A 47793-nucleotide genomic window follows, 5' to 3' on the forward strand; every position below is an offset into this window, starting at 1 on the left:
GTAGGCGGCAAGTGAGTAAATCCCCATGAGCATAGACAGACTAGGTGATTGGGGTGAACGAACGTAGCCAACACTCCTGCAGCTTCAAGTAGGAAGGGTATATCTCTTCCAAACATAAGCCACGTCACTGAACGTGGCTTATTTGATTAATCTAAGTTCTAAGCGCGAGCTAAGGCTTACTTTTCCAACTCAGTTTTTGCTGAGCGACCAGTGCGGCAGAAAGGATACACACGACGCCACCTAATCCTGCAAAACGCACCGCCGTTTGCGCCTTGGCTTCAACCTTAGGTTTGGCATGGTATGCCACCCCAAGCCCTGCTGCCGCCATCATCACCAAATCATTTGCACCATCGCCAACCGCTACCGTGTTATGAATTTCCACATCGTATTGCTGAGCAAGCGTCAGCAAAATATCCGCTTTGGTTTGCGCGGAGACTACCTCTCCCAGCACCTGTCCAGTCAGTTTGCCGCTCACAATTTCTAGAGTGTTGGACTGTGCATAGTCTAGCGACAACTGCTCTTTGAGATAATCAGAGAAGTAGGTAAAGCCGCCCGAGGCGATCGCCACTTTCCAACCAAAGGCATGCAGCGTCGCCACCAGCTCGGGTAATTCAGGCATTAACGGTAGGGTTTCGCGTACTTGGCTTAGGATCTGCTCCGGAGCATCTTTAAGTTTACTGACTCGCAAACGTAAGCTCTGCTCAAAATCCAGCTCACCTTGCATCGCGCGCTCAGTGACTTCAGCGACCTCTTCCCCGACTCCCGCAAGCTTAGCAATTTCATCAATGCATTCGATCTGGATCGCGGTCGAGTCCATATCCAGCACAATTAACCCCGGCTTGGTGAGATCGGGCACATCCTGAATCCGCGCGTAATCGAGCTCTAACGCTTTAAGAATGGTTTCATGCTCAGACGTCAGCTCACCGTCCATCAATGCGACTTCATAACGTCCCACTTTCCACATATCTAAAATGGCATTGAAGCGATTGGTAAAGAAATCCATATCTTCAAATTGAGCTGGGGTTAGATAGGATCCAAACACAATCCAACTGGCTCGTTTTTTCGCTAATTGGGTGACAAAACGCGTTTCAGGAAAACGATTGAGCAGCGTTGTGTGTTTTTTAATCGGTAAAGTTGTTAAAGCATCCATGTCCACTTTCCTTATTCGGTATAGCCAGACGTTACCCTATTGCAATTTAAAAACGCAAGTCTCAATATGAGCGCAGTTGGTTTTTTACAAGGTTATTTCAACATGGATGGTTCACTTTTTTCATTCCGAGTCGTTGTGCGCGTGGCAACGATGTTCGCTGTCGCAGTCATGTTTTTTATCACCATCCAAAACAGCGTTGTGATCAGTAAAGGCAATGAACGCATTCAAGCCAACCAGTTGGAAACCTTAACCAAAGTTCTGATTACTCAAGCGGCGATGTCTGCGGGAAGTATGATTGCCGATCAAGATCAGGAACGTCTGTTAGCACTCACTAACCAGCTTGCTACTGATCGTCTGGTATTCGATGCCTCGATTTATGATTCTGAAGGCGTATTGCTGGCTGCGAGTGACTCTGCGCTCAGTGTGCGTGAAGTGCTGGGTTTAGATACGCCACTGCATACTGCCAGCATTGGCCGCCAACAATTAGTTGAGCCCGTAGTTCACGACGGCAGTTTAATTGGTTTCGTACGGATTACTTTTGAAACCGGTAAAGTGACGGCGATTTCAGACCATCACTATCGTAAGAGCGACCACAATATGTATTGGATGCTGTTGATGAGTTTTGTCAGCGGTGTGCTACTCACGCTGTTACTACGACGCAGACCGAAAAAACCAACAGGTGAGAACTTACTGCTCAAGCAAGCCGAACAGTCTTTGAATGAGTAACAGGAAAAATAAATTGAGTGATAAAAAACCTCAGTACTGACTGAGGTTTTTTTGTATTCAGAGATAACACGAGTACAAAGATTAGTAACCCGCTTGATCGCCAATTAGTACAGAGTCCAGTGCGATTTCAATCATCTCATTGAAGGTGTTTTGACGCTCTTCTGAGGTGGTTTGCTCGCCCGTTTTGATGTGGTCAGACACAGTACAGATCGCCAGTGCTTTCGCGCCGTATTCCGCCGCTACACCGTAAATGCCTGCCGCTTCCATTTCTACGCCAACGATGCCGTATTTATCCATCACATCGAACATGGAAGGATCTGGCGTGTAGAACAGTTCTGCAGAGAACAGGTTGCCAACTTTCACGTCAATGCCACGTGCTTTGGCCGCTTCTTCTGCAGCTTTTACCATCTTATAATCCGCAATCGCAGCAAAATCATGATCTTTGAAGCGAATACGGTTCACTTTAGAGTCAGTACACGCGCCCATACCGATCACCACATCACGCACTTTGATGCCTTCGTTCACTGCACCACAGCTACCGACGCGGATGATCTTTTTCACGCCGTAATCTTTGATAAGCTCGGTCACATAGATTGAGCAAGATGGGATACCCATACCATGCCCCATCACAGAGATCTTGCGGCCTTTGTAAGTGCCTGTGTAGCCGAACATATTGCGCACATCACATACTTGAACTGCGTTATCGAGGAAGTTTTCTGCGATGTATTTCGCGCGCAGCGGATCACCCGGCATCAGTACAACGTCAGCGAAATCACCCATTTGCGCATTAATATGTGGAGTTGCCATGTTTTCGTTCCTTTGGTTTGTTGGCTCAATCGCCATCATTCAACAAAACCCTAAGACTGAAGCTAGCCTTAGGGTATGCGTATTATAAAAAGTTCTTACCGTAATCCATTGGCGAAGTGCCAAAGTAGCTTGCCAGAGTTTGCCCGATATCAGCAAAAGTGTCACGACGACCTAATGAACCCGGAGCCACTTTCTTGCCATAAACCAGTACCGGAATGTGTTCACGAGTATGGTCAGTGCCCGGCCATGTTGGGTCACAGCCGTGGTCGGCAGTTAAAATCAGAATGTCATCTTCCTGCATCAACTCCAGAACTTCAGGTAAACGCTTATCGAAATACTCCAGTGCCGCCGCATAACCTGCGACATCACGGCGGTGACCATAAGCCGAGTCAAAATCCACAAAGTTAGTGAATACGATGGTGTTATCACCGGCTTGTTTAATCTGCTCTAAAGTCGCTTCAAACAGATCAGGAATGCCCGTCGCTTTGACTTTGTCGGTAATGCCGCAATACGCGTAGATATCGGCAATTTTACCGATAGAGACCACTCGGCCTTGCTTCTCTTCCACCAATTTTTGCAACACTGTGGCTGAAGGTGGCTCAACCGACAAGTCACGGCGATTACCGGTACGAGCAAATTGTCCTTTGCCCGGGCCAACGAATGGACGCGCAATGACGCGACCGATGTTGTAATCCGCCAGCTCTTCACGAGCGATTTGGCACAGCTCCAGCAGACGATCTAAACCAAATGTCTCTTCATGGCAGGCAATTTGGAATACGGAATCTGCCGAAGTGTAGAAAATCGGCTTGCCCGTGCGCATATGCTCTTCGCCCAAGTCATCCAGCACTTGAGTGCCCGAGGCGTGGCAGTTGCCTAAAAATCCGTCCAAACCCGCGCGCGCTAAAATGCGATCGGTCAGCTCTTTCGGGAAGCTATTTTGCTTATCGCTAAAGTAGCCCCATTCAAACAGCACTGGCACACCAGCAATTTCCCAGTGACCTGACGGAGTATCTTTGCCAGATGACAGCTCTGCGGCATGGGCATAAGCGCCGATGATGTCTGCACGCTCATCCAGCCCCGGTGCAAAACGTCCGGTCGACTCTTTATGCGCCATCGCCAAACCCAGCTTAGAAAGGTTCGGCAGTTGCAATGCGCCTTTACGCTCTGCGTTATCCGCCAAACCTTGCGCACATTGATCTGCAATGTGGCCTAAGGTATCAGAACCGACATCACCAAAGGCTTGTGCATCCGCTGTTGCGCCAATGCCAAACGAGTCTAAAACTAAAATAAATGCTCTTTTCATTGCTCACTCCCCCGAACTTACACGTCTTGTGCTCGAATTTGACGGTAAACATCCGGTGTTGGTACATAGTCACCGCCCACTTTGATGGCACTTTGTAGTGCATTGGCAGCTTGTTGCCACTGCTCTTCATTGCGGGCATGAATTATTGCTAAAGGTTTGTTGCTGTCGGCGATTTCACCCAGACGGATAAACTGATCAAAGCCGACAGCGTAATCGATGCGATCGGTCGCCACGCGGCGTCCACCGCCCATGCCGACCACCGCCATACCGATGGCACGGGTATCCATCGCAGAAATAACGCCAGATTGCTGAGCGTAAACTGGGCGAACAATTTCGGCTTTCGCAAGATACTTGTCGTAATTTTCAACAAAATCGCTTGGGCCACCGAGGCCTGCGACCATTTTGCCAAAACGCTCGGCAGCTTGGCCGTTATCCAGCACCGCTTGCAGTTTCTCACGCGCTTGCGCGGTATCTTGGGCTAACTTGCCAAGTACCAGCATTTCCGCACACGACGCCATAGTGACTTCCAGCAGACGCGGATTGCGGTATTCGCCGGTGAGGAAACGTACTGCTTCACGCACTTCCACCGCGTTACCCGCAGAGGACGCCAGCACTTGGTTCATATCGGTTAAAATCGCCGTGGTATTGGTGCCTGCGCCGTTGGCCACTGCCACGATCGATTTGGCGAGCTCTTCAGACGCTTCGTAAGTTGGCATGAAAGCACCAGAGCCAACTTTCACATCCATCACGAGCGATTCAAGGCCAGCCGCCAGTTTCTTAGAAAGAATTGAAGCGGTGATCAGCGAGATGTTATCCACCGTCGCGGTAATATCACGCGTTGCGTACACACGCTTATCCGCCGGAGCCAGATCACCAGTTTGACCGATGATCGCCACGCCTGCTTGTTTGGTCACTTTGCCAAATACGTCATTGGTTGGGGTGATGTTATAGCCAGGGATGGCTTCAAGTTTGTCGAGCGTACCACCGGTGTGACCAAGGCCGCGGCCAGAAATCATCGGCACATAACCGCCACAGGCTGCCACCATAGGGCCAAGCATCAGTGAGGTCACATCACCCACACCGCCCGTGGAGTGTTTATCCACAATCGGACCATCAAAATTCATGTGGCTCCAATCAATCACCATACCGGAATCGCGCATCGCACACGTCAGTGCAATACGCTCAGGCATGGTCATTTCACGGAAAAAAATCGCCATCGCAAACGCGGCAATTTGCCCTTCAGAGACGGTGTTATTCGCTACACCTTGAATGAAAAAGTTGATTTCATCGTTGGTGAGAACTTCACCATCACGCTTTCTGCGGATAATTTCTTGAGGTAAATACTTTGCTTGAGATAAAGACATAGCAGCCTCCCAGTTCCCAAAGAAACTACGTAGTGTAAAGAGGTTAAGCAGCGCGAAGCCTCGCGCTGCTCTCAGACACAATGGATATTAGTAAGCGGCAGGATCTGCCTTTTGGTCTGTCACTTCTAATGTATTCAGAAGGTTGGTCAGTAGGCTTGAAGCGCCGAAACGGTAGTGACGGCTGTCCGCCCAATCGCCACCGAGGATCTCATCGGCCATGGCCAGATATTGCTGCGCATCTTCTGCGGTACGAACACCACCGGCAGGTTTGAAACCGACGGTTTTGGCTACGCCCATATCACGGATCACTTCCAGCATCATGCGCGCATATTCTGGTGTCGCATTCACTGGCACTTTGCCGGTTGAGGTTTTAATGAAATCTGCGCCTGCTTCAATACAGATTTGAGAGGCTTTTTTGATCAGTGCTTCTTGTTTCAGCTCACCAGTTTCGATGATCACTTTCAGTAGTACTTTGTCGCCACAAGCGGCTTTACACTGTTTCACCAGATCAAAACCGACTTGCTCGTTGCCTGCGATCAGTGCGCGATATGGGAATACCACATCCACTTCATCAGCACCGTAAGCAACAGCGGCTTTCGTTTCAGCAACGGCGATTTCAATATCGTCATTACCGTGAGGGAAATTGGTTACCGTAGCAATACGGATTTCAGGGGTTCCTTGCTCGCGAAGTGTCTTCTTAGCAATAGGAATAAAGCGAGGGTAAATACAAATGGCAGCCGTGTTGCCGACTGGACTTTTCGCATCATGACAAAGTTGGATCACTTTGGCATCCGTATCGTTGTCATTCAACGTGGTGAGATCCATCAGTTTCAGTGCACGTAGAGCTGCTACTTTTAATTCGCTCATTTCTATCTCCGATCAATATAGTCATCTAGTTCACTCCCCAGCAGAGTGCTATTTTCTGCTGAGCAGCCACAAATGAACGGACTTGGTTCCTTGAAGACTCGGTGCTCATGCACCAATTGCTATCCTTGTCACCGCACAGTACCAGTTTGGTCAATGGCACAACAATCTGCGTTTGCGGTATTTTACTGCATACAGGCAAGGCGATTGCCTCCGGCGCTCATCATACTCTTAGTCATGCTGAGAGCCAGCGAAAACTCATCCATATTCCATTAGATAAGCCCGCCACCTGAGCCTAAGCTCACGGTCAAACGCGTGGTGTATTCCATCGTCAATCCACTCGTTTTTTATCCATGGCTACAGTATCGATATTTGTCGCAAAACGGTAGTGCTGCGCGAAGCGCAAACGGTTTGTATCTCAAAAAAATAGCTGAAATTTAAAGGGCAATCCCTTACCACACAAGGCTTCAGCTCTGCAATCCATTACAACATTACCCCTAGACCTCCCCCTAAAACTCGGGGCACCTAAAAGCAAAACACCCCGCAGCAATCACTTGCTACGGGGTGAATTTAAACGGCGTCTATAAAACTCTGTCTCTATGAATTAAAAAGAGAGGAAGAAGCCAGCGATGGTCGCTGCCATCAGGTTAGATAGAGTACCTGCGATAACCGCTTTGACACCCATACGAGCGATGTCGCCACGACGCTTAGGTGCCAAGCTACCCAAACCACCAAGCAGAATTGCGATAGAAGAAAGGTTAGCAAAACCACACAGAGCGAAAGAGATGATCGCTTTGGTCTTCTCAGACAGAACCACTGGTGCCGCTTCAGTCAGGTAAGGCGCAAACTGAGAGTAAGCAACGAATTCGTTAGCAACGGTTTTTAGACCGATGAACTCACCGGCAACAGTTGCTTCGTTCCAAGGAACACCGATCAGGAAAGCCAGAGGCGCAAACAACCAGCCCAGTAGCATTTCCAGTTTCAGTTCAGGCATACCGAACCAACCACCGATGCCACCCAACATACCGTTGATCAGAGCAATCAAACCGATAAAGGCAATCAGCATTGCACCAACGTTCAGAGCAAGTTGCAGACCAGCAGAAGCACCGCCAGCAGCCGCATCGATAACGTTAGCCGGTTTGTCGTCACCACCATCAAGAGTAATGTCTTCATTGTCTTGTGGTTTTTCAGTTTCAGGCATCATCAGTTTTGCGAACAGCAGACCACCCGGTGCCGCCATGAATGACGCTGCTACCAAGTATTCGATCTTAACGCCCATAGAAGCGTAACCCGCAAGTACACCACCTGCGATAGAAGCCAAGCCACCACACATTACCGCAAACAGCTCAGATTGAGTCATTTTTGGAACGAATGGACGAACGACTAATGGTGCTTCAGTTTGACCCACGAAAATGTTTGCAGCCGCAGACATAGATTCAGCGCGTGATGTACCCAGTGCCTTTTGCAGACCACCGCCAAGAATGCGGATAACCCATTGCATAACACCCAAGTAGTACAGTACAGAAATCAGTGCTGAGAAGAAGATCAGTGTTGGTAGTACGCGGAATGCGAAAATGAAACCGCCGCCGCCAAACACTTCAAACATTTTGCCTGATACCAGTCCACCGAAGAGGAATGAAGTACCATCGTTACCGTAGTTAATAACATTCGATACGGCATCCGAAAAGCCACGAAGTAGCTCTTGGCCCCAAGGCACATACAGAATAAATGCACCCAGTGAAAATTGGATAGCAAAAGCGCCACCCACAGTTCTTAGATTGATAGCTTTACGGTTACTTGACAGTAGAACTGCGATTCCTAGCAGAACTGCCATGCCGATGAGGCTCATAAACAGGCTCATAGTTTATGACTTCCTTATTAGTTTAATGTTGGCGTGTTACAAAATGGAGCGATTAAGCGGGGGCAATTATACTCACGGGCACAGAGAGAAAGTAATGCAGGATTCACACTTTCGGATAAGATTCATCACGCGTTCACTAATATCTGTGACACCACTCAACTTTTAGTGACAAATGCGTCATTAACGCTACATCTTGTTTCGGTTTTGTTCACACAAGCCAAACAGAATTTGACTGTTTTGCCAGAGGATTGGCGCGAGATATTGTGCTGAAACACCTTTTAGCTCGACGAGTGTTTCTAAAACCTTGGCTAATTGAGCCGGATGGTTAGCCTGACCTTGAAAACCATTCAGTGGCATATCAGGCGCATCCGTCTCTAACACTATGTGCTCTACAGGTAACGCTGCGATGGCTTGCCGAGTTTTATTGGCTCTTGGGTAAGTGATGACGCCTCCCACACCAATCTTAAACCCAAGGTCTACAAACTGCTGCGCTTCTTGCACACTGCCAGAAAAAGCATGCAGCACACCACCTTGTTGAAAACGCTGCTGTTTCAATAACTGTAACAATCGATTGTGAGTACGTCGGCTATGCAAAATCACGGGCAGTTTGGCCTGTGAAGCTATAGAGAGTTGGGCGATCAGCATCTGCTCTTGTAGCGTTACATCGACGTCTATCATGCCATCTAAACCGCACTCTCCAACGGCTACACAAGCCTGTTCCACCTGCACTAGAGCCTTTTCTAACGCAGGTAAATGGGTCGGTGAAGAGGCATCTAAATAGAGTGGATGAAATCCCAACGCATAATAAATGGTTGAGGGAAAGCGCTGCGCCAGCTCAGTCACCGCCTGCCAATCTTGCGGCCCAATCGATGGTACCACAAGCCGCCTAACCCCATGCTGCGCCGCTTTTTGCAATTCCAGCTCAGGGTTGGCAGTAAACGGAGGAAAATCAAAGTGGCAATGGGTGTCGAACAACGACCATTCAAGCGGAGGTGGAATCGTCTCGTTCATTGGCCGGATCTTTTCTATAAGGAACACAACTGCGCTTTTGCCCCGGCGTTAACCCCATGCTTTGGCACCAAGCATCGTATTTCGCAATCCAACGTTTTAACCATAGCCACATCATGTGTTCCTTATTTTGAACCTTGGAGGTTATTGCTCTTCGCGCTTAAACACCAACTCGGTGGGTGTTGATTCACTTGCCACAAAATAGTAGCCCGCAGTGTTGAAACCTTCTAAATCCTTTACCGATTTAATTCGATTTTCAATGATGTAGCGAGCCATCATGCCGCGTGCTTTCTTCGCAAAGAAGCTAATGATTTTATATTGGCCATTTTTGGCATCTTTAAAGATTGGCGTCACAATTTGCGCGTTCAGTCGCTTCGGATTGACCGCTTTGAAATACTCATTAGAGGCAAGGTTTATCAGTACATTATCACCTTGTGCTTCAATCGCTTGATTGAGCTTCTCCGTAATAATGTCCCCCCAAAACTGATACAGATTCGCACCACGCGCGTTGGCTAATTTTGTGCCCATTTCTAGACGATAAGGCTGCATCAAATCCAGCGGACGCAACAGTCCATACAAGCCAGAGAGCATACGCAGATGTTGCTGGGCAAAATCCAAATCTTGTGGCGAGAGTGTTTCCGCTTCCAGCCCAGTGTACACATCACCTTTGAAAGCGAAAATCGCCTGTCGTGCGTTATCGAGAGTGACGGTTTCACTCCACTGCGCAAATCGAGCCACATTGAGTCCGGCAATTTTATCGCTGACACTCATCAGCTCAGAAACATCCTGTGATGACAAAGTACGACAGACTTGAATTAACTCTGCCGAATGCGCGGTTAATTCAGGCTGCGTAAAGTTTGAGGTTGAAACGGGAGATTCATAATCCAGCGTTTTCGCAGGTGAAACGACAATCAGCATAATAATTCCTATCTTTTGTTGAGCGTGTTATCAACCGACTTGAAACGACAGCACTGGCCATTATTCCAAGTGATTAAATTTTTTATAAGATGACGCAAACTAGAGTACAAAAAAAGCCATGCGGTGTCTGCATGGCTTTTTCAATTTCTGACATCGGCGCTGTCTATGACGCTTTGTTGTTATCCCAAATGCCATCTTCAAGCTGAGATTTCAACTCTGGGTAATCATTGGCATCAAAGGTCGGTACTTTGCCGGCATCCAGTTGACGGTTGTAATCTTTCGCCAGTTTAATCACGATGCCTGAGAGCAGGAGGATAGCCACCAAGTTCACAATCGCCATCAAGCCCATCGAGACATCCGCCATCGCCCACACCGTTGGCAATGTTGCCAACGAGCCAAACATCACCATACCTAAGAACACGAGACGAAACAGTACTAAGCCTTTCTTATTGTTGTGCTCAAGGAAAATCAGGTTGGTTTCGGCATACGAGTAGTTGGCGATGATCGAAGTAAAAGCGAAGAAGAAGATCGCAAATGCGATAAAGATACCGCCCCAATCCCCTACTTGTGAACTGAGTGCACGCTGAGTCAGCTCAATACCCGTTAACTCGCCGTGCGGTACATACTCACCAGACATAAGGATAATCGCCACTGTCGCGGTACAGATCACAATCGTATCGATGAACACACCAAGCATTTGCACGTAACCTTGTGACGCTGGGTGTGGTGGATATGGCGTTGCAGAAGCCGCAGCGTTAGGTGCAGAACCCATACCCGCTTCGTTTGAGAACAAGCCACGTTTCACACCGTTGATCATAGCTTGTGCAATCGCATAGCCTAAGCCACCTGCAGCCGCTTCTTGTAAACCGAAGGCACTTTTGAAAATCAGGCTAATCGCATCAGGCACTTTCTCATAATTCATGACCACGACAAACAGAGCAATCGCCAGATAAGCAAACGCCATGAAAGGCACAATCAGCTCTGCCGTCCGTGCAATCTTACGGATACCACCAAAAATCACGAAAGCGGTCAGCAACACGATACCAATACCGATCAGCATGGGTTCAAAACCGAAAGCCGTTTTCATCGCATTGGTGATTGAGTTGGCTTGCACCGCGTTAAACACCAAACCAAACGCAATGATCAGGAAGATGGAGAACAGCACCCCCATCCAACGCATACCAAGGCCTTTTTCCATGTAATACGCTGGACCACCGCGGTAATTGCCATCTTTGTCACGCGTTTTATACAACTGAGCTAGGGTACTTTCAGCGAAAGAAGTCGCCATGCCTAACATGGCAATCAACCACATCCAGAAGATGGCGCCAGGACCACCAGCGGTTAAAGCAACCGCAACCCCGGCCATGTTCCCCGTACCGACACGTGCGGCAAGGCTGGTACATAACGCTTGGAAAGAGGAGATGCCAGCGTTATCCGCTTTACGGCTATTTTTGAGGACGGTAAAAGTGTGGGTGAAATGACGGAATTGGATAAAACCCAATCGCAAAGTGAAGTAGATACCGACCCCGACCAATAGGTATACCAAGATGGAACCCCATAGTAGGTCATTCATTAAATTAATTAAGTCTGTCACAGGAACCTCGCATAGAGTGATGAGCTGCTCTGACTCCGATGAGTAAGAGTTTCTGTTACACGGATACGGTATTGAGATTATCTTTTTGCCGTGTATGTCATGGCACTCTCGAGCAGAAGAGACCTCGAAAAGCACCCAGCCTATTTTTTGACGGGCGGATAATGCAACCTCAATCCGCAAAAATCAATATGAACAGGATTGCATTAAAATGTTATTTTTCACCTTAAAATCACGCTTTCTTAACATCAATAAAACCATTTGAATTACAAACAAAAAACAAAACACAAATAAAAAGCACACAAATCAGTACATTTATTCACCACAAATGCTTTGTTGCATTAATGAAATCTCACGCTTTGGGAATCGCAGCATGCCTGTGCGAACCAGTAAATTTTGTCAGGAGAGTGTCATATTTCCTGTTTGTTCGCACAAAAAACAACCAGCACAATTCCGTGCAACGTAAAAAACAACATTTCAGCAACACAAAAAAATCGTCCAGTTAATCGATTGCCTCAATTTTTTGTTCAGTTTTCCATCGATAACACAGGGTGAAAACTGTGAAATTCTATTCAAAAGCTCACTAAAGCTTCATTAAAACGAAACAAATGAGAAACAAATCATAGTTACGCTTCGCCAAGGTGTGCTATTTAGAGAGCACTCAAGGGATGATGACAACAATAATGAGGCGACTTATGGACGAACTGCACTTTGATGAGCTGTTGGAAATGGAAATCTCGAAAATTCGTACTAGCCGTTCTAAACCTGTAAAACGGATGTGGCGCGAGATCGAAGCGATTCGAGATCGTAAACGACTAGAGAAAGAGTTGTTGGATATGGATGTCTGTCTCGACGCTGACGACATAAAAATTTAAAGGATTGAGCAACAAAGGCACGTTTCGCGTGCCTTTGTTGTTTTTAAGACTTTAAGTGAGAACGGCCATCCACAGCAAGCTTCTCTAGACAACGCAGTGCCATGTGAAACTGAAGCAATCCTGCATCGTATACCTTTGATTGGTTAGGTGTATTCACTCTCACTTTTACGAACACGGCGAGCCAAAAGCGCATATCGCTCAGCGATCGTTTCACCGAATACCGGATCATCATCGTTGTTTTGCCATTGCGACTCAACGCTTTGCCAATCTTCTAATTCAAACGTTTGATTAATCAATGGCAAAATCGATTGTTCTTCCAACTCTAAATGCTGTTTTTGACCTTGTAAAAAGGCCTCCAGTTGCTCAATAAACACATCTTGTGGCACAACCGCATCGTTTAAAATCATCTCCATGACATCGAGAAATTGATGGGTAATTTGCGCCAACTCTTGATGTTCACGCTCCAAATTAGCCACTTGCTGTTCATCGCCGTAATTTGCCATGTAGTGGCGGTACAGAATGTCCTCTTTCGGGTGATGCACTTTCTCTGAATGGCTTGCTAAATAATCAACGATTTCTTTCAGAAGGCTGTAGTTGATCGGTTGCTCGCTTTTCACCAGATCCAATTTGTGGCGTAAAATCGACAACAAACGCACCATATAACTGTGCTCGCGGCGGATTCGTTCCATCATCATCTTATCAATCTCCATACTTGTACTAAGGTAAAGTGTACATAAGGATTGATATATCGGCTTTGAAACTGGTCGAAAAAACGCCAATTGCATTAAGATTCGAGCTCGGGCTGCCAGTTAATCGGAGCGATACCTTGCGCTTGCAGCAATTGATTGGTTTTAGAGAAATGCTGACATCCTAAAAAGCCCCTGTGCGCCGAAAGCGGTGAAGGGTGCGGAGCCATCAAGACATGATGGCGCTGGCGATCGATCATCTGGCCCTTTTTCTGCGCGTGCGATCCCCACAATAGGAAGATCAACCCATTTCGGTGTTGATTCAAGGCGTCAATCACACGATCCGTGAAGGTTTCCCAGCCAGTATTCGCATGAGAATGGGCCATGCCTTGTTCAACAGTCAATACGGTGTTGAGTAGCAAAACGCCCTGCTGTGCCCAACTTTGTAGGTAGCCATGAGGTGGAATTTGAAACCCAGGGATATCTTGCGCTAACTCTTTATAAATATTGACTAACGAGGGCGGTGTTTTGACACCCGGTAGCACAGAAAAACACAAACCATGCGCCTGATTCGGGCCGTGATAAGGATCTTGCCCCAAGATCACCACTTTCACGTCACCAAACTCGGTAAAGCGAAAGGCGTTAAACACATCTTTAGCGGGAGGATAGATAACTTTTCCGGCTTGACGCTGGCTTTCGACAAATTGCAGAGTTTGTTGAAAGTAAGCCTGCTGCTTTTCATTACCAATGACATCATGCCACGTCAGTGATTCAGACATATCAATACCTTAAATTATGATTTCTGTTGGCATTGTATACCCAAACCACGCTCAGTTGCAGCTAAGCGAAAATAAGTGCACCGACTTCAATATTCACAAGCTGAAGGCAACCTCGCTCTCCTGTTAAAGAGAGAGGTTGCTTAGCCATTCATCTGAATACGGTTTTTGTTATCTTAATGCGGTTTTTGCGGCTGTGGGGCACGATGATGCCCTTGCCCATTGACGTGTCGATTAGGAACCGGGCGACGAGCGGCGGGTCTGGAACTGGGTGAAGCAGTTTGAGTTAATGAGTTCATAGCGGCATCCTTCTTACAACGCTGACCCTGAGCATGATGAAAGAAAGATGCCAAATCTGTGAAGTTTGCCGATTAATTCTCTTTTTGCGTCGAAAATTTGCGTAGCGTTGCGATCTCAGTCGCCCAAATATCAGGGTCAATCGTTTCTAAAATCAGAGGGATACCGTTAAATCGAGCATCTTGCGCGATATATTCAAAACACTCCCAGCCAATCTCTCCCATACCTAAGGAATGATGACGGTCAACGCGGCTAGCCAGCTTGCCTTTTGAATCATTGATGTGCATTGCGCGTAAATAGTGCATACCGACCACTCGCTCAAACTCAGCGAATGTCTCATCACACGCGGCTTTCGTACGCAAGTCATACCCTGCGGCAAAGGTGTGGCAAGTATCTAGGCATACGCCAACCCGATCTTTATCCTCAACTTGGTCAATGATTGCCGCCAGATGCTCAAAACGCCAACCTAAGTTACTCCCCTGCCCTGCGGTATTTTCAATCACCGCAATCACATTCGGTACTTGACGATGCGCAAGATTAATTGACTCAGCAATTGTCGCTAAACACGCCTCTTCAGAGACCTGCTGTAAATGACTACCGGGATGAAAGTTAAGCAAAGTTAACCCTAACTGATCACAACGCAGCATTTCATCAACAAAAGCGGCCCGTGATTTGTCAAGCTTCTCGGGTTCCGGAGCCCCTAAATTAATCAGATAAGAGTCGTGCGGCAAAATCGCCTCACTGCCAAATCCCCATTTTTTACAATTGGCTTTGAAAGCACGAATGCTGCTCGCTTCCAGTGGCTTAGCTGCCCATTGGCGCTGGTTTTTGGTGAAGAGAGCAAAAGCATTCGCTCCGATTTCATGAGCTCGAACTGGCGCGAGTTCAACACCACCAGAGGCCGATACATGTGCCCCGATTAACTTCTCATACATATTACGACTTCTTATTGTTGCTAAATGACTTCGGACTTTCAGTTCACAGCGCTAACTTTCTGATTTTCTCTGGCACGGGTCAAGTTGGATTACAAGTTTGTAGTAAAATTACAACAAAATATAACTTAACTATTTTTTATTATTTAAAATAAATTTAATCATCATTGTTTTTAAAGCATTTATTGATACAAATCAAAAACCAAACCCTAGTATAAAAATGGTTTTTTGTTGTAATTTGACCTAAATCAATATCGGCAGTATGGATATTTGCTATATAATAGCCAGCTCAACAAGATCTGAAAATTAACACCAATAACGCCACTTGATGTGGACTAGGAGAAAGCGATGATCCAAGGTATCCAAATCACTAAAGCTGCTAACGACGACCTACTGAACTCTATCTGGTTGCTAGATAGCGAAAAGAATGAAGCACGCTGTGTTGCTGCGCTGAAAGGCTTTGAAGCTGATCAAGTGGTTAGCATCAACGATCTTGGTCAATTCGAAAGCCGTGAAGTGGCTATCGAAGCGGCACCACGTATCGAAGGTGGTCAACATTTGAACGTAAACGTACTGAAGCGTGAAACTCTGGAAGATGCGGTTGCGCATCCAGAAAAATACCCACAACTGACTATCCGTGTTTCTGGCTACGCCGTGCGTTTCAACTCTCTGACTGCTGAGCAGCAACGCGACGTTATCGCGCGTACCTTCACTGAATCTCTGTAATCGTCAGTAAAGAATCCATACTAAAACGGTGCTCAATGAGCACCGTTTTTTATTATCTTAGCTTTCTCAAATCCGCGGATTATTTCACATTCACCAGTAACGCACGCAGCGCTGCGAAATCGGCATTCAGCTCTTGTGAGAGCAATTCCATCGCCGCATGTTTTGCCAATGGCGCTGGTAGAGCAATGTCGGTACCTAAAATCTCATCCACCACTTCTTTGAATTTGGCGGGATGCGCGGTACATAAGAACAGCCCCGTTTCTTGCGGCTGGCGCTGCTCTTCCAATACACGGTAAGCAATCGAACCATGCGGTTCACACAAGTAGCCTAGATCATAAAGTTCTTGTACGGCTTGCGCACTTTCCTCGTCAGAAACCGCGCCTTTGCCCAGCGTTTCTAAGCCCCATCCCATACGTTGGCAGAGCTCTTCGATACGCGGCCAGTTGTTCGGTTGGCTCACATCCATCGCATTTGATGTTGTCGCTACCGTGGGTTTGGGTTCCCAACGTCCCGTTTCCAAGTAACGTGGCACTGTATCGTTGGCATTGGTTGCCGCAATAAAGCGCTTCACCGGTAAACCCAGTGCTTTGGCTAACAGCCCTGCGGTTAAGTTACCAAAGTTGCCACTAGGCACTGAAATCACCAGATTTTCACGCTCAGCTTTGCTCATCTGCGCAGCGGCTTCAAAGTAGTAACAGATTTGTGCCATCAAACGGCTGATGTTGATCGAGTTGGCGGAATTCAAACCGATCTGTTGGCGCAGCTCTGCGTCATCAAAAGCTTGTTTCACTAGCGCTTGGCACGCATCAAAGTCACCATTGATCGCCACGGTGTGAATGTTTTTACCTAATGTGCAGAACAGCTTTTCTTGCAGCGGACTGATTTTGCCTTTCGGGTAGAGGATCACCACATTAATGTCTGGCATGCCATAAAAAGCATGCGCAACAGCAGCGCCAGTATCACCGGATGTCGCCGTTAAAATCGTGATTTTTCCGCCGTTCGAGACCGCCGCCAGAGACTGGGCCATAAAGCGACCACCAAAATCTTTAAACGCGAGCGTTGGCCCGTGGAACAATTCGAGCGCGTAAACGCCCTCTTTCACTTTGGCAATCGGTGCGGCGAATTGAAAGGCGGAATCCACCATAGCGCGAATTTTATCCGCAGGCAGTTCATCGCCAATCAACGCCGATAAAATCTTGCTGCTACGAGAGACGAAATCTTCGGCCAATAGAGCATCAATATCGTCAAACTTCGGCAATTGTGCCGGAAAAAACAGGCCTTGATTGCGGCCTAACCCTTGGCGAACGGCTTGACCAAAGGAGACTTGTTCATCATTTTCTTTTATGTTGTACAGCTTCATAGCTCACTTCCTGTTACTTTCGAACCTTGCTTGTCTAGACGACAAATGTGGACGAATCCTTCTTCATTTTGCACATAGTTTTGCTCAAGCCAACGTGCCACACGTTCAGCCACTGCTTGTTCTTTGCACACGCTAAACAAAGTCGGTCCACTGCCCGAAATGCCCGTTGCCAGTGCGCCAGCCGAAGCGGCGTAGCTGCGTGCTTTGGCAAAACCCGGCAGCAGTTTCTCACGATAGGGTTCGGCAATCACGTCTTTGATCATTTTTGCCGCTAATTCAGGCTGCTGAGTATGGCAAGCGTGAATAAATCCTGCCAGATAGCGGCCATGCGCCACGATATCTTGGCGGCGATACTGCGCAGGCAAAATGGCACGCGCTTCCGCCGTGGACACCTTGATCCCCGGATAGGCCATCACCCAATACCAGTCATCAAAACTCGGTACGGATTGACTGATGATGCCAAGCTCTTCCAGCATGAGCTGCACACCGCCTAAATAGCAGGGAGCAACGTTGTCATAGTGAATACTGCCAGAGATCTTGCCTTCCATTTCCCCCATCAGAGCCAGAAGCTCGGTTTCATCAAGCGGACTGGCGTGAAACTGATTCAACGCATCCAGAGCCGCGACAATCGAGCAAGCACTGGAGCCCAATCCTGAACCAATCGGCATATTTTTTTCTAGCGTCATGGTCAGCGGCTTCAGTACCACCGACTTTTTCTCTAGCTCACGCGCGAATACTTGCCAGCATTCATACACAATGTTTTCTTGCGGATTAGCGGGAAGCTTATCGACAAATCGCCCCGCCGTTTTCAGTGTGAAAGCCTCTGCACCAGCTTCCACTTTCACTCGATCGCCGAGTAACGTGCCATCAATCGGGGACACGGCGGCCCCCAACACATCAAATCCGACACTGACATTACCGATGGAAGCGGGTGCGTACACCACAACACTCATGTCACCTGAACTCATTTCTATTAAACTCCTAATTTCCAACCGAGTGTACGCATCACATCTGAGAACACGCCTGCAGCAGTCACTTCAGAACCCGCGCCGTAGCCACGTAATACCAATGGGATTGGCTGATAGTAACGGCTGTAGAAAGCCAGCGCGTTTTCACCTTCTTTGACTTTGAACATAGGGTCGTTTTCATCAACCGCGACAATCCGCACTTGGCACTGGCCATCGACGATTTGTGCCACATAGCGCAGCACTTTGCCTTCGGCTTTGGCTTGCGCTACTCGCTCAGCAAACGCGGCATCGGCTTGCGCTAAACGTGCCATGAACTCCTCAACACTGCCTGAAGCATCAAAGCCAGCGGGCAATGCTTGTTCAACATTCACATCGCTCAGCTCCAATTCATAACCCGCTTCACGTGCCAAAATGAGAAGTTTACGCGCCACGTCCATACCAGAGAGATCATCGCGCGGATCTGGCTCTGTAAAGCCTTTCTCTTTAGCAAGCTGCGTTGCTTGGCTCAAGGTCATGCCTTCATCCAATTTACCAAAGATAAAGGAGAGAGAACCTGAGAGAATACCGCTGAATTTTTCCAGCTCATCCCCTGCTGCAATTAGGTTTTGCAAGTTTTCGATAACGGGCAGACCCGCGCCAACTGTAGTTTCATACATCAGTTTACGACGTGAATGACGCGCCACATTACGTAGCTGATGGTAATAACTCATGCTAGCGGTATTGGCTTTCTTGTTCGGGGTCACCACATGGAAACCTGCGGCGAGGAAATCCGCATACTGGTTCGCAATCTCATCACTGGACGTGCAATCCACCAATACTGGGTTAATGATATGATTACGCTGCACCAAAGCTACTAGATTCTCTAAACTGAACGCTTGATCCGCATTGACCATACGATCGCGCCACTGCTCCAACGGCAAGCCTTGGCTATCAAGCAGCATGCCTTTACTGTTAGCGAGTCCACAAACGCGCATCATGATGCCTTTTTCCGCAAGCTTGGCTTGTTGACGCTGAATTTGATCCACCAACTCACCGCCCACGCCACCAACACCGACCACAAACACATCTAAAAAGTGTTTAGAGTTGAAGAGGTTTTCGTGGCAAGCCTTGATCGCTTCTGAAATCTTATCATCGGGGATCACCGCTGAAATCGCACGCTCAGAAGAGCCTTGGGCAATTGCAATCACGTTGACGTGTACTTCGGCCAGAGATGAGAAAAATTGCGACGCGACACCGCGAGAGGTGCGCATACCATCACCAACCAGCGTGATGATGGCGACGTTATCGACAAACTCAACCGGCTCAAGCAGGCCATCTTTGAGTTCCAGTTCAAATGCATCCGCCAGCGCTTGCTGTGCCAAAGCTTTATGTTGTGCTTCGATACAGAAACTGATGCTGTATTCCGAAGAAGATTGAGTGATAAGCACGATCGACACATCGGCCGCTGACATCGCGCCAAACACGCGGCTCGCCATCCCCACCATGCCTTTCATTCCTGGACCAGAAACGTTGACCATAGTCAGATTGCTCAGAGTGGTAATGCCTTTGATCGCGAGTTTATCTTCGCCAGTGTCTTGGCCAATCAAGGTGCCCGCACCTTGTGGATTGAAGCTGTTTTTGATCAAACAAGGGATTTGAAATTGAGCAATCGGTGCAATGGTCTTCGGATGCAACACAGATGCTCCGAAGTAAGAAAGCTCCATCGCCTCTTGATAGCTAAGGGATTTAAGAAGGCGCGCATCATCGACCAAACGCGGATCGCAGTTATAAACTCCATCCACATCCGTCCAGATTTCACAACAATCCGCACGTAAACAGGCAGCCAGTACTGCGGCTGAGTAATCCGAACCGTTACGCCCTAAACAGACCAACTCACCCTGTGCATTACCCGCAGTAAAGCCCGGCATGATATTGACGTGCTGTTGTGGCAATGGTGCTTGTCTGAAACGCTGAGTCGAAATTTCCACATCGACCATAGCTTCAAGATGATCCCCTTTGGCAAGCAGGTATTTAACGGGATCAACCAAATTCGCTGGCAGACCTTTGGCTTCCATCACCGCTTTCATCAATTGAATGGAAACGCGTTCACCTTTACTGATAATGCGTGCATTTACATTGTCTGGACACATACCGAGCAACGTAATGCCGTGCACAAACTGGCGTAACTGAGTCATGGAAGAGTGCACTTGCTGTTGATAAGCACTGTCATCCAAATTCGGGAGCTGCGCTTTAATGCCATCAAGCAAGGCATAGAATGAGCTCTCTAGCTCTACGATTTGCGCTTCCACCTCTCCCTGACGTAAAGCACTTTCAATCACTGCCACCAATTTATTGGTGGTTTTTCCCGGAGCAGAGAGGACAACGGCCACCTCTTCCTGCTGTGCGTTATTCGCGATGATATCGGCAGCGCGTAGAAAACGCTCCGGATCCGCCAGCGATGAACCTCCAAACTTTAATACTCGCATCCCTTCCTCCAAATGCATAAAAAGCGGGTATAAAAAAAGGCCTGTATCGGTTGGGATACAGGCCTTTTTTGTGAAATTTTGCGCTCAGCAGCCTGCCCCAACATGCGACGTGTCGGTAATGGTAATAATGGTGGTCATTACGATTAGGCTGTGATTCAACATAACGGTTTTCTGTCTATCTGTGTGTTTGCTTGCAAATACGTTTAACTCATTTGCGTTCAAGTCGTCAACGAAAATCTGCTTTTTTTATTGAGGATTTTAAAAATCTTCGACTGTGCATACTCAAACGACTTGAGGTGATAAATGGGCAACTAGTGAGCGTATCACGTTCAAAATAGGCTGATGCTGTAATTAAAAGGACGAGCCTCGTCAATAACGCCACAACTTAATCTGCGCATTCATCTAGGGGGTCATCATGAGTTTTTCAATCGGCACAACCAGATAGCAAGCCACCAACAATCTGCCTATATAGAAATAACAAAATGCTATAAAACTCTTTGTGGAATGTATGTGTTTTTATGCTTAAATTGAGCGTACCTATCAATCTTGGCTGGTACATCCGGGGCTATCGTGAAAACTGCTTTTTTCTGTTTGATAACCTTAATGGCTCCATTTGCCGGAGCAGAGCTGCTTCCTGCCTTGCCCTCAGAGAGCAATGCCTCGCCGCACAAATTATTTATTGCCAGCGATAACAACAGCCAAAGCTTTGATAGTTGGACGATTGATGGTGGTTACGCTTATAACCTGTTTAACGATATCGACCTGTATGTCGGTGCTCGCATTCATAATCGGTTGGATAATGGAGCACAGGGTTGGCTGAGTGGCATTGGCTATCAATTTACCGAACGTCTCTCGTTCAAAAGCACCTTAATTGCCTCACCCAAGGTGGAAAGTAAAAACCAAGAAGCCGTGGTATCCGCCGAATTGTCGAGCCGATTAAAATTAACCGAAAATCTCGACTTGCATGCCACGCTGGACTACCAAGAATGGCAGCAAGCCGTCGAGTTTGGTGTCGGTTTTCGCTTTTAAGCTACATCAAGCGCCGTTTCTGACATCAAAATACCATTCCAATCGGCATACAAATAATCGCCCGGTTCAACGATCTGATTTTGCATCGTCAAAGTGACATTCACCTGCCCTGCGCCGCGCTTTTCGGTTTTGAAGGGACTTGTGCCTAATGCTTTGATGCCTAAATCCATCTCAGACATTGCGACCACATCACGCACTGCGCCGTAAATAATTACGCCTTCCCAATCATTTTTGATGGCTAAAATCGCCAACTGATCACCCATTAAGGCTTTGTGGCATGAACCGTGACCATCCACAACCAATACTTTGCCCTTGCCATTTTGGCTGAGCACATCCCGTACTTTAGAGTTGTCGTGATAGCAACGAACTGTCACTATTTCGCCCCAAAATGCGCTGCGTTGACCAAAATTTTGCAGCGGTAAATTGAGTAAAGTGACTTGCGATTCGTACTTATCGCAAAGATCTGGGTTTATATCTCTCATCATTCCTCCATGATTTTTATTTTTCAGATCTATTGTTTCCCTATTGGCCCGAGATGAAGCTCGCTCTCATCAACACAAGAACAGAGATAAAGGTCGCCGTCTTGTACAAAATAGATCGCGTTTTGAGCAAATCTCTGCGCCAATTTTCGGGCTTCTGAAAGCGGCATTACGACCGCAAAACTCTCTTCAAACCAGTGAAAATGAGCGTCTCCTACCCTCACTTTCACCCAATCATAATCGATCAAGCATTGCTGTAAACGTTGATTATTTACGCAATTCTCATCATCTGACAAGCGAATACTCTCAGGGTTCCATGCAGTAATTATGCAGTAAAATGGCCAATTTACTGGCTTTTCAAAGGCAAATTTCACGCTTTGGTAGGCCTGCCAAAGGCTAGCGTCAATCTTGATCATTTGGTAATTTTACAACTCGTGATTGTTCTTAATATCTGTTACATTCTAACTCTTGATGTAAATCAACAAAGTGATTGGAATTAACATTCGGGCGTTGTTAGCATGCTGTTAACATTATAGAATCCGCCCCATAGACTAGTAGAACCTCTTGAGAATGGGAGTCTCAACACTAGTTACACCAAGGATGGCGGACAAAAAGTAGTGACATAAATTAGATTTTTTACTTTATTGTTAACATCACTAACCGGTATGTAATCTTTTTGCCTAGAATGACTTCTACTAGCACGATTTTTTCACAAGTTTAGGTAACGCTAATGCAAACCCCGCAGATCCTTATCGTCGAAGACGAGCAAGTAACTCGTAACACTCTTAAGAGTATTTTTGAAGCAGAGGGATACGCTGTTTTTGAGGCCAGCAATGGTGAAGAGATGCACCAAGTGCTGTCCGATTATCCAATTAACTTGGTGATTATGGACATCAACCTGCCAGGAAAAAATGGCCTGCTGCTTGCACGCGAACTGCGTGAACAAGCGGATGTTGCGCTGATGTTCCTGACCGGTCGCGACAATGAAGTAGATAAGATTCTGGGCCTAGAGATCGGCGCAGATGATTACATCACCAAGCCTTTCAACCCACGTGAATTAACCATTCGCGCACGTAACTTGTTGAGCCGCTCAATGCATGCGGGCACCACACAAGAAGAAAAACGTAGCGTTGAAAAATACGTGTTTAATGGTTGGGAACTGGATATCAACAGCCGTTCACTGGTGAGCCCTGATGGTGATAGCTACAAGCTGCCACGTTCTGAGTTCCGTGCTCTGCTGCACTTCTGTGAAAATCCGGGCAAAATTCAAACTCGTGCCGATCTCCTGAAAAAGATGACTGGCCGTGAACTCAAACCACACGACCGCACTGTTGATGTAACGATTCGTCGTATCCGTAAGCACTTTGAATCTGTGTCAGGTACGCCAGAAATCATTGCTACCATTCACGGTGAAGGCTACCGCTTCTGTGGTGATTTAGAAGATTAACCTCTTCTTTTATATCTAATTAGAGAAGACCCTAGCCAATGGCTAGGGTCTTTTTTTATCACTGCTTTGCGTTTGCTTGCTGAGTCAGCCAGCGCTTCAATACAGCAATGTCAGACTGATATTCATTTTTGATCTCTTCCACCCAGTCACTGATGTTCTCCCACCATGCTGGAGCTTCCGGCGATTGCGCTTTCTGAGCAATCTTTTGAATGCGTTTTAACCCGACAGAGCCTGCCGCACCTTTGATTTTATGGGCTTCACTAACAATGCCTTCTTGATCTTTGGCCACCATATTCGAGTCCAATACAGCAAGATAGGCTGGCATGGATTGTTCGAATAAGTGCACGCTATCAATCACGGGTTGGCTACCGACAATCTCAACATAGGATTGCAGCATCTCGAGATCCAGTAACTGCTGATAGAGATCGTCTGGTACTTCTTTTTCCGTATTTGATTTCACTTTAGCGACGCTCTCACCGGCATGATGTTGCGTCATCTTCGCAATCACTTCACGCACCGCCGCTACCGATAAAGGCTTGCTTATCGCAGCATCCATCCCTTTTTGGCGATACTCTTCTTTATCCTTCAATACATTGGCAGTTAATGCCACTAATGGCGGTAATGAGGAGTAATGGGTGCGGTAATAGTGAGCGATATCGAAGCCTGTCATATCCGGTAGCTGAATATCGAGGAACACCAGATCGTACTCTGTTGGGTTAAAGCCTTGGATCGCTTCTTCGCCCGTCATGGCGACCGTCACCTTATGCCCCATACTTTCAAGTAATGAACGAGCAACCGTAATATTGAGCTCAATGTCTTCGACCATGAAAATATTCAGCTGAGTTTGCGGCTCCTGTGGCTCAATCTCAATCGGCGCTTCAGCTAACAAGGGGACTCGGATCGTTACGGTAAAGGTGCTGCCAAAACCCTCTTCACTATTGACGCTGATATCGCCGCCCATCAACTTAATCAACTGACGTGATACGGCTAAGCCGATGCCAGTACCCACCGCATGTAAGTTATCTTTGCCTGACTTGACCTGATAATACATGGCAAAGATTTTTTCTTGCTCCGCTTCCGGAATGCCAATCCCGGTATCTTCAACTTCAATCGTGATCTCTGCCTGCTGCGCATCGCATTCCGCGCTGACCGTCATCACCACACCGCCCTCTTTGGTGAACTTCATCGCGTTACTGAGTAGGTTCCATAACACTTGACGCAGACGTGTCGAGTCCACTTCCACTAAAGAAGGCAAGTCAGTTAACCGTTCTAAATCAAAGCGTAACCCTTTTTGCTCCGCCATTAAGGCCGCCAACACTTCAATTTCTGCCACAAACTCTTCAAAGTTGAGGGCTGCAGGGAAAAGCTCTAATTTACGGCGGTCAAACTTATCCATATCAATAATATCGTTGAAGATATTGCCCAGCGTCACAGCACTGACATTGATGGTTTGTAAATGCTTACGCTGCTCACTGCTCAATGGAGTATCGAGCAGCATCCGACTCAAACCAACGATACCATTGAGCGGAGTGCGCAGCTCATGGCTAATGGTAGAAATAAACGTGGTTTTGTCGCGGCTGGCTTTCTCCAATGATTCTTCATGGCGTTTACGCTCGGTGATATCACGGCCAAAACCGACTAAGCCAAGATGGCGGCCATCTTTGTTATAAAAAGGCACTTTACGCAGTTCAAAGAAGCTTTTACGACCATCTGGGTACTCCAACCACTGCTCGTAAGTAATCGCGGTGTTGTTGTTAAAAACTTGCTGATCCGTTTCGACAATTGATTGAGCAATCTCTTTGCGATAAACATCCCAAGGCGTTAAACCCACTAGCTCACTTTCGCGCTTTCCGGTCAGCTCTTCCATCGCTCGGTTGCAGCCAGAAAACTCACCTTTGGCGTTGCGGTAATAGATCAAATCGGGAGATGCGTCGATGAAAGAGCGTAGCAAAGCGGTACGTTCGGCCAATTCCACTTGGGTTTTTTCACGCTGATACACTTCATTTTCAAGGTCAGCCATCGCTTCTTCGCGTGCCTCTTCTGCCTTGATCCGCTCTTCGATTTCTTGATTGAGTTTAACGATGTTTTGCTGAAGTTTTTGATTGAGTTCTTGATCGCGCGAACGCATGTCTTTGAGTTTAGACACCAATTTCGAGAGGCGTTGGCGTGACTCCTCAAGCTGATCGACCACCACAGAAAGAAAGTACACAGCCCAAGGCGTGATAAGTAAACCAAAGAATACCGAGCGGATAATGTCGATATCATCGACGAAACCGTTGAGGATCAGCGTGATCCCCACTTGTACCACCACAGCCAAAGCAACCAAGGCGAGAGCTAAGAGAATGGAGAAACGTAAAATGCCCAATTTGACTAACAAATCAACGTAATACTGGGCGAGATTTTTCATCGGTTTCATTCACTGCTCCGTCAGATAAAGAGCACTTAGTCTAGCCTTTTTCCCACACAAACGTTAGCAGCACTTATCCACTTCTTGGCGCTGTGACAGGGCGAACCGCACAGTTTTAGTGGTTTGGTTGATAAATCGAGGTCTGATTGCGGCCATTCGCTTTGGCTTGGTATAAAGCCCGATCCGCTAGCTCAACCATTTGCTCAGGTACATCCTCAGGCCGAGGAATAAGCGTCACTATGCCTAAGCTGACGGTAATCCTATCGGCAACCTTAGAATGTTCATGTGGAATCGCTAATCCACGAACTTTCTCATGGATTCGCTCTGCGACCAGTATTGCTCCGGCCTGCGGCGTATTGGGCAGCAAAATACCAAACTCTTCTCCTCCGTAGCGGGCAACACAATCGGAATGGCGATTGGCGACTTGAGTAAAGGCGATCGCTATCTGTTTGAGCGTCTCATCGCCCATCAAATGGCCATAAGCGTCGTTGTAATCTTTGAAATAATCGACATCACACAGAATGATGCTTAATGGTTTGCCTTCACGCACATGCAAATGCCAGAGGGTATGCAGTTGTTCATCAAAACGACGACGATTGGCAACATGAGTCAAGCTATCTAAAAAGCTTAGGCGTTCCAGCTCTTGGTTGGCGGCTTCTAATTGTTCAGCGGCGAGATAGCGCTCCGACACATCTCGCGCCATGATCAGCACGCCATTGGTGCCCGAAGCCGGATCTCGAAAAGGCGATTTCACAACATCAAACCAGATAAACTCGCCATCTGAGCGTTCAATTCTGTCGATGTAGCGCAGAGACTTACCTTGGTGCAGGACTTGGCTATCCGTATCGGAAAGACGCGCATAGATGTGCTCGGGGATCACATCTTGCAGTCGTTTACCAACCAGATCTGACACTTCCGCGATCCCGAGAGCTTCCACAAACGGCTGGTTACAGGCTTGGTAGACCATGTTTTCATTGAAGATACCAATCGAATCGGGGCTAGATTCTAAGATGTTTTGTAAAATCGTATCGCGCTGTGCCAATGCCACTTCGGTGTCACGGCGTTTTTCCATCTCTTCTCTTAATTGACGCTGCATGTTGTACCAGTCGGTCACATCATGACTGATGCCAAGTAGCCCAATATTTTCACCTTGCGGCGACATCAATACCCGTTGGTAGGTTTCTAACAGACAGCTGCGCCCATCAGGCGTCACTGTCCAACAACGCTGACTCGTGCGCCCTTTCATAATGCCTTTAAAAGTAGCGCTGCCCTCTTCAATCCGGCCTTGCCAAAACTGATCAAACGCTCGGTTGGTTGCGATTAAGTGGCCTTCGGTACTTTTAATAAAAATCAGCTCGGAGAGGGAATCAAGTGCCGTGCGCGCTATCGCCAGTGAGTGGCGCTCTTGTTGAATGTCATGGCTGGGACACTCAAAACCAATCACATTCACTAGCCATAATTTCTTCGGCCAACGACGTAAGAGCGAAGCTGAGATCTCTAGAGTTTGCGTCAAATTGCCCTGCACAGGCCAAAGTAAAGGGACGGAGCGCTTTTGCTGTGCACTGCTGGCGAGCGCTCGATAAAAAGCTTGCTGACTCTCTTCACTCTGCTCGGCAGAAAACAGATAGTGACGTCCCACCAAGCGGATCCCCAGTAACAAATACGCGGCAAGATTGGCACGTAAAACGCGCTCCTCTCCTACCAAAAGCACCCCTGACGGTGCATGGTGAAGTAACTGAATCCACTGTTGAGGTTGAACATAGCGCTGCCATCCTGAAAAAAGCCATAGCCCACCACCAAGCACAAGCCCGGCAGCGAACAAAAAACGTACAAATTCAGAGAGAAATTCAGGCATGCATTCAGCGGTGTTATTGATGATCCTTTAAATAGTACAAAAGATTATCTGACTTTGCTGCGGATTATTACTTTAAGTTCAAAGGCGAATACTCAAAAGGCGTGCCGAGCAACGAGCCCTGAGCCCCTTCTTTTTCCAATCTTTGGCCAATGGCTGTCATCGCCCACCAGCGATTTTCGCACCACAACGGGGCAAGTAGCGTTGGCCTGCGGGCTGCGGAAGAGACGCGGTGATAAACAATCTCAGGGGGTGTAGAACGGATCATCTCGCAAGCGATGGACACATATTGATCCTGATCGAGCACCGTTAAACGCCCCGCTCGCCACGCTTTGGCCATAGTGCTGCCTTCTACGATGTGTAAACCGTGCAACTTAATGCCATCGGTGCCTACCTTCAGTACTTGCTGTAACGTGGTGAGGTTTTCAGTGCGCCCTTCACCGGGTAACCCAACAATCAAGTGAGTACACACTTTGATACCTAACGCTCTAGCTTTGGCAGTGATCTCTGCATAGCAGGCAAAATCGTGGCCACGGTTAATGCGTTTTAAAGTCTGGTCGTGCGCCGTCTGTAAACCCAATTCAAGCCAAATTTCATAACCTTGCTGCACATAATCGGCGAGCAACTCAAGCACCGCATCCGGTACACAATCAGGACGAGTGCCAACACACAACCCCACAATATCCGCTTCTTCTAGGGCTTGTTCGTACATGGATTTCAGCACTTGCACTTCCGCATACGTGCTGGTGTAAGCTTGAAAATAAGCGAGGTATTTTTTGGCGCGTTTGATCTCCCCCGCCCGATCTTTCAACTGCGCTTGAATACTCTGCTGCTGAGTATTTTCATCGGCAAACGACGCCACATTACAGAAAGTGCAGCCGCCACGGCCTATCGTGCCATCGCGATTCGGACAACTGAATCCACCATGCAGCGTTAACTTATGGACCTTCTCTCCATAACGGCGTTGTAAATCTTGACCTATGGTGTTCACCAGTTGATGTAAATGCATCGGCTCGCTCAATCTAAATATCTCTCACTACCATCCGTGTAATTTAATTACATTTCCAATCGAATTGGTCACAAATTTTAATCCCTCGCGTTTGATTTCAAACAGCGTCAAATCAATAAATAGGCATAAAATAAACACTATTTGCATTTTGTTGCTAGTTTGTTAAACAAAACATTCATCTAGCTGTAAAAAAATAAACCAAACCGCAGACTTTTCGTTGGAATTTGCGCCAGCAAAATTGTAGGATACTTTCAGTTTTCCGTGCTTTTTTGCTCAATTAATTACAAAAAATGCGGCAGACTATCGGTGATATTCCACACCTACCAAAAGAATCCACTAGTAAAGTGGCTCGACAACAGGAATCTCACTAAGGATTGTCTTTCTCACAATATATTTCCTGTGAGAGACGGAAAGGACGCGGATCTGCTCCCTAAGCAGATTTCACTCAAAACAAAAAAGGACAGGACGTATCGCCCAAGCGACTCATTCAGCGGATGCTGCATGAAGCGTGGCGGGAATAACTGAGTGCACACTCAGTGCGGTTGCGTCCTCAATAACTGGAAGGATGTATCTATGGTAGATAAAGCGCAACGTTCGCGTGGTCTTTATACGCCTGAGTTGGAGCATGATGCTTGTGGCATCGGCTTTGTCGCTCACCTGAAAAATCGCAAGTCTCATCAGGTAGTCACTCAAGCTTTGGACATGCTCGCACGCATGGAACACCGTGGCGGTCAGGGTTGTGACCCTTGCAGCGGTGACGGTGCGGGTATTTTGTTGCAAAAACCTCACGAATTTTTACTCGAAGAAGCGGTTAAACTGGGTATTAAGCTGCCTTCATTCGAAAAGTACGGTGTTGGTGTGGTGCTGTTCCCGAAAGATGAACATAAACGCGCCCAATGCCGCGACATTCTAGAGCGTAATGCCAAACGCCTTGATCTGGATGTGATTGGTTATCGCGTTTTGCCAACCAATAACAGCATGTTGGGTGCAGACCCCCTAAGTACCGAACCACAATTTGAACACGTGTTTATTTCTGGCGGCCCGGGTATGCAGCCTGACGAGCTAGAACGCAAGCTGTACGTGCTGCGTAACTACACAGTTCGCGTCTGCCTTGAGAGCGTGTCGAACATCGGTGATGATTTTTATATCAACTCGATGTCGTACAAAACCTTGGTCTATAAAGGTCAGTTGACTACAGAGCAAGTACCGCAATACTTCCTCGATTTGCAAAATCCGACCATGGTCACTGCACTGGCGCTGGTGCACTCGCGTTTTTCGACCAACACCTTCCCGAAATGGCGACTGGCTCAACCTTTCCGCTACATCGCGCACAACGGTGAGATCAACACGGTTCGCGGCAACTTAAACTGGATGAAAGCGCGCGAAGCGATTTTACAATCCAAACTGTTTACCCAAGCTGAAATCGACATGCTGCTACCTATCTGCCAAGAAGGCGCATCCGATTCCGCTAACTTTGACATGGTACTCGAACTGCTGGTGCTTTCTGGTCGCAGCTTGCCTCACGCTCTGATGATGATGATCCCAGAAGCATGGCAAGAAAACAAAGCGATGGATCCCAAGCGCCGCGCCTTCTATCAATACCACGCTAACGTCATGGAACCTTGGGACGGCCCAGCATCAGTGTGCTTTACCGATGGGGTACAAGTGGGCGCCACGCTGGATCGTAACGGTCTGCGTCCGTCTCGTTATACCGTGACCAAAGACGATTTTCTGATCATGGCTTCCGAATCTGGCGTCGTGGAAATTGATCCGGCCAATGTGGAATACCGTGGTCGTCTGCAACCGGGACGTATCTTTGTTGCTGACCTAGAACAAGGCCGAATTATCTCTGATGAAGAAGTCAAAGACGGTATCGCTTCGGCGCAGCCTTATGAAAAATGGGTAGAAGAAAACCTACTCAGCTTGAAAAAGCTGCCGGATGCCGACAACGTACATAGCCAACCGTCGCCAGAGCGTCTCCTCCATCGCCAACAAGCGTTTGGGGTGAGTAGCGAAGAGGTCAATGACATCATTCTGACTCTCGCGCAAACCGGTTATGAGCCGCTCGGTTCGATGGGTGCAGACTGGCCGGTCGCCGTGCTATCACACCAATCTCAGCATCTCTCCAACTACTTTAAGCAGTTGTTTGCTCAGGTGACTAACCCACCGATCGACCCGATCCGTGAACGCATGGTGATGTCGCTCAACACTTATATCGGCCGCGATCAAAACTTGCTGGCAGAAACCCCAGCGCACTGTCGTAAGGTCGAATTGGAATCGCCGGTCATTTCTAATGCTGAGCTTGAGAAAATCCGGGCAATTGATAACGAGCACTTACAAGCCAAAACCTTAGACATCGTGTTTCGTGCCAGCGATGAACCGGGCAAGCTCGAGCGTGCTCTGAAACGTATTTGCCAATACGCAGAAGATGCAGTGATTGATGGCTATTCGATCATTTTGCTGACCGACCGCGCGGTGAACTCCAACCACGCCGCGATCCCAGCCATGCTGGCTGTCGGTGCGGTGCACCATCACCTGATCCGCAAAGGTCTGCGTTCGAAATGCGGCATTGTGGTGGAAACTGGTGATGCGCGTGAAACGCACCACTTTGCAACTCTACTCGGCTACGGTGCAAACGCAGTCAACCCGTATCTAGTGGTGGAAACCATCGTCGATCTCAAGCGTCAGAAGAAACTTGATGCCGACGTATCGGTAGAGAAATACTTCGAGAATTACCGCAAAGGCGTGAACGGCGGTCTTTTGAAGATCTTCTCTAAAATGGGGATTTCGACGCTGCAGTCTTATCACGGTGCACAGATTTTTGAAGCGCTCGGGATCAGTAAAGCGGTGGTCGATAAATACTTCACTGGCACTATCACCCGTATTCAAGGTTTGACCCTCGACGACATCGCCAAAGAAGTGTTGGTTCGTCATCGCATTGGTTACCCAACGCGTGAAATCCCACTGCAAGTGTTGGATGTCGGCGGCGTGTATCAATGGAAACAGCGTGGTGAGCAGCATCTGTTTAACCCAGAAACGATTCACCTGCTGCAAGAATCGACTCGCCACAAAAATTATCAGCAGTTCAAGAAATACGCAGCCGCGGTGGATAGCCAAGGCGATAAAGCCGTTACTCTGCGCAGCCAGCTTGATTTTGTGAAAAATCCAGCGGGTTCCATTCCGATTGAGGAAGTGGAACCGATCGAGAGCATTGTGAAGCGCTTTGCAACCGGTGCGATGTCGTTTGGTTCTATCTCTTACGAAGCGCACTCCACACTGGCGATTGCGATGAACCGTTTAGGCGCGAAATCCAACTCCGGTGAAGGTGGTGAAGACCCAATGCGTTTTGAGCCAAATGCCAACGGTGATTCAGAGCGTTCAGCGATCAAGCAAGTGGCATCTGGCCGTTTTGGCGTGACCTCTTACTATCTGACCAACGCAGATGAAATCCAGATCAAGATGGCGCAAGGGGCGAAACCGGGCGAAGGTGGTCAGCTACCGGGTGATAAAGTCGATGAATGGATCGGGGCAACTCGTCACTCCACACCGGGCGTCGGCCTGATTTCACCCCCACCGCACCACGACATTTACTCTATCGAAGACTTAGCCCAGCTGATTTTCGATCTGAAAAACGCTAACCGCAAAGGCCGCGTCAACGTCAAACTGGTTTCTGAAGCCGGTGTCGGCACCATCGCATCGGGTGTGGCTAAAGCCAAAGCTGACGTGGTACTGATTGCTGGTCACGATGGCGGTACGGGTGCATCACCCATCTCTTCTATCCGTCATACCGGTTTACCTTGGGAATTGGGTCTGGCAGAAACCCACCAGACTCTGCTCAAAAACGGCCTGCGTAACCGCATTGTGGTGCAAGCCGATGGACAGATGAAAACCCCACGCGATATCGCGATTGCGGTACTGCTGGGCGCTGAAGAATGGGGCGTGGCCACCGCAGCGCTGGTGGTTGAAGGCTGTATCATGATGCGTAAGTGTCATAAAAACACTTGCCCTGTCGGTATCGCCACACAAAACAAAACTCTGCGTGAGCGTTTTGCTGGCCGTGTGGATGACGTTGTGACCTTCTTCCAATACATGGCACAAGGCCTGCGTGAAATCATGGCTGAGCTCGGTTTCCGCACCATTAACGAAATGGTTGGCCAAGCGCACAAACTCAAAGTGCGTGATGATATTGGCCACTGGAAGTACAAAAACCTCGATCTGTCGCCGATCCTCTTTATTGAGCAGCCGCGCAGCGAAGATGGTATTTACTGCCAGACTCAGCAGAACCACCAGCTCGAAAGCGTACTGGATCGCACCTTGATCCAATTGGCAACGCCTGCCCTTGAGCGTGGTGAAGCGATCAAAGCAGAGCTACCGATCATCAACACCGATCGCAGTACCGGCACTATGTTGTCTAACGAAATCTGTAAGGTTTACAAAGACCAAGGTCTACCACAACCAATGCAGGTGAAATTCAACGGCAGTGCGGGACAATCTTTCGGGGCATTCCTCACTAAAGGCGTTTACTTTGAAGTGGAAGGCGATGCTAACGACTACTGGGGCAAAGGTCTTTCTGGTGGCACGCTGGTGCTCTACCCGAACCGTAACGCCACCATAGTTCCGGAAGAGAACATTGTGGTCGGTAACGTCTGTTTCTACGGCGCAACCTCTGGCGAATCTTACATTCGCGGCCTAGCGGGCGAGCGTTTCTGCGTGCGTAACTCAGGTGCCAAAGTGGTGGTGGAAGGTATCGGTGATCACGGCTGTGAATACATGACCGGCGGTGTCGCAGTGATCCTCGGTTCAACCGGCCGTAACTTCGCCGCAGGTATGAGTGGCGGTGTGGCTTACGTGTGGGATAAATCTGGCGATTTCCAATCTAAGCTCAATGCTGAATTGGTTGATCTGGACCCTATCGAAGCGGAAGACAGAGCCCTACTCAAAGAAATGTTAACCAAGCATGTTCAATTCACAGGAAGTGAAGTGGCCAAAGCATTCCTTGCCAACTTTGACGCAAGCCTAGCCACTATGGTCAAGGTGATGCCGCGTGATTACAAAGCGGTACTGCAAAAGCGTAAAGCACAGGAGCAACAAGCCACATTAGCAGCGGAGGCGGTATAAATGGGTAAAGCTACCGGATTTTTAGAATTTGGTCGTGAACTGCCGAAAAAAATCGACCCGGCAGAGCGCATCAAAAACAACAAAGAGTTTGTTCTTAACCAAGAGTTTGGTAAGAAGATCAATCAGCAAGCTTCACGTTGTATGGATTGTGGCGTGCCGTTTTGTCATAACGGCTGCCCGATTGGCAACATCATTCCCGAGTTTAACGATGCGGTGTATCGCGACAGTTGGGAAGAGGCTTGGAATATTCTGAGCTCGACCAACAACTTCCCAGAGTTTACCGGTCGTGTCTGCCCTGCACCTTGTGAAACCGCTTGTGTGCTTGGCATCAACCAAGATCCGATCACCATCTGTAACATCGAAAAAACCATTGTGGAACGTGCTTACCAAGAAGGCTATGCCAAGCCGAAAACGCCACGTTCACGCACTGGTAAAACGGTCGCCATCATTGGCTCAGGCCCTGCGGGGCTTGCCGCGGCGGAGCAGTTGAATGCCGCGGGTCATAGCGTCACCGTGTTTGAGCGGGATGAAAAAGTCGGCGGCTTACTGCGCTTTGGCATTCCGGATTTCAAACTCGGTATGGATGTGATTGATCGCAAAATCAATCTGATGGAGCAAGCGGGCGTTAAGTTCGTGGTCAATGCGCATATCGGTGTAGACATCAACGCTCAACAGTTGCGTCAGGAGTTTGATGCGGTATTGCTGACGGGCGGCTCAACCGTACCACGTGATCTGAGCATTCCCGGACGTGATCTGAAAGGCGTTTACTTCGCGATGCAGTTCCTCGCGCAAAATAACCGCCGAGCCAATGGCATGGATCTGAAAGGGGAAGAGATCCACGCTAAAGGCAAACATGTGGTAGTGATCGGAGGCGGCGATACTGGCTCCGACTGTGTCGGCACCTCTAACCGCCACGGCGCTGCGAGTATCACTCAAGTGGAGATCATGCCGATCCCACCGCAAAAGCGCCCAGTGAATATGCCTTGGCCGCAATACCCTATGATTCTGCGCACCTCCACCTCTCATGAAGAAGGCTGTGAGCGTCATTGGAACATCCTCACCAAAGAGTTCATTGGTAATGAACAAGGTGAAGTGACGGGTCTACGCATCGCTGACATCGTTTGGAAAGATGCAGCCCCCGGTGAGCGACCAAGCTTTGACGAAGTGGCAGGCAGTGAACGCGTCATTCCTTGTGATATGGCATTTCTGGCGATGGGCTTCTTGCATCCCGAGCCACACGGCGTGCTTGCTCAGTTGGGGATTAAGCTCGATGAACGCGGCAATGTGGCGACGCAAGATTTTGCGACCAACCAAAAAGGCGTATTCGCCGCAGGTGATATGCGTACAGGCCAATCCTTGGTGGTGCGCTGTATCAACGAAGGGCGCGAATGTGCGCGAGCCGTTGACACCTTCTTAATGGGCAATACCCATCTTGAGGCAAAAGCGGACTCACTCATGCTGTCAGCATAATCCTCTGTTGGCGCGGGTGATACATCCTCATCCGTGTCAACAGAACCGTTTCCTTCCATATTGTTTTACTTCGGCCAGCACTCCCTGCTGGCCTTTTTTGTGTCTATTCTCATCACACGGGATAAAACCTTGAGTTATCTGTAACTGAGAGAAAACTATCCCATTGAATATAATGGCATTATTTGAAGTATTCCTCGGCAAATACCCTGCAAACCCTATTTTCAACCAATAACTTGACCTTTTGTACAATAAGCTATAGGTTGTGAATTCGGTGAAAATAAAATCCCGCAAAAATGTTAATTAATTAACCTGAAATGTTAGTTAAATATTCAAATTATAAAGATTTAAATGAATAGTTATACCCAAGCCACTTGAAGCCATCGTTAAACGGAAGTGGATGAATCCCCATCAGCATAGATAACTATGTGATTGGAGTAGACAGACACCGCCCATACCGAGGCTGTTTCAAGGAGTAAGGGAATAGTCATTTACTGTCTGGATGACAGAGATGCAAAGGGAGAATTGCAATGGCTCTATACGATCCAAGTCTTGAAAAAGACAACTGTGGATTCGGCTTGATCGCGCACATGGAAGGGCAAGCCAGTCACAAACTCGTTCGTACCGCGATTTCAGCACTTGATCGCATGACTCACCGTGGCGGTATCGCCGCCGATGGTAAAACTGGTGATGGCTGTGGTCTGTTGCTGCAAAAACCTGACTCTTATTTGCGCCTGATCGCAGAAGAGCAACATTGGAAACTCAGCAAACAGTACGCGATTGGCATGCTGTTTCTCAGCCGAGATCCACACAAAGCGCAGCTGGCACAGCAAATTGTAAACCAAGAACTGGCTAAAGAAACCTTGAGCGTGGCAGGTTGGCGCAAAGTGCCGACCAACCCGAAAGTGCTTGGCCCGATTGCCCTCGACTCTTTGCCCGATATTCAACAAGTCTTTATATCCGCCCCGGCCGGTTGGCGTGAGCGCGATGTTGAGCGCCGTCTGTATATTGCGCGTCGTCGCATTGAAAAACAGATTACGGATGATCGCGATTTCTACATCTGTTCGCTCTCGACTCAAGTGTTGGTTTACAAAGGCCTGTGCATGCCCGCAGACCTACCACGCTTTTATCTCGACTTAGCCGACCTGCGTATGGAATCGGCGATTTGCTTGTTCCACCAACGTTTCTCCACCAATACTCAGCCACGCTGGCCGCTGGCTCAGCCGTTTCGCTATCTGGCGCACAATGGTGAAATCAACACCATTGAAGGTAACCGCCAGTGGGCACGTGCACGGGCTTATAAATTCGCGTCACCGCTGCTGCCCGATTTACAAAGCGCCGCCCCTTTTGTGAATGAAACCGGTTCGGACTCTTCGAGCCTAGATAACATGCTGGATCTGTTTTTAGCCGGCGGGATGGATATCTTCCGTGCGATGCGCATGCTGGTTCCGCCCGCATGGCAAAACCATCCGGATATGGATCCGGATCTGCGTGCTTTCTACGATTTCAACTCCAAACACATGGAGCCTTGGGATGGCCCGGCTGGGATCGTACTGTCCGATGGTCGCTACGCGGCATGTAACCTTGACCGCAACGGCCTGCGCCCTGCGCGTTATGTGATCACCAAAGATAAGCTCATCACCCTCGCTTCCGAAGTCGGGATTTGGGATTACGCACCGGATGAAGTGTCTGAAAAAGGCCGTGTAGGCCCCGGCGAGCTGCTGGTGATCGACACTCGCAAAGGGAAAATTTGGCAATCGAGTGAAATTGATAACGACCTGAAAAGCCGTCACCCCTATCGTGAGTGGATGGACAATAACGTCCATAAACTCACGCCCTTTTCACAGTTGCCCGACGATAAGGTTGGTGAGCGCAGCTTTGATGCTGACTTGCTAAAAACCTATCAAAAGCAGTTTGCGATGAGCAACGAAGAGATCGATCAAATCCTGCGCGTGCTGGGCGATATGGCGCAAGAAGCGGTCGGTTCCATGGGGGATGACACGCCGATGGCGGTGCTTTCTTCCAAAGAGCGCCTGATCAGCGATTACTTCCGCCAAAAATTCGCTCAGGTGACCAACCCACCGATCGATCCACTGCGTGAAAAACATGTGATGTCGCTGGCCACCAGCATCGGCCAAGAGATGAACGTATTTTGCGAAACCGATGGTCACGCCCATCGCGTCACTTTTGATTCGCCGATCCTGCTTTACTCGGATATGCAGCAGTTACTGACGCTCAGCGATCAGCACTATCGCAACACCATTCTTGACATCAACTTCGATCCGCAAGAGAAAAATCTCAAACAAGCGGTATTGGATTTGTGTGACAAAGCCGAACAAGTGGTGCGCGAAGGCACCGTTTTAGTGGTGCTCTCCGACCGCGCGTTAACCGCGGATCGTCTGCCGATCCCCGCTGCAATGGCGGTCGGTGCAGTACAAGCTCGTCTGGTGGAAGCCAATTTACGCTGCGATGCCAACATCATTATTGAAACCGGTGCCGCACGCGATCCACACCATTTTGCGGTGCTGATCGGCTTTGGTGCCACGGCCGTTTATCCTTACCTCGCCTACGAAACGCTGGGCAAAATGATTGATGATGGCGCGCTGCAAAAGAGCTATCGCGAAGTGATGCAGAATTACCAATACGGCATCAACAAAGGTCTGTACAAAATCATGTCCAAAATGGGCATTTCGACTGTGGCCTCTTATCGCTGCTCACAACTGTTTGAAGCGGTGGGTCTGCACCGCGATGTGGTTGAGCTCTGCTTTAAAGGGGTTACCACCCGCATTCAAGGCGCGAACTTCGACGATTTTGAGCAAGATCTGTTTAATCTGTCGCGCAAAGCATGGGCAAAACGTAAGCCTCTCGAACACGGTGGTTTACTCAAATACGTCCACGGTGGCGAATACCACGCCTACAACCCAGATGTGGTTGGCACACTACAAAAAGCGGTGAAATCTGGTGAAACGGTGGATTACCGTGACTTTGCTAAACAAGTCAACCAGCGCCCAGTCGCCATGCTGCGTGATTTGCTGCGTTTGAAAACCTCGGATAAACCGCTGCCACTGGAGCATATCGAGCCCGCGAGCGATCTCTACAAACGCTTTGACTCCGCCGCCATGTCGATTGGCGCGTTAAGCCCAGAAGCCCATGAAGCGTTAGCCACCGCGATGAACCGTTTAGGCGGCTATTCAAACTCAGGTGAAGGTGGTGAAGATCCACGCCGTTTTGGCACTGAGCGTAACTCACGTATCAAGCAAGTCGCCTCTGGTCGTTTTGGGGTAACACCGCACTATTTAACCAATGCGGATGTGCTGCAAATTAAAGTGGCGCAAGGGGCAAAACCCGGTGAAGGCGGTCAGCTTCCGGGGCATAAGGTCACGGCGGAGATCGCCAAACTGCGTTATTCCGTTCCCGGTGTGACTTTGATTTCGCCGCCGCCGCATCACGATATCTACTCGATTGAAGATTTGGCGCAGCTGATTTTCGATCTTAAACAGATCAACCCGAAAGCCTTGGTCTCGGTCAAGCTCGTCTCTGAGCCGGGCGTTGGCACGATTGCCACTGGTGTGGCAAAAGCCTACGCCGACCTTATCACCATCTCAGGTTATGACGGCGGCACCGCAGCCAGCCCGCTCACCTCTGTAAAATATGCAGGAAGCCCGTGGGAGCTCGGTTTGGCGGAAACGCAACAAGCCTTGGTCGCCAACGGTCTGCGTCACAAGATCCGTCTACAAGTCGATGGCGGTTTGAAAACCGGATTGGATGTGATCAAAGGAGCGATTTTAGGCGCGGAAAGTTTTGGTTTTGGTACTGCGCCTATGGTCGCCATGGGGTGTAAATTCTTGCGTATTTGCCACCTCAACAACTGTGCAACTGGTGTGGCAACACAGGATGAAACGCTGCGCAAAGATTACTTCAAAGGTCTGCCAGAAATGGTGATGAACTATTTCAAAGGGTTAGCTGAAGAAGTGCGCGGTTATCTGGCCGAATTGGGCGTTGAGAAGCTCACCGATCTCATCGGCCGCACCGATCTACTGGAAGTGGTAGAAGGCATGACCGCGAAACAGAGCAAATTGGATCTCTCCGATCTGCTCGAAGCACCAGTGTCACCACAAAATCTGCCACTGTACTGCACCGAACCGAACACGCCGTTTGATAAAGGGGCACTTAACCAGAAAATCGTCGAAGATGCGCTAGCAGCCGTGGAAAACCAGCAATCGCTGGAGCTCTATTACAACGTGATCAACACCGACCGTTCAATTGGCGCACGTCTTTCTGGTGAAATCGCGAAACGTTATGGCAATCTCGGCGTCGCCACCTCGCCCATCAAGCTCGTCCTCAATGGTACCGCAGGGCAATCGTTCGGGGTCTGGAACGCAGGTGGTCTTGAGCTGTATCTCACCGGTGATGCCAACGACTATGTCGGTAAAGGCATGGCAGGCGGCAAGATTGTGATTCGCCCTCACCAAGGCACCGCTTTTGTGTGTAACGAAGCGACCATTATCGGCAACACCTGCTTGTATGGCGCAACGGGCGGTAAACTGTTTGCTGCAGGTAAAGCAGGCGAGCGTTTCGCGGTGCGCAACTCCGGCACAATTGCGGTGATTGAAGGCGCTGGCGATAACGCTTGTGAATATATGACCGGTGGCATCGTCGCCATTTTAGGCGCAACGGGCGTGAACTTTGGCGCAGGCATGACCGGCGGCTTTGCTTACGTACTCGATGAGAATGGCGATTTCCAAGGCCGCGTCAATGATGAATCCGTTGAAGCGGTAGCCTTGACCGACTTGTATATCCATCAAGAGCATCTGCGCGGTTTGATTGCTGAACACCTCGAAGAGACAGGTTCCGCCCACGCAGAGCAAATTTTGGCGAACTTTGATGAATGGATTCCAAAGTTCTATCTGATCAAACCACAAGCAGCGGACTTACGTACCCTGCTCGGCCATCAGAGCCGCAGCGCAGCCGAACTGCGCGTGCAAGCACAATAATTGGAAGGAGCCTGATTGATGAGCCAAAACGTTTACCAATTTATCGATGTCAATCGTGTGGATCCGGCCAAAAAACCGCTGCACATCCGCAAAATTGAGTTTGTCGAAATTTACGAGCCCTTTACTAAGCAACAAGCCACCGCGCAGGCCGATCGCTGCCTCGATTGTGGTAACCCTTACTGTGAATGGAAGTGTCCAGTACACAACTACATTCCGCAGTGGTTAAAGCTCGCCAATGAAGGACGCATCCTCGAAGCGGCCGATTTGGCGCACCAGACCAACAGCCTGCCTGAAGTGTGTGGCCGGGTTTGCCCGCAAGATAGGCTGTGCGAAGGTTCATGTACCTTGAATGCGGATTTCGGTGCCGTCACCATTGGCAACATCGAAAAATACATTACGGATACCGCCTTCGAAATGGGCTGGAAACCCGACATGTCCAACGTGGTCTGGACCGACAAAAAAGTCGCTATCATCGGCGCGGGACCAGCTGGTCTTGCCGCCGCGGACATTCTGGTTCGCAACGGTGTACGACCTGTCGTGTTTGATCGCTATCCCGAAATCGGCGGTCTGCTCACCTTTGGCATTCCCTCATTCAAACTTGAAAAAGGGGTAATGGAAAATCGTCGCCGCATTTTTAGCGAGATGGGTATCGAGTTTCGTCTCAATGTCGAAGTCGGCCAAGACATCACACTGCAACAACTGCTGGATGAGTACGATGCGGTTTTTCTCGGCGTCGGCACTTATCAATATATGCGCGCTGGCTTAGCCAACGAAGACGCCCCCGGCGTTTATGATGCACTGCCGTTTTTGATCTCCAACACCTATAAAGTGATGGAACTTAACAACGAGGCGCCATTCATTGATATGGCAGGAAAAAATGTCGTGGTGCTCGGCGGTGGTGATACGGCGATGGACTGCGTGCGCACCTCGATTCGCCAAGGCGCATCTCGCGTGATTTGTGCTTATCGCCGTGACGAAGAAAACATGCCCGGCTCACGCCGTGAAGTGAAAAACGCCAAAGAAGAAGGCGTTGAATTCATGTTTAACTTGCAGCCGCTGGGAATTGAAGTGAATGCCCAAGGCCAAGTGACTGGCGTGAAAGTGGTCAAAACCGCGCTTGGAGAACCGGATGCGGCAGGTCGTCGCAAACCTGAACTGGTCGCAGGCAGCGAGCACGTCTTGCCTGCCGATGCCGTCATCATGGCGTTTGGTTTCCAACCGCACAAAATGGCTTGGCTAGAACCGTTTGATGTCGAGCTCGATCAATGGGGACGCATCAAAGCCCCTGCCAAGCAGACTTACCAGTATCAAACCACCAATCCCAAGATTTTTGCTGGTGGTGATGCGGTTCGCGGCTCGGATCTAGTGGTCACGGCCATTGATGAAGGACGCAAAGCTGCCGAGGGAATTCTCGACTATCTTGGAGTCTAGCTCACAGTTTTGGGATTAGATCGAAGCAAACAACAAAGGATTCATAGTGTTATGGATCCTTTTTTATTTTTGCTACCTATAATGAGCACAAAATAGATTGATAACCCTAAACGATTTGCAGTGGCGGACACTCCATCTGCCACCTCATGTTAATGGGGGATCTGAGATGAGAGTGAGCTTACCAACATGCACCCATCGTTTTATGCCATTATTGCTGCCTTTTCGCTTACCGCCTGCAGTCAGGGAGTCGATTCTATGCCAGACCGCACCGCCACGCCTTGCGCCAATCGACCGAACTGTGTTTCAACTCAAGATGAGCGGGATAAATTTAACCTTGCACCGTTTATTTTGCGCCCTGGGGTCACGATTGATCAGGTTGAACGGATTGCTCTTTCTCTTCCTGGTGCGGTGACCGCTGAAAAAAATGCCCAGTATGTCCGTATCGAATGCACCTCCAAAGTATTCCGCTTCGTCGATGATCTGGAACTCAAAATCGAACAAGATCACTTATGGGTTCGCTCTGAATCGCGGATTGGCTACAGTGATTTTGGAGTGAATCGTCGCCGCGCTGAAGAGCTGCGCGAAAAGCTCACGCTGTCTGGTTTACTTGAGCAACCCTAATCTCGATCGCCCCTAACCTCGATCGATTGCGTTCGCTCATGCTACACTGCGGCCTGTTTTCCTATTGATAGATGAAAGAGAGCCCCTATGAAAATCGGCATCATCGGCGCAATGCAACAAGAAGTCGCCATCCTGAAAGATCTCATCGAAGACGTGCAAGAAGTTAACCAAGCCGGTTGTACTTTTTACAGCGGTCAAATCCAAGGTATCGACGTCGTTTTACTGCAATCAGGCATTGGTAAAGTCTCAGCAGCATTAGGCACCGCTTTGCTGATTAGCCAGTATGCGCCGGATGTGGTGATCAATACGGGTTCTGCAGGCGGCTTTGACGCAAGTTTGAATGTGGGTGATGTGGTCATTTCAAGCGAAGTGCGCCATCACGATGCGGATGTGACTGCGTTTGGTTATGAAATTGGCCAAATGGCGGGCCAACCCGCCGCCTTTAAAGCCGACGAGAAATTGATGACGGTGGCGGAACAAGCGCTGGCTCAATTGCCAAATACTCATGCGGTGCGCGGCCTTATCTGTACCGGTGATGCGTTTGTGTGCACCGCTGAACGTCAGCAATTTATTCGCCAACATTTCCCAAGCGTTGTTGCGGTAGAAATGGAAGCCTCTGCGATTGCGCAAACTTGTCACCAATTCAAGGTGCCCTTTGTGGTGGTTCGCGCGATTTCTGACGTTGCTGATAAAGAATCTCCACTGTCGTTTGAAGAGTTCTTGCCACTGGCCGCCAAAAGCTCTTCCGCTATGGTGCTGAAAATGGTCGAACTGCTCAAATAAGCGAGTTCATTAATGGAAACTGGGTTTTCCCACTTTTATGCCAATGGTGCGCTCCTCGTGATGTGGGGCGCACTCTTATTTCATCTGCTGCTGCCTATTCCTCATGCTGCGCACCCAGTCACTTTGTGGCACAAGTTTGCTGAACTGCTGGCAAGTAAGGTCAACACGCCAGCCAGTTATGCGCAAAATCTCCTGTCTGGCGCCCTCGCATGGGGGTTGATGATTTTCCCGACGATGGCACTTCTTTGGGCACTCAAACCCTTAGTCTGGCAACCACAACTATTTGATTTAGCGCTGCTGCTTCTGTCATTAGATTGGCGACGCCAAGAGACTTTAGCCAATCAACTGGCACAAGCTCTCGCGAAAGAGGACAAGCCACAAGCACGCGCCTTATTACAACCTTTTGTCAATCGCCAGACCACGACACTGTCCGCGCTGGGGCTTGGCAAGGCGGGAGTGGAAACCTTAGTCATGGGCTTTGGCCGTAACGTGATTGGCGTGCTGTTTTGGTATGGAGTACTGGGTGGCAGCGGCGCATTCTTGTATCGCTTAATTGCCGAGCTGGCTCGTGCTTGGTCACCGTCGCGCGCCACCTTCCAACCGTTTGGTTTTACTGCGGTGCGTATTCTCGCCCTGCTTGATTGGTTGCCACTGCGTCTATTTAGTCTGTTGATTATTCTCGGTAAACAAGCGGGGACGATTTTCAAAGCGGTACTCGAACAAAGCCGCAGCTGGCCACTGCCGGGACCCGCTTGGCTACTGTGTGCAGTTGGCAATAAATTGCAGCTCGCCTTAGGCGGCCCTGCCATTTATGGTGAGCAAAAAAGCGTACGCGCCAAAATTGGCGGGCGCATCGCCCCAGCGGCGATTCATATTGCGCAAGTGCAAAGCCTTATCGCGTGGCGTATCTTCGTTTGGATAGCGCTAGAAAGTTTACTGTTACTACTGATTTATCGCGGAGTATAAATGCTTGTTATCCGGCTTATCGCCTGCACGTTTCTGTTCATCACCCCAAGCTTATTGGCCAAGCCTTTTCCCGCCGAGCGCATCATCAGCCTTGCCCCTCACGCGACAGAAATTGCTTATGCCGCCGGTTTGGGAGATAAGTTGGTTGCGGTGAGCGAGTACAGCGACTATCCGCCACAAGCGCTCGAACTGGAGCGCGTCGCCAATCATCAAACCATCAATATCGAGAAAATCCTGACGCTCAAACCCGATTTGCTCATCGCTTGGCCGGCGGGCAATCCACCGCGTGAATTGGCCAAACTGCGCCAACTCGGTTTTACGATTTACGATTCACAAACCAAAACACTGGATGAAATTGCCGATAATATCGAAGCATTGAGTCACTATTCGGCCAACCCTGACGTTGGGCAAAAAGCGGCACACGACTTTCGGCAACGTTTACAGGATTTACGCACGCAATACGCGAGCAATCAGCCGATCCGTTATTTCTATCAACTCAGTGAAAAACCCATCATTACCTTGGCTCAAGGTCACTGGCCGAGTGAAGTATTTAGCCTCTGTGGGGGCGTCAATATTTTTGCCGACAGTGAGGTGCCCTATCCGCAAGTAAGCATAGAGCAAGTCTTGGTTAAACAGCCGCAAGTGATTTTTACCTCAGAGCATGCGATAGCCAATGGCCATATGTGGCGAGCTTGGCAGGCAGAGCTCAGCGCCGTGCAAAACAATCAGGTTTGGGCACTCAATGCCGATTGGTTAAACCGCCCGACCCCAAGAACCCTAGATGCGGTAGAGCAAGTGTGCACATACCTCAAAATTGCACAAAAGCAGTAACTTTAGCGGATTAAATCTCGTAAAATCCGCCCCAATTTGCCTGCTCGATATTTTTCATCGTTGTGTAGATAGTGAGACCGCTTTGGATACTTCTCTGCTTTATCTGATTGATATGTTTGGTACTGCCGTTTTTGCGGTTTCTGGAGTGCTCTTAGCGGGGCGTTTGAAAATGGATCCGTTTGGCGTCATGGTCCTCGCCAGCGTGACCGCGATTGGTGGCGGCACGATTCGCGATATGGCGCTCGGAGCCACTCCGGTATTTTGGATCAAAGACACCAACTACCTGTGGGTGATTATGATCACCTGCGCCCTGACCATGCTACTGGTGCGTCGCCCGAAAAGACTCGCGTGGTGGATTTTGCCCGTGTGCGATGCGATTGGCCTTGCGGTTTTCGTCGGGATCGGGGTTGAAAAAGCGCTGATCTATCAAGATTCTGCTTTAATCGCGATCATTATGGGCGTGATAACGGGCTGCGGCGGTGGAATTATCCGCGATGTCCTTGCCCGAGAAATTCCTATGGTGCTGCGCAGTGAAGTGTACGCAACCGCCTGTATTATCGGTGGCATTTTCCACACTACCGCACTGGCGATGGGCTACAGCAGCTCGACCGCTCTGCTCTCTGGCGTTTTTTCCACGCTCTTAATTCGTCTCGGAGCGATCCGCTGGCACCTTTCTCTGCCAACCTTTGCCCTGACCAAATAACAGGCTCGGCACCTAACGCCCCATGCGAGGTGCCGCTATCCAGAAAATCTCCCCATATTTAAAGCTCAGTTCACTTTGTGAGCTTAATGCACGACCTCGCTTGAGATTCCACATACAATCCCCGCATCTATTCCCATTTGTCATCAACACATGTTACTCGAAGGCATTGAAACCTTACTGGTGCTCAGCAAAGAAAAAACCATGAGCCGTACCGGTAGCCAGCTCTATATCAGCCAGTCGGCAGTCAGTAAACGCATTGCGAACTTAGAGAAAAAACTCGGCAAGAAACTGATTGTTCCAGCGGGGCGACATATCAAATTGACCGCCGATGCCGAGCAATTAATTGCCAGCATTGGCCCCACCTTCAATGAGTTGCATGGTTTGATTTTCGAGCAGCAGACACTGGAAGACAACACGCTGCTGCGTATGGATTGCTCGGAGACGTTAGTCGCGGGTTATCTTGGCCAGACGATGGGGCAACATCGCAAGCAGGATCCGCATTGGGTGATCACCACCAACCACACACCGCGAATTGTCGAGAATGTGCAGTCTGGCAAAGCCACCTTAGGCTTTTGTGCCGGCTATCTGCCCGCCAATCACGGTTTGCTGACCTTTCATCTAGGTGATGAGCCATTTACCGTGATTAGCCAAGCGCCGCTGCACGCACTGCCAAGTGAGCTTATCACCAATGATTTAGCTAATCCCGCCAATACCTATCAAGCGGCCATGCTGCACAAACAAGGCATTCGACCCGCGATGGAGATGGACTCTTACACCGCGGCGGCACAGCTCGCGCTCGGCGGCATGTTACCCGCCCTAGTGCCACGCTCGATTGTCAGTACCCTAAAAATTGAGCCCCAACACTGCTTTGATTTTGCTGAATTAGCAGACCTTACTCGGCCGATTCATATTTGTCTGCGTGCCAGCCGGTATCGCAGCTCTAGAGTCCAAGCATTGATAACAGCGCTGCATGATGCTGTTCCCAAAGCAGTTTTAGTGCCATCAGCATAGACATGGTGATCACCAACGGTCGGATCCAACGCTGCCCTTTGCTGATCACCACTTTTGCGCCCATACGAGCGCCGATAAATCCACCGACCGCCATGGTTAAGCCAATTTCCCAAATCGGCAAACCAGCGATTAAGAAGAAGGTCAACGCGGCAATGTTGGAAGTGAAATTCAGCACTTTGGTACGCGCGGTGGCTTCCACCAAACTAAAATGCCCCAAAGCCACAAAGCAGACGGTAAAAATTGAGCCAGTACCGGGGCCAAAAAAGCCATCATAAAAACCGATACCAAAACCCACCGTGAAAGCAAACGCGGTTTCGGATAAAGGCGCAGGCCCTGTGTGCGTTTTGGTGGTCGGAGCCAATAAGAAATAGAGCGAAATTCCGAGCAGTAACAGGGGGATAAGGCTGGTTAGCAAAGTGGCATCAATATATTGCACTGCTTCTGCGCCAAGCGCCGCGCCAACAAAGGTACAAGCAATCGCCAATCGCATCGCTTTGAGGCTCACAACGCCCTTGCGCACAAAATAGAGTGTGGCCGAAAAGCTACCAAAGGAGCTTTGCAGTTTGTTGGTCGCCAGAGCTTGAGTCGGCGGCACTCCCGCCGCCAGCAGGGCTGGTAAAGTCAGCAAACCGCCACCGCCCGCCATGGCATCAATAAATCCCGCAACTCCCGCCACTAAAAACAGCAGCCCCAATACTTCCAGTGAAAGTTCCATTTCTAATCAACATCTTGAATGACAAAGCGCAACAGTATCACTGCTCAAAACATCAAAACAGCGAAACGCAAGACGACAATCTATTCCATTTATTCATCGATGCCACATACGCCTCTGTTACATGCATCTTCCTCTTCTAGGGGGAGGCAGGGAGGGGGTGTTTCGCGCCAGCTTCGCTAAAACACTGGCAATTTATCCTTCAACGATAACGCAAATGTTACTCGCCCCTCCCCCTTCTAGGGGGAGGCTGGGA

At 48.9% G+C, this 47793-nt stretch carries 39 protein-coding genes, 1 pseudogene and 1 other annotated feature; of the genes and pseudogenes, 16 read left to right on the forward strand and 24 right to left on the reverse strand.

Annotated features, from left to right (window positions below):
* Positions 1 to 169 precede the first annotated feature (169 nt).
* Positions 170 to 1150 (reverse strand): phosphoserine phosphatase, encoded by a 981-nt coding sequence (gene serB, locus GOU96_RS07045; RefSeq protein ID WP_267780887.1) that lies wholly within the window; start codon positions 1148 to 1150, stop codon positions 170 to 172.
* Positions 1151 to 1252: 102 nt separating this feature from the next.
* Here serB and GOU96_RS07050 point away from each other — a divergent pair, with 102 nt between their 5' ends.
* On the forward strand, positions 1253 to 1876 hold the full coding sequence (locus tag GOU96_RS07050; RefSeq protein ID WP_123012723.1) for a YtjB family periplasmic protein: 624 nt from the start codon (positions 1253 to 1255) through the stop codon (positions 1874 to 1876).
* Positions 1877 to 1957: 81 nt separating this feature from the next.
* Here GOU96_RS07050 and deoD read toward each other — a convergent pair whose 3' ends face one another.
* From deoD to deoC, 4 genes are all read right to left on the reverse strand, one after another.
* Positions 1958 to 2683, reverse strand: a complete 726-nt coding sequence (gene deoD, locus GOU96_RS07055; protein ID WP_000224887.1) for a purine-nucleoside phosphorylase — start codon at positions 2681 to 2683, stop codon at positions 1958 to 1960.
* An 82-nt stretch (positions 2684 to 2765) separates the two neighbouring features.
* The gene (locus GOU96_RS07060) at positions 2766 to 3986 is read right to left on the reverse strand and encodes a phosphopentomutase (protein ID WP_000816445.1); all 1221 of its coding nucleotides are present in this window, start codon (positions 3984 to 3986) and stop codon (positions 2766 to 2768) included.
* 17 nt (positions 3987 to 4003) lie between these two features.
* Complete coding sequence (gene deoA, locus GOU96_RS07065) at positions 4004 to 5350, reverse strand: thymidine phosphorylase (RefSeq protein ID WP_142629126.1); 1347 nt, start codon at positions 5348 to 5350, stop codon at positions 4004 to 4006.
* 87 nt (positions 5351 to 5437) lie between these two features.
* On the reverse strand, positions 5438 to 6217 hold the full coding sequence (gene deoC / locus GOU96_RS07070; RefSeq protein ID WP_001292544.1) for a deoxyribose-phosphate aldolase: 780 nt from the start codon (positions 6215 to 6217) through the stop codon (positions 5438 to 5440).
* A 107-nt stretch (positions 6218 to 6324) separates the two neighbouring features.
* Here deoC and GOU96_RS07075 point away from each other — a divergent pair, with 107 nt between their 5' ends.
* The gene (locus GOU96_RS07075; RefSeq protein WP_001911798.1) at positions 6325 to 6507 is read left to right on the forward strand and encodes a hypothetical protein; all 183 of its coding nucleotides are present in this window, start codon (positions 6325 to 6327) and stop codon (positions 6505 to 6507) included.
* 311 nt (positions 6508 to 6818) lie between these two features.
* Here GOU96_RS07075 and GOU96_RS07080 read toward each other — a convergent pair whose 3' ends face one another.
* The 5 genes from GOU96_RS07080 to GOU96_RS07100 all read right to left on the reverse strand — a co-directional run bounded on the left by GOU96_RS07080 (position 6819) and on the right by GOU96_RS07100 (position 11595).
* A complete protein-coding gene (locus GOU96_RS07080; RefSeq protein WP_000051831.1) occupies positions 6819 to 8075 on the reverse strand; it encodes a NupC/NupG family nucleoside CNT transporter in 1257 nt (418 codons plus the stop codon).
* A gap of 186 nt (positions 8076 to 8261) precedes the next feature.
* Positions 8262 to 9086: a TatD family hydrolase gene (locus GOU96_RS07085; RefSeq protein ID WP_267780892.1), complete on the reverse strand. Its 825-nt coding sequence runs from the start codon at positions 9084 to 9086 to the stop codon at positions 8262 to 8264.
* Positions 9058 to 9198, reverse strand: coding sequence for a DUF5363 family protein (locus GOU96_RS07090; protein ID WP_001913748.1), 141 nt, complete (start codon positions 9196 to 9198; stop codon positions 9058 to 9060). The genes GOU96_RS07085 and GOU96_RS07090 overlap by 29 nt, the downstream gene beginning before the upstream one ends.
* Before the next feature lie 29 nt (positions 9199 to 9227).
* The gene (gene yaaA / locus GOU96_RS07095) at positions 9228 to 10001 is read right to left on the reverse strand and encodes a peroxide stress protein YaaA (RefSeq protein ID WP_069648291.1); all 774 of its coding nucleotides are present in this window, start codon (positions 9999 to 10001) and stop codon (positions 9228 to 9230) included.
* 163 nt (positions 10002 to 10164) lie between these two features.
* The gene (locus tag GOU96_RS07100) at positions 10165 to 11595 is read right to left on the reverse strand and encodes an alanine/glycine:cation symporter family protein (protein WP_001882045.1); all 1431 of its coding nucleotides are present in this window, start codon (positions 11593 to 11595) and stop codon (positions 10165 to 10167) included.
* A gap of 692 nt (positions 11596 to 12287) precedes the next feature.
* On the opposite strand from GOU96_RS07100, the gene GOU96_RS07105 reads away from it, so the two are divergent.
* Positions 12288 to 12467, forward strand: coding sequence for a DUF3545 family protein (locus GOU96_RS07105; RefSeq protein WP_000343854.1), 180 nt, complete (start codon positions 12288 to 12290; stop codon positions 12465 to 12467).
* A gap of 143 nt (positions 12468 to 12610) precedes the next feature.
* On the opposite strand, the gene GOU96_RS07110 is transcribed toward GOU96_RS07105, so the two are convergent.
* From GOU96_RS07110 to nfo, 4 genes are all read right to left on the reverse strand, one after another.
* Positions 12611 to 13162, reverse strand: a complete 552-nt coding sequence (locus GOU96_RS07110) for a hemerythrin domain-containing protein (protein ID WP_069648293.1) — start codon at positions 13160 to 13162, stop codon at positions 12611 to 12613.
* An 89-nt stretch (positions 13163 to 13251) separates the two neighbouring features.
* Positions 13252 to 13932, reverse strand: coding sequence for a uracil-DNA glycosylase (gene ung / locus GOU96_RS07115; protein WP_000004494.1), 681 nt, complete (start codon positions 13930 to 13932; stop codon positions 13252 to 13254).
* Positions 13933 to 14105: 173 nt separating this feature from the next.
* The gene (locus tag GOU96_RS07120; protein WP_254898439.1) at positions 14106 to 14228 is read right to left on the reverse strand and encodes a hypothetical protein; all 123 of its coding nucleotides are present in this window, start codon (positions 14226 to 14228) and stop codon (positions 14106 to 14108) included.
* A gap of 72 nt (positions 14229 to 14300) precedes the next feature.
* Entirely contained in the window at positions 14301 to 15161 is an 861-nt protein-coding gene (gene nfo, locus GOU96_RS07125; protein WP_000273040.1) for a deoxyribonuclease IV, read from the reverse strand.
* A 345-nt stretch (positions 15162 to 15506) separates the two neighbouring features.
* Between nfo and grcA the strand changes: the two genes are divergently transcribed.
* Entirely contained in the window at positions 15507 to 15884 is a 378-nt protein-coding gene (gene grcA, locus GOU96_RS07130) for an autonomous glycyl radical cofactor GrcA (protein ID WP_000614136.1), read from the forward strand.
* Positions 15885 to 15963: 79 nt separating this feature from the next.
* Here the strand turns inward: grcA and thrC are convergent, their stop codons facing one another.
* The 4 genes and pseudogenes from thrC to thrL form a co-directional block, all read right to left on the reverse strand.
* Positions 15964 to 17244 carry a threonine synthase gene (gene thrC / locus GOU96_RS07135; protein WP_000780993.1) on the reverse strand — a complete coding sequence of 427 codons (1281 nt, stop codon included), beginning with the start codon at positions 17242 to 17244 and terminating at the stop codon, positions 15964 to 15966.
* Positions 17241 to 18197, reverse strand: coding sequence for a homoserine kinase (gene thrB, locus GOU96_RS07140; protein ID WP_000118019.1), 957 nt, complete (start codon positions 18195 to 18197; stop codon positions 17241 to 17243). Before thrB ends, thrC begins: the two co-directional genes overlap by 4 nt.
* Before the next feature lie 20 nt (positions 18198 to 18217).
* Positions 18218 to 20677, reverse strand: a complete 2460-nt coding sequence (gene thrA / locus GOU96_RS07145; protein ID WP_267780895.1) for a bifunctional aspartate kinase/homoserine dehydrogenase I — start codon at positions 20675 to 20677, stop codon at positions 18218 to 18220.
* 30 nt (positions 20678 to 20707) lie between these two features.
* Positions 20708 to 20826: a sequence feature (Thr leader region), on the reverse strand.
* Positions 20762 to 20874 (reverse strand): annotated as a pseudogene (thrL, locus tag GOU96_RS07150) (thr operon leader peptide). (Overlaps the previous feature by 65 nt.)
* Before the next feature lie 406 nt (positions 20875 to 21280).
* On the opposite strand from thrL, the gene GOU96_RS07155 reads away from it, so the two are divergent.
* Positions 21281 to 21706, forward strand: a complete 426-nt coding sequence (locus tag GOU96_RS07155) for a hypothetical protein (RefSeq protein WP_002044538.1) — start codon at positions 21281 to 21283, stop codon at positions 21704 to 21706.
* On the opposite strand, the gene GOU96_RS07160 is transcribed toward GOU96_RS07155, so the two are convergent.
* Positions 21703 to 22188 (reverse strand): putative 4-hydroxy-4-methyl-2-oxoglutarate aldolase, encoded by a 486-nt coding sequence (locus tag GOU96_RS07160; RefSeq protein ID WP_267780897.1) that lies wholly within the window; start codon positions 22186 to 22188, stop codon positions 21703 to 21705. The genes GOU96_RS07155 and GOU96_RS07160 overlap by 4 nt on opposite strands.
* A 29-nt stretch (positions 22189 to 22217) precedes the next feature.
* Entirely contained in the window at positions 22218 to 22601 is a 384-nt protein-coding gene (locus tag GOU96_RS07165) for a DUF3293 domain-containing protein (protein WP_000590006.1), read from the reverse strand.
* Between the two features lie 314 nt (positions 22602 to 22915).
* Here GOU96_RS07165 and arcA point away from each other — a divergent pair, with 314 nt between their 5' ends.
* On the forward strand, positions 22916 to 23632 hold the full coding sequence (gene arcA / locus GOU96_RS07170; protein ID WP_001194426.1) for a two-component system response regulator ArcA: 717 nt from the start codon (positions 22916 to 22918) through the stop codon (positions 23630 to 23632).
* A gap of 58 nt (positions 23633 to 23690) precedes the next feature.
* On the opposite strand, the gene arcB is transcribed toward arcA, so the two are convergent.
* From arcB to GOU96_RS07185, 3 genes are all read right to left on the reverse strand, one after another.
* The gene (gene arcB, locus GOU96_RS07175; protein WP_001959042.1) at positions 23691 to 26048 is read right to left on the reverse strand and encodes an aerobic respiration two-component sensor histidine kinase ArcB; all 2358 of its coding nucleotides are present in this window, start codon (positions 26046 to 26048) and stop codon (positions 23691 to 23693) included.
* Between the two features lie 106 nt (positions 26049 to 26154).
* Positions 26155 to 27894: a diguanylate cyclase domain-containing protein gene (locus GOU96_RS07180; protein WP_267780899.1), complete on the reverse strand. Its 1740-nt coding sequence runs from the start codon at positions 27892 to 27894 to the stop codon at positions 26155 to 26157.
* Positions 27895 to 27961: 67 nt separating this feature from the next.
* A complete protein-coding gene (locus tag GOU96_RS07185) occupies positions 27962 to 28900 on the reverse strand; it encodes a TIGR01212 family radical SAM protein (protein WP_141238970.1) in 939 nt (312 codons plus the stop codon).
* Between the two features lie 573 nt (positions 28901 to 29473).
* Here GOU96_RS07185 and gltB (GOU96_RS07190) point away from each other — a divergent pair.
* From gltB (GOU96_RS07190) to GOU96_RS07235, 10 genes are all read left to right on the forward strand, one after another.
* Positions 29474 to 34018, forward strand: a complete 4545-nt coding sequence (gltB, locus tag GOU96_RS07190; protein WP_174500103.1) for a glutamate synthase large subunit — start codon at positions 29474 to 29476, stop codon at positions 34016 to 34018.
* Complete coding sequence (locus GOU96_RS07195; RefSeq protein WP_000513711.1) at positions 34019 to 35488, forward strand: glutamate synthase subunit beta; 1470 nt, start codon at positions 34019 to 34021, stop codon at positions 35486 to 35488.
* Positions 35489 to 36015: 527 nt separating this feature from the next.
* A complete protein-coding gene (gene gltB / locus GOU96_RS07200; RefSeq protein ID WP_267780905.1) occupies positions 36016 to 40479 on the forward strand; it encodes a glutamate synthase large subunit in 4464 nt (1487 codons plus the stop codon).
* Between the two features lie 18 nt (positions 40480 to 40497).
* On the forward strand, positions 40498 to 41910 hold the full coding sequence (locus GOU96_RS07205; protein ID WP_175246765.1) for an FAD-dependent oxidoreductase: 1413 nt from the start codon (positions 40498 to 40500) through the stop codon (positions 41908 to 41910).
* A 186-nt stretch (positions 41911 to 42096) separates the two neighbouring features.
* Positions 42097 to 42531 carry a DUF1499 domain-containing protein gene (locus GOU96_RS07210; RefSeq protein WP_324701950.1) on the forward strand — a complete coding sequence of 145 codons (435 nt, stop codon included), beginning with the start codon at positions 42097 to 42099 and terminating at the stop codon, positions 42529 to 42531.
* 87 nt (positions 42532 to 42618) lie between these two features.
* Positions 42619 to 43314 carry a 5'-methylthioadenosine/S-adenosylhomocysteine nucleosidase gene (gene mtnN, locus GOU96_RS07215; protein ID WP_071179217.1) on the forward strand — a complete coding sequence of 232 codons (696 nt, stop codon included), beginning with the start codon at positions 42619 to 42621 and terminating at the stop codon, positions 43312 to 43314.
* Between the two features lie 12 nt (positions 43315 to 43326).
* Positions 43327 to 44280: a cobalamin biosynthesis family protein gene (locus tag GOU96_RS07220; RefSeq protein WP_000447405.1), complete on the forward strand. Its 954-nt coding sequence runs from the start codon at positions 43327 to 43329 to the stop codon at positions 44278 to 44280.
* On the forward strand, positions 44281 to 45111 hold the full coding sequence (gene btuF, locus GOU96_RS07225; protein WP_069648300.1) for a vitamin B12 ABC transporter substrate-binding protein BtuF: 831 nt from the start codon (positions 44281 to 44283) through the stop codon (positions 45109 to 45111).
* Positions 45112 to 45193: 82 nt separating this feature from the next.
* A complete protein-coding gene (locus GOU96_RS07230; RefSeq protein WP_000381501.1) occupies positions 45194 to 45814 on the forward strand; it encodes a TRIC cation channel family protein in 621 nt (206 codons plus the stop codon).
* A gap of 150 nt (positions 45815 to 45964) precedes the next feature.
* Entirely contained in the window at positions 45965 to 46825 is an 861-nt protein-coding gene (locus tag GOU96_RS07235; protein ID WP_114720090.1) for a LysR family transcriptional regulator, read from the forward strand.
* Here the strand turns inward: GOU96_RS07235 and GOU96_RS07240 are convergent.
* Entirely contained in the window at positions 46755 to 47540 is a 786-nt protein-coding gene (locus GOU96_RS07240) for a TSUP family transporter (protein ID WP_000423593.1), read from the reverse strand. The genes GOU96_RS07235 and GOU96_RS07240 overlap by 71 nt on opposite strands.
* Positions 47541 to 47793: the final 253 nt, after the last annotated feature.

The organism is Vibrio sp. R-1 (genome assembly GCF_035615595.1).
Taxonomy (GTDB): Bacteria; Pseudomonadota; Gammaproteobacteria; order Enterobacterales; family Vibrionaceae; genus Vibrio; species Vibrio cholerae.

Coding starts and splice junctions, on each gene's coding strand:
- serB (WP_267780887.1), bottom strand. CDS start 1,150: ATGGATGCTTTAACAACTTTACCGATTAAAAAACACACAACGCTGCTC.
- GOU96_RS07050 (WP_123012723.1), top strand. CDS start 1,253: ATGGATGGTTCACTTTTTTCATTCCGAGTCGTTGTGCGCGTGGCAACG.
- deoD (WP_000224887.1), bottom strand. CDS start 2,683: ATGGCAACTCCACATATTAATGCGCAAATGGGTGATTTCGCTGACGTT.
- GOU96_RS07060 (WP_000816445.1), bottom strand. CDS start 3,986: ATGAAAAGAGCATTTATTTTAGTTTTAGACTCGTTTGGCATTGGCGCA.
- deoA (WP_142629126.1), bottom strand. CDS start 5,350: ATGTCTTTATCTCAAGCAAAGTATTTACCTCAAGAAATTATCCGCAGA.
- deoC (WP_001292544.1), bottom strand. CDS start 6,217: ATGAGCGAATTAAAAGTAGCAGCTCTACGTGCACTGAAACTGATGGAT.
- GOU96_RS07075 (WP_001911798.1), top strand. CDS start 6,325: ATGCACCAATTGCTATCCTTGTCACCGCACAGTACCAGTTTGGTCAAT.
- GOU96_RS07080 (WP_000051831.1), bottom strand. CDS start 8,075: ATGAGCCTGTTTATGAGCCTCATCGGCATGGCAGTTCTGCTAGGAATC.
- GOU96_RS07085 (WP_267780892.1), bottom strand. CDS start 9,086: ATGAACGAGACGATTCCACCTCCGCTTGAATGGTCGTTGTTCGACACC.
- GOU96_RS07090 (WP_001913748.1), bottom strand. CDS start 9,198: ATGTGGCTATGGTTAAAACGTTGGATTGCGAAATACGATGCTTGGTGC.
- yaaA (WP_069648291.1), bottom strand. CDS start 10,001: ATGCTGATTGTCGTTTCACCTGCGAAAACGCTGGATTATGAATCTCCC.
- GOU96_RS07105 (WP_000343854.1), top strand. CDS start 12,288: ATGGACGAACTGCACTTTGATGAGCTGTTGGAAATGGAAATCTCGAAA.
- GOU96_RS07110 (WP_069648293.1), bottom strand. CDS start 13,162: ATGATGATGGAACGAATCCGCCGCGAGCACAGTTATATGGTGCGTTTG.
- ung (WP_000004494.1), bottom strand. CDS start 13,932: ATGTCTGAATCACTGACGTGGCATGATGTCATTGGTAATGAAAAGCAG.
- GOU96_RS07120 (WP_254898439.1), bottom strand. CDS start 14,228: ATGAACTCATTAACTCAAACTGCTTCACCCAGTTCCAGACCCGCCGCT.
- nfo (WP_000273040.1), bottom strand. CDS start 15,161: ATGTATGAGAAGTTAATCGGGGCACATGTATCGGCCTCTGGTGGTGTT.
- grcA (WP_000614136.1), top strand. CDS start 15,507: ATGATCCAAGGTATCCAAATCACTAAAGCTGCTAACGACGACCTACTG.
- thrC (WP_000780993.1), bottom strand. CDS start 17,244: ATGAAGCTGTACAACATAAAAGAAAATGATGAACAAGTCTCCTTTGGT.
- thrB (WP_000118019.1), bottom strand. CDS start 18,197: ATGAGTGTTGTGGTGTACGCACCCGCTTCCATCGGTAATGTCAGTGTC.
- thrA (WP_267780895.1), bottom strand. CDS start 20,677: ATGCGAGTATTAAAGTTTGGAGGTTCATCGCTGGCGGATCCGGAGCGT.
- GOU96_RS07155 (WP_002044538.1), top strand. CDS start 21,281: ATGGCTCCATTTGCCGGAGCAGAGCTGCTTCCTGCCTTGCCCTCAGAG.
- GOU96_RS07160 (WP_267780897.1), bottom strand. CDS start 22,188: ATGAGAGATATAAACCCAGATCTTTGCGATAAGTACGAATCGCAAGTC.
- GOU96_RS07165 (WP_000590006.1), bottom strand. CDS start 22,601: ATGATCAAGATTGACGCTAGCCTTTGGCAGGCCTACCAAAGCGTGAAA.
- arcA (WP_001194426.1), top strand. CDS start 22,916: ATGCAAACCCCGCAGATCCTTATCGTCGAAGACGAGCAAGTAACTCGT.
- arcB (WP_001959042.1), bottom strand. CDS start 26,048: ATGAAACCGATGAAAAATCTCGCCCAGTATTACGTTGATTTGTTAGTC.
- GOU96_RS07180 (WP_267780899.1), bottom strand. CDS start 27,894: ATGCCTGAATTTCTCTCTGAATTTGTACGTTTTTTGTTCGCTGCCGGG.
- GOU96_RS07185 (WP_141238970.1), bottom strand. CDS start 28,900: ATGCATTTACATCAACTGGTGAACACCATAGGTCAAGATTTACAACGC.
- gltB (WP_174500103.1), top strand. CDS start 29,474: ATGGTAGATAAAGCGCAACGTTCGCGTGGTCTTTATACGCCTGAGTTG.
- GOU96_RS07195 (WP_000513711.1), top strand. CDS start 34,019: ATGGGTAAAGCTACCGGATTTTTAGAATTTGGTCGTGAACTGCCGAAA.
- gltB (WP_267780905.1), top strand. CDS start 36,016: ATGGCTCTATACGATCCAAGTCTTGAAAAAGACAACTGTGGATTCGGC.
- GOU96_RS07205 (WP_175246765.1), top strand. CDS start 40,498: ATGAGCCAAAACGTTTACCAATTTATCGATGTCAATCGTGTGGATCCG.
- GOU96_RS07210 (WP_324701950.1), top strand. CDS start 42,097: ATGCACCCATCGTTTTATGCCATTATTGCTGCCTTTTCGCTTACCGCC.
- mtnN (WP_071179217.1), top strand. CDS start 42,619: ATGAAAATCGGCATCATCGGCGCAATGCAACAAGAAGTCGCCATCCTG.
- GOU96_RS07220 (WP_000447405.1), top strand. CDS start 43,327: ATGGAAACTGGGTTTTCCCACTTTTATGCCAATGGTGCGCTCCTCGTG.
- btuF (WP_069648300.1), top strand. CDS start 44,281: ATGCTTGTTATCCGGCTTATCGCCTGCACGTTTCTGTTCATCACCCCA.
- GOU96_RS07235 (WP_114720090.1), top strand. CDS start 45,965: ATGTTACTCGAAGGCATTGAAACCTTACTGGTGCTCAGCAAAGAAAAA.
- GOU96_RS07240 (WP_000423593.1), bottom strand. CDS start 47,540: ATGGAACTTTCACTGGAAGTATTGGGGCTGCTGTTTTTAGTGGCGGGA.